The sequence below is a fragment of the Nostoc mirabile CHAB5784 genome (genome assembly GCF_020829645.1).
In the GTDB taxonomy this organism is placed as follows: Bacteria; Cyanobacteriota; Cyanobacteriia; order Cyanobacteriales; family Nostocaceae; genus Nostoc; species Nostoc mirabile.
Genome location: NZ_JAIVFS010000071.1, coordinates 1 through 41,787 on the forward strand (window position 1 = coordinate 1; position 41,787 = coordinate 41,787).

The window sequence follows — 41,787 nt, forward strand, 5'->3', positions numbered from 1 at the left end:
CTCGTTTCTCTCCCACCCTTTCCATGATTATCATTATTGTATTATTTGCTGGGGCAGATATACTACATAATTATTAAAGGTCGCGGATACTTTGAGGCTGACAAGATAATATTTTTAATCTCTAATTCCATTTGATTTGCGTTCTCTCATATCGCTTTTAGTCTAAACTCCAGTCTTTTACGGATGCCGATTCTGTTTGCTCTGATGACTCTGATTGAGCAGCAGACTCAATTTCTTGAATCTTACGCTTGATTTCGCTCAGTGAGAGATTTAGGACTTTCGCATCTTCTAAGAGTTGTTTTCTGGTATCCTCATTTTGAAGTCGGGCGATCGCTCGTGCCTTAGTATATTCAAGGTTTCCAGAACGCAACACTTCCAGTACATCAGCAGGAAGGTTGAGCAGTGGTAGGCGATTTTTGACAAACGATTCCCAACTCATGCGCCCCAAAGACGCAAATAACTCTTCAATTATCTTAGTTTGGGGTTGAGACATAACGTTATGTCTCAGTTCAGAATTTTCTTGTTTATAGCGATCACAAACGTTTCTCATGCGGTTGAGATGACTGCTAACCTCCTCTTGGGTTATCTGCATCTGGATTGCTAATAATTCAAGGATGCCTTCGGTTTCTTCTAAGGGGTTGAGGTCTTCGCGTTGCAGGTTTTCGACAAGTCGCACCTGATATGTGGTGATGTCATCTATATCACGGACGACTACAGGCACTTCGGTTAGCCCTGCCATTTGAGATGCTCTAAGGCGACGTTCACCAGCTACTAGTTCATAATCACCACTAGGCAAAGGACGGATAAGCAAAGGTTCAAGGATGCCCAATTTTTGAATTGAGCGTGATAGTTCCTCAAGCTTTTGTGTCACAAATTAAGGTTGTAAGGGCTGTAAGGTAGTTGTCAAGCTTCTTGGTCAGAAGACACGACAAAAGGCGATGCCTACGGCGGTAAACTACGCACCCTGGATCTCCTTTCCTATGAGTGAAAAATTGTTAATTGAGTGCAGCCGCTATCCCACTCCACAGCAAAAAACCTCGGCGTTAAGTACCGAGGTTCGGGGGAAATATTTTCTGTCAATGGCGGATACCGATGGCGCAGGAATGTGTGAGGTAGGCGATCACAGTAGGAAACACTGGATCGCCTTTCCTCTAAGAAAATTGTTAGTTGATAGTCTGAGCGATGCCTGCGGCGACCTACGCCTACCAGAAAGAATCCACCAGGGAGGTACTGCCCCTCCTGTATCTGTGTTATCAGCACAGCGCCTCACTTTTCGGCTTCAGGTGGAAAGCGGAAGATGGAGGAATCGAACCCCTACAGTTGACTGTACCCCGGTTTTCAAGACCGGTTGCCGACCATTTAGCGGCATCTTCCTTGAAGGGGTGTCTGAGGAGGCTTGAACTCCCTAATGACTGGTTCCACAAAAGGGCGCCGCGACCGCTTTGGCTTCAGACACCATCAGTGGAATCAAGGGGATTTGAACCTGCAACCTTCAGCTCCCAAAGCTGCCGCGCTACCAAGTTGCGCCACATCCCGTTGGTACTCCTGACGGGAGTTGAACCCGTACACAGACTGTTTTTGAAACAGCCGCCTCTTCCAGTTGGGCTACAGGAGTATATATAGGCTGGGAAGGAAGGAATCGAACCCTCAAACTTCGCATTCAAAGTGCGACGGCTTTGCCTGTTTGCCTACTTCCCAATAAATGGCTGCCCCAGTAGGACTTGAACCTACAACCCCCGCGTTAACAGCGCGTTGCTCTGCCATTGAGCTATGAAGCAATGTGCCAGTCCCCCAGATCCGGATTGAACGGATGACCTCCTATTTTTCAAACAGGCGCTACTACCAACTGAGCTACCGGGGGATAAGCGAGAACGGAGAGACTTGAACTCTCAATCTTCAGTTTCGTAATCTGAGATGTTATCCAGTTACACCACGTTCTCAAAGGCGGAGAGAGAGGGAGTTGAACCCACAGTGGACTTACATCCACGACTGTTTAGCAAACAGCTTGCCCTGCCGATAGCAATCTCTCCAGAATGGGCCGGGCTGGAATTGAACCAGCAACACTGAACGCGGCGGTTTTACAGACCGTTACCTACACCAATAGGCGAGCCGACCCATAAGGCAGTGCCGACGGGAGTTGAACCCGCTTTCCCCAGGATTGAAAGACCTGTGGCTTTACCAATTTGCCTACGGCACCAGAAACGCACAGACTAGGACTTGAACCCAGAACAACAGTTTTGGAGACTGTGGTGTTGCCGTTACACCATCTGTGCATTTGGTAGCAGTGGCGAGAGTCGTTCGCGCCAGCGTTCCCGTTCGCGGAGCGTCCCGTTGGCGCAGCCTCTCGTAGAGAAGGGAAGGGTACTCGCATATACCAAGTTATGAGCTTGGGGCTTTGCCGTAAATCGCTACACTGCAACGTTTGGAGTCCAGGGCGAGAGTCGAACTCGCACAGTCGGTTTTGCAGACCAACACCCTACCATTAGGCGACCTGGACATACTACGAGGACGACAGGAATCGAACCTGTGACCACTTGCCTCGGAAACAAGCGCTCTTTCCGACTGAGCTACATCCTCATTTGGAAGCCTTGACGGGAGTTGCACCCGCTTCTCCGTGCTTGAGAGGCACAGCGACTTGTCTATTTGTCCACAAGGCTACACGGGGATGATGGATGGACTCTCAGGGAACTGTAATTTTTTAACTCAGGGAATAACAGCTACATCTGTCAAGTTGACAGAGTTACTAAGTGTGGTGAGTGGTGGTGACATTACTTGTTGGTAGAAGATACCCAGTTTCTTCAACCGCAAAAATTCCACACTTAAACATTGTAGACAGAGTGCTAATTACACCTGTTACTAAAGCTGGCTTGGCAGTTTCCGAGGCCACCAAGTCAGCGAGTCTAGCAAATACTAGTAATAAAGGTTACAACAATGTCCAGAAACAATAGAAACTTACAACTTAATGATAGGTCAAAGCACCGGAGAGATTTTCTTTGGAGGCTTCGACAGCTATGTAGGTTTTGGCATCCCATCTTAGGGGCTGTCGTAGCGATCGCTTCTTTAATGAAGTTGCTGTTTCACTAAATAAGTCGCTCTATCTGGTGAATTCCGCCAGATAGCTGAATGGGGACGATCGCTTCCCTCACTCCCTTGTCCTGCTTGTGGTGTTGGTGTATTAGTGATGGGTGCGTAGTTTACGGCCGTAGGCATCGCCTTGCTATCCTCGCTTGAATAAAAGCGATCGCACCCCCAAACAGCCATCGCCCTTTTCCTCTAAGAAAATTGTTAGTTGAGAGCAGCCGCTATCCCACTCCACAGCAAAAAACCCCGGCGTTGAGTACCGAGGTTCGGGGGAAAAGCCTAAATGTCGATGGGAGATACCGATACCGAAGGCACAAAAATCTTAACTAACCGCAAAAGCAACCCAAACTAGAGTGGTAACAAACATAGTTGCAATTGCACCTTGTGTAACGTAGTTACGTTGTTCCCAAATTGCCGGATACTGGGCGCAGTATACCTGGGGTTCAGTGGGGTAGTTGTTGAGAACGCCGTTTTCATTAACTGTGGTGTACATAGTTTTTTTATTGCTTATTTATTAATTTATGTAAATTAATATAACAATATTGTTACAACTGGTCAACAGGACTTGACACTAAAAGGCTGATAGCGCTAATAAAATTTGCTTATCAGAAATGCATGAGGTAGGCGATCGCAACGAGAACACCGTAGGCATCGCGCACAAGCAGACGCTTATGCCATCGCACCGTTGATTACCTCTTCCTCTAAAGTTGCTACGAAAGGCTTTGCCTGTGATCAGAATTGGGTTGTTAGTTGCTGACGATGTTCGCTTTGGCAAAATCTATAAAAAAGGCGATGCCGAAGGCGGTAAACTACGCAGTGCAATACTGGATCGCCTTGACTCTAAGAAAATTATTAGTTGAGAGCTTCAGCTTCGCACGCCAGCAGTGTGTAAGCTAAATTATATATTGCTTTAGCTCTCTGTTTTTTGTTTACGCTTCAACAGTAAACTACCCACTAAAACACTAGATGTGAGCGTACTTAACATAAAAGAAGGTTCAGTAACTGGGGTTGCTGCTACAACGTTAACAGAAAAAGTGTATCCAGCCGTGCGAGACTCACCAAGTTCTAAAAATCCACCAAGAAGAGAATTCTGTAAGGCAAATTGACCGGAACCCAATGGAAGATTTGATGCAAACAAGTTAAGGTTTGCGGAAGGGATTGGAATTGACTCTGAAGCAATTAAGTTAAACGAGGAGTTTTGGAGGTCGTACCCCGTTGTAGAAAAAATGCCGGAACCTACAGGCAACAACGAAATGTTAAGCAAGATTGATTCAAGACGAGTACTAGCCGGGATATTGAAAGCGAAAGAATCAAGATCAGGTAGCACAAAATCATTTGAGAAAGAGAAAGTTATCTCGCCAGTGAAAGTATTTGTACCAATATCCAGGTCAAACACAGGTGAATCTTGAGAACTCTGAGATAAGTCACCGTTGCTTGCTTCGTTGTAACTAATTACAGCCGCTCTTGCTGGATTTGAAAGCAGCATTCCTGCTACCAGGATGGCATAAAACCAATGTCTATAAATTCCTCTTATATTAGCCAACTTTCTCCCCCTCTCCTTACCTTTATTCAGTAATTTTACATAAAAAATGTGATCGCCCCAGGCACATCTCACATTTCCTCGCTAACTGGCAAGCGCTTTGGCGGAGCTTTCCGTAGGCAAGCTAGAAGAAGCGATCGCACTTCTATCTAAATCTAAAGAGGCAACTGTACTAAAAACTGTGATTCACCAGAAACAGGCGATCGCAGATACTTTTGGTCAAGCTGCAACAATCTGGGGTAAATATAGCGTAGCTGACACTAGGGGCAAGATAGGCTGAAATTATTATTGCATAAGCTTTTTAGCCATTGCTTCTTGATAAATCAACCAAGCCTTATTTGCTTCTTATTAGACAAGGCTGTAACGAAATCATAAGGGTTTCAGTCCTGTCATTGGCATACTACAAACCTCAGTTTTAGGTAAATTTGTACTATCTTGCCCCTCATACACGCTCGCTAGATTTACCCCGAATACCATGTAAAAAGAAAAAACTGTTTGCAACGAACAGTTTAGCGGTCAATTCCAGTAAGAAACTAGAATTAAGTACTTATAAGGCGATTCGGTTGTAATGACTGCAATCGCCTACTTTTTATGGCTTAAGTTGCTGAACTATCAGCGTAGCCAGATAAAGCCAACCAGCTAAAAAGAGTTATGCAGGGAACTCTATTGATGGGCGGTTTTGATACCTCAACAAAAACGTCCACTAACTCTTCTGGGAGTGGGAATAACAAACTCAGCAAGGTTGACAAAGTAGGTTTATAACCTGGTGACATTATCTGCAAGGAGGTTATTTGCTGAAAAATCAAAAAATGAAAACGCCTGCTTTGTACCAGTTACAAGTTGGTATGACAGTTAAAGCTAGTCTGGCGGCCACCAAACTAGCACCAAACAATAAACTTTATGGAGTTACTTCAATGGTTAATAAAACTAACCCCACACAATCTAATAACATTCTCGCTCGATTGCTGGCAAAGGTAGATGTAAAGATCATTATTCCAACTGGAGTAGTAGTAGCAATACTTGGTTATTTACCGTATGGTTTTCAAGCTGCTTTTCATTCTCAGCAGCTTGAACCATCTGCCCAAGTCCAACTTCGCCCTTTCGGTCGAGCAGAGTATGAACAGTTAAGAATAGGGATGTCATTAACAGATGTGCGGTCAATCTTGAACCGAGGTGTCGAGGTCAGTCGCTCTGCAACAATGGCAAGCTTTGTCTGGGAAAATCCTGATGGTTCCAAAATCACCGCTACTTTTGAAAATGACAAACTCAAGAGTAAAAAACAGTCTGGATTGAACTAAAAAGCTGGAGACAGGCGATCGCACTAGGTCGCCTTTGACTCTAAGAAACTGATTGCTCCTCACTCGCTGATCTAACCTGTAGTTGTGGTGTATTTGTTCTGTAAGCGTAGTTGGGGTTCAGCCGGGATACGCGCAAAACCGGACACGTTGTAAATTTTTGTTGCAATTTTTTTAAATATAAATTTTGTAATTAGTTTGATGGCGATATGGCGATCGCACCCCCAACCCGCGTAGCTTGCCGCCGCAGGCATCGCCCTTTGACTCTAAGAAAATTGTCAGTTGAGAGCAGCCGCGTAGTTTACCGCACTTGCGCCTTGCTCAGTGACCACCGTAGGCATCGCTTCTATACAAGCTTTTGATGAGGAGCGATAGCGATCGCCAGTTGCTCCCGGACAGTATGCCATCAGTAGCGTTAACAACGCTGAATGCACTGAATATCTCGATTATCCTCGCTTGTAAATGCCAACTCTTGGAGTGGCAATGCCAACGATTTGGCGATCGCAATCTTCCTAATCATAATTATGATTTTTTTGGACAACTACTGAGATTTATTTGATAGTTAAGGGAAATATATAATTAGTAACAATAATCTTATTTATGACAACTGCATTAGACCTTTCAAAATTCCTATACTGCCGCCACTGTGAAATGAAAACCCATCATTATAAGGATTTAAAGTATGACTGGGGCTACAGCTGCCGCATTTGCCGAACTTGGCAACATCAAGCGCAAAGCGCGGTCTTGGAGTCTCCCCAAGAGGAGCAACTTTGCAAGAGAAGTCAATTGATATCTATCCAGCAGGGTTATGCTGCTAAGGCAATTATTGAGGCAATAGGAAGTGAATATGTTATCTGGCATGACGGCACACTAGAACAATTTATTGAAGCCGCTCAAGCTTTAGATATGGAATATGATTACCAAAAAACTATCGACGGGTATGATTTTAAAGCATGGTATCCAGACGATGAAGATAATGAAGCCAAGATACAACTATAGTGCGATGCCTTGATTAGCGATCGCTCCTCCTTTCCTCTAAGAAAATAGTGGAGCGATCACTCAAAACTTACTCGTAGTTGGTCCCGTCTGCGGATATCCCAAGGCAATGAGCGCTGGCTTTGTCCGAGGATAGGAAGCATTTTACTCAATTTCAGTTTCTTCAGAAGCTCGAACGCCGCTATCACCTTGCACGGTAAGAAGAACTGATTCCAGACGATAACCAGCCTCACGCATATAATATCCAGCCGCGCCCAGGTCTTCAAACACGCTGTCAAATTGGGGATGGGTTGAAGGAAAAATCTTTCCTAACTTATCAGCAATTTGCTTTAGTTCTTGTTGGATAGCGATTAGTTGTTGAGTATCATCCATACTTACCTACCACAAAGATAACTGCCCTGGTGAAACATTAGACTTACCACCTTGATGGTAATGAAGGTGACATCCACTGCAAAGAGCTATAAGGTTGCCTCTGTGGTTATTTGCTGGATTTCTGTCCCAATGATGAACCTGTAGCGTGTACACTCTGCGTTTTGAGCGTGTCAAATCTGATATTTTTTCACCAGGGGGAATACACTGTAACCCACACTTTTTACAGCACCATTTAGCCTCTTGTTTAACTGCGATAGCAAGGTCTGACCAATTATCTGGGTATAGAGAATAGGTGAACGTCATTGTCAGTTAAATATTGCAGAGCTTCTAGAATTTTAATGTTTATTTAGCGCTGAGAATTTATGCCAATTCATCTGTTCTACGATTGCTAATCACAAAATTATCACTCATTAGCCAACACAGATTCTAAATCATGGTTTGTTTCTTGCAACAACTCAGCCAGTGATTTTTCATTAACTTTTATGTCTTCTAGCTGGCACAGAAAGTTGGTTGAGTAGATAAAACACAATCTTGACCATTGATTGTTTATGGGAATTCTCCATACAGGTTGAGATGTTGGAGCATTTATAGTCAACACCTGTCATTTGGCGACAATCTAAACCCATTGGGCAATACATATTCTAGCGATCGCACCCCTACTCATCATCATCTGGCAAATACAAACCACTGCTATCAGTGGGTCTAGCATGGAGATACATTTCAGTGATGGCTACTGAACTATGCCCCAGCGTTTTCTGTAACAAGTGTATCGGCGCTCCCCGGTCGAGACTGTGGGAAGCGTGACTATGCCTAAGCCAGTGGGGGCTAACATTGCCCTCAATAAGAGCGCGTTTGGCAGCATTTTTCACAATATGAAATACCATACTGCGACACAGATGACCGCCTTTACCAGATACAAACACTGGGTCATCGTGTTTGGCGTAACCTTTTAACTCGTTAATGGAGCGCCAAATACCAGCACCCACTAGCACAGTTCTGGTTTTATCACCTTTACCAAATACTGTGATTTGACCCCCATCACCACGGCTTTTGAGGTCACGCCATTTTAAGCCACACAGTTCCGATACCCGTAAACCAGCAAAGTAAAGTAAACGAACCAGAGTGCGATCGCGTCCATTTGTCGTGGAATTTATCAGTAATTGTACTTCCTCTTGGGTGAGAATTCTTTCTGCCAATCGGTTATGAGCCTTGGGTGACTTGATTAACACTCCCAAGTTAGCCGATACCACCCGTAAGCAATCGCCAAAATCCCAAAATTGGGTTAAAAACATCATTGATTTTATAGTACAAACGTTCACGTTGAAAGGGCTAGTCCTATAAACTTTCACCACACCGATGAATTAATTGTGCAATCACTCCTGTCCAGCCAGTTTGGTGGCTTGCTCCTAAGCCAGCGCCATTGTCGCCATGAAAGTACTCATTAAAGGTGAGCAAATTTCGCCAATGAGGATTTGTCTGAAAAACCTCGACGGCACCGTAGACAGGTCGATGCCCGTTGGCATTTTGTTGAAAAATCCGTCTAAGTCGTTCTGACAACTCGATCGCCACTTCCCTCAACGTCATCCATTGTCCAGAATTAGTCGGGCATTCTACTTTGTAGTCATCTCCTAAGTATTGATGAAAGTGGTGTAGGGCTTCGATAAGCAGGTAATTCATCGGAAACCAAATCGGGCCACGCCAGTTAGAATTGCCACCAAATAAGTTGTTTGTGGATTCAGCCGGTTCGTAGTCCACCTGATATTCCTGATCGTTGACGTGCATATGGCATCGGCAATTCGCAGAAAATGCTCGAAGAATTTACTGGCAATATCTTCATATATGGGTTCATCCATCGCTAGTTCTAGGGCAATTGTCAGCATGTTCATGCAAAACATTGCCATCCAGCTTGTGCCGTCTGCTTGCTCTAAATCGCCATCTGTTGGTAACGGGGCACTGCGATCGAACACGCCAATGTTGTCCATGCCCAAAAAGCCGCCTTGAAAAATGTTTTTACCCTCGGCATCTTTGCGGTTAACCCACCAAGTAAAGTTGAGCAGCAGCTTTTGAAATACTCGTTCAAGAAATCGTTTGTCAGCGTGTCCGTAGAATTTCTGCTCGATTTGATAGACCTGCCACGCTGCCCATGCGTGTACGGGTGGATTGACATCGCTCAGTTCCCACTCGTAGGCGGGTAACTGCCCGTTAGGATGCATGTACCATTCCCGTGTCAGGCGTTGCAGTTGTCGCTTGGCAAAATCTGGGTCAATCATTGCCAAGGGAATCATGTGGAATGCTAAATCCCAAGCGGCAAACCAAGGATACTCCCAGGTATCAGGCATGGAAAGAACATCATCAATATATACATGCACCCAATCTGTGTTGCGAACACTCCGACGCGAATCGGGGGGAGTCAAAGTAGCAGGGTCGCCTTTGAGCCAATCTTCGATGATGTACAGATAAAACTGCTTGCTCCACAGCATCCCCGCAAACGCCTGCCGCTGGATGATCCGCTCGTCATCGGATAGTTGAAACGGCGTAATCCGCTGATAGAATTCGTCGGCTTCTTTGATGCGATCGCCCAAAACTTGCTCAAATTCACCAAAGGGATTGCCGATGTGGGGCGAATCCGCTAGCCGTAAGCGTATAGTTTGCGTTGCGCCGGGTGGAATTATCAATTTATAGTAAGCAGCAAATTTTGTGCCAGTGCGATCAGGATTAATGGCATCTTGGCACTCATGGACTACATACTCATTGAAGCTATCTTTGACGTAAGGTGATGCATTTTCCACGTCATACAACCGCTGAAAATTCGTTTCATTCTCGGTAAACAAAAGTTCTGCTGCACCTTGACAATAGAGCCAATAATTGTTCATACAAGGGTGGGACGCTTCAATGATGCTCAAATCTGCTTCTGATTTGTGCACCTTTAGCAGCGGTTTTTTACTATTGTTATCCCATGACCAGGTATTGCGAAACCAAAGCGAAGGTAGTAGATGCAGTGGCTTGGCTTCAGAACCGCGATTGGCAATTGTAATTTGAATTAATATATCTTCAGGAGAAGCTTTGGCGTACTCAACGAACACATCAAAGTAGCGGTCTTCGTCAAATATGCCTGTATCAATCAATTCAAATTCCTGCTCCTGCTTACTGCGGCAACGGTTTTCTTCCACCAGTTGAGTGTAGGGAAATGCCTGCTGTGGATATTTGTACAAGCATTTCATGTATGCATGAGTTGGCGTGTTGTCTAGAAAAAAGTAATATTCTTTGACATCTTCACCGTGATTGCCTTCGCTGCTCGTTAAGCCAAACATCCGCTCTTTGAGGATTGGGTCTTGTTCGTTCCACAGGGCGATCGCAAAACACAACTGCTGATGATTGTCAGAAATTCCAGCAATACCATCTTCGCCCCAACGATAGGCACGTGACCTAGCATGGTCATGGGGAAAGTAGTCCCAAGCCGATCCATCCGGGCTGTAGTCTTCGCGCACAGTACCCCACTGCCGTTCACTCAAGTACGATCCCCAGCGTCGCCAGTAGGCTTTGCGATCGCGGTCTTCTTGTAACCGTTGTTCTTCTGCTGTCATAGTTCCCCTTTGGTTATCTGATGAAGGTTTGCTCAATAACACTTAGTACAGCATTTTATGAATACAAGCGCGAATTCTCTGCGTACCCTTCGGGTTCATCAGTTCGACGGAACGGAAACCGACTCCGCCGACTGAATTCACCTTTGCGCTTACCTCTGCGCCCCTTTGCGTTGAAATTTCAACCCTCAATTCGTTTTAAACGCAGAGGAACGCAAAGTAAACGCGGAGTAACGCAGAGTTTTGCCTAATTTAATTCGCTACGAATTGACGAAACTGTGTTACTTAGCTGGGTTGCAGTTCGAGAGATGGATAGTCGGTGTATCCCTTGTCTAAATCTTTGTCACCCTGAGCGTAAAACGTTTTAGAATCGGGAGGATTTAATTCGACATCCTCTATAAAGCGCTTGGGTAAATCTGGATTTGCAATAAATAGCTTGCCGAAGGAAACTAAATCGGCTTCCCCTGTCTCTATTTTGTCGTTGCCTTTGGATTTGTCATAGCCGCCGTTAGTAATCACTGTGCCTTGGTAAAATGGGCGAAACGTTGACAGCACTGGATTTATTACCTTACCAGTCTCTAAATCAGGTTTATCTGGCTCCATCAAATGAATGTAGGCAAGATTAAACGGATTTAGGGCTTCAATTACATAGCGAAATGTAGCATGAGAATTCGAGTCGTGCATTCCATAAAACGTGTTGCTAGGAGACAGCTTGATGCCAACCCGCTCTCCTCCCCAAACACTGCTGACAGCTTCGACCACTTCCAACAGAAATCGGGCACGATTTGCGATCGCACCACCGTAGGCATCCGTCCGCTGGTTCGAGCCATCCTGAAGAAATTGATCAATTAAATAGCCGAAGGCACCATGTAATTCCACACCATCAAAGCCAGCCTGTTGGGCGTTTTCTGCCCCTTGCCGAAACTGCTTGACAATTTGCGGAATTTCGTCAATTTCCAAGGCACGCGGCGTTTCTAAATCCACTTTACCAGCCGGAGTATGCAGCGTTCCAACCGCCGCGATCGCGCTGGGTGCAATCGGCAATTCTCCATTCAATAGGGATGAGTGCGCCACCCGTCCACTGTGCCAGAGTTGCAGAAAAATTTTGCCGCCGTGATCGTGAACCGCTTGCGTCACTTGCTGCCATCCGGCGGTTTGTTCAGGCGAGTAAATGCCTGGACAATTGATGTAACCATAACTCAGAGGTGATACCATTGTGCATTCAGTCACAATTAAGCCGGCTGAAGCTCTTTGAGCATAATAAGTTGCCATTAAATTTGTTGGAATCGAGTTCACTGCCCGTAACCGAGTCATTGGAGCCATGACAATCCGATTCGCCAAGGTGTGAGAACCTAACTTCACGGGTGAAAACAAATCAAGTTCAAAACTCATGCAAGTAATCCTTCTTAGAAAATAGGGATTAGGGGCTGGGGAATAGGGAATGGGGACTGGGAAATGGGGATTGGGGATTGGGGATTGGGGACTGGGGACTGGGTATTAGAAATTCCTTCATCTCCCTTGTCCCCCCTGCTCCCCTGCCCCTCTGCCTCCTTCACGCATATCCTGGTTTACGTCCGCCTAAGCGTTGTTCTTTTGCTTCTGGAAGTTGATGAACTGAAATTGTTGCATAAGAGCCTAGTTTCCTGCCACCAATCATAAATCGGATAAAATCGCCCAAACCCTCAACCATGCGGGCACGACGCAATTCCCCACAATCGACGGGGTTGAAGCCGATTTCTGCTATCAAGCTCATCACCGTCTGTTTTGCCTGCTCGTTGTTGCTGCATACAAAGCACGATACCTGATATTGCTTGAGCGGGTCTGGACTCAATTCAAACACTTCTTGAGCAAAGGTGTTAAAGGCTTTTACTACGTAGGCATTAGGTACATCGGCGGCAAACTTTTCAGCGATGGATTCTGCAATTGGCTCAAATGCAAACTCTTCTGGGATGGGTGAGTTATTACAATCAATATTTTGTTTGCCAGCACCTCAGTTGAGGAAAAAACCTTAGAGGGTAGCTCCCGCACACCATAAAAGATTACGTCTGCAAACGCCGCCGCTTCATCATTTGTGCCGCCCTTTGCGCCGTGTCCCGCAAGTTCGGCGTGAGCTTCTCCTTTCTCTGCCTCACGAGAACCAAAAAAAACCTCGTGTCCCCGTTCTGTCCAAAGAATTCCTACCGACCTGCCCATGTTACCTGAGCCAATAATGCCAATTTTCATCTAGTTTTGTTTCCTACCGACGAGTCTTTAATACTCGTGAACGAGTCTTTAATACTCGCGGACGAGTCTTTGATACTCGCGAACGAGTCTTGGAACTTCATTAGACTTATTGCAAAAATAGACAGTGGATTTCAACTTGGTGAAGTACACAAACTACCTTTCAAAGCCAAACATAAAGCTGTTCTTCTCCTGCCCCCTGCCTCCTGCCTCCTGCCCCCTCTCATTACATTTCCTGATTGCTGGGACGAATTAAAATTTCGTTAACGCTAACACGAGCAGGTTGAGTGAGAGCGTAAGCGATCGCAGCTGCAATGTCTTCTTTCTCCAACGGGTCAACAGATTTATAGAACGCCTCCACCTGCTGCCTTACCTCTGGGTCAGAAATTTGACTGGTTAACTATGTTGCCACAGCTCCCGGTTCAATTACAGTGATGCGAATTTTCTCTTTAATCACTTCTTTACGGAGGGCTTCGCTAAAGGCAACTACCCCAAACTTGACTGCGTTGTAGACTGCATAGTTGGGAATTGGAATGCGACCAGCAATCGAGGCTATGTTGACAATATGTCCGCCGCCCTGTGCCTTGAGTGCAGGCAGAACAGCATGGGTTGTTTTCATCAAACCCAGTAAATCAATATCAATCATGCGTTGCCAATCACCGATATCTGCACCCTCAACCGGGCCGACCAGCATTACCCCAGCATTATTGATCAAAATGTCTACACCGCCAAAGTGAGACTGAGTTTTTTCTACCATCTCTTGAATTTGAGCGTCATCCGTCACATCAGCAATAATTACCAGTGCCTGTCCACCCTGATCTGTGATTTGCTTGGCTAAAGCCTCCAATTTTTCGACTCGTCGAGCCGCAAGTGCAATTTTCGCTCCCTCAGCCGCGAGAGCGATCGCGGTTGCTTCACCAATTCCCGAAGATGCACCTGTAATCAGCGCTACTTTGCCATTCAGTTTGCCTGCCATGCTGTTTCTCCTAATTAATTGTGTGTTTCGGTATGTTCCAACTGAGCGTAAATTGTGTCGTTATCCCAAAAGGCGATAATTTTTTCGATTAAGTCTTGAGTATTAAACTCAAAAATGAATAAATGAGGAACCGACAACGTGCCACCTTTGTTCTGAATGTTGCCAATGTCTTGAGCTTGTGTGCCGCTGTTTAATGTCTCGCAAACGACAGTACTATCCTTGCCCTCAATCAAATTTATGACTTGAGTTTTGAAGTCGGGAAAGGAATCTACATACAGTTGCCACAATCGGGCAGCGGCTTTGTGAATTGAACCTGTACCAGTGTCTGCCAGAGGAACATAGCGGAATGTCGCAGTAGGTGAGCAAAGCGCTAGCATTGCTGGAATGTCGTGGGCAGTGTAGGCATCAAAGAATGCTTGTACTGTTTGTGTCAAAGGCATGGTTATTTTGAGCGATCTTGAATCACGTTAATTGCTACACATAGCCACCGCCTGCTTGAAAAGTGTGTCCTGTAATCCAGCGGCATTTTTCACTAACAACAAATGCGATGACATCGGCAATATCTTCTGGTTTGCCAAGCCGATTGAAGGGCGATCGCTCTGCTGCTGTGGTAGCATCATCACCAGAGTTAGCAAACATTTCAGTTTCAGTAGGCCCTGGTGACACTGTGTTGACGGTAATGCCGCGATCGCCCAGTTCCATCGATAGCACTTTGCCCATGAGTTCAATGGCTACTTTACTGCCACAATACAAACTGAATCCCGGCATTGGGCGCACAACCAGACCACTGGAAATATTGACGATTCGCCCGTTGTTATTGAGACGATTGGCAGCTTCTTTCATACACAGAAAGGTTCCTTTGGCGTTCAGTCCAAACACTTTGTCAAATGCAGCTTCATCCATCTCGGCAACAGGGCCGCCTACTCCTGTTCCAGCATTGTTGATAAGAATATCGAGCGTTCCAAACTGTTGGTGGGCTTTCTCAAACAGTTTTGTCACTTCATCGCCGTTACTCAGGTTTGCTTGAATTGCAACTGCTTCACCACCGTTAGTTTTGATTTTATTGACGATTTCGTTTGCTGAAGAAGCATGACCACCATAGTGAACCACAACCTTGGCTCCTTCTTGCGCCAATCGTTCGCAAATCGTCGAACCAATGCCGCCTGAACCACCTGTAACAATCGCCACTTTATCCGTTAAGCTGCCCATAATATCTCCTGTTTAAAAAGTGCTGAGTGCTGAGTCAGAAGTTTTATCTCCTTTATCCCCCTCATCTCCCTCATCTCCCTTATCCCCCTCATCCCCCTTATCCCCCTCATCTCCCCCTGCCTCCCCTGCCCCCCTGCTTTCTTTAAATGCGGGGATTACGAGAACAGTTCTGTTGTATCGGTGTAAAATCTGACGGAAGTTACTAAACCTGCTTGATTGCGATCGGTAAAGGCGACTGCTCGCAGGGTTACAGCCTCTCCATCCTGACGTTTGTAATGGTTTAAGGCTTCTAGAACAAAAAACAAATCGCTGCCGTAAATGTTCAGTAAGTCGTGTTCCAAGCTATCAAATGTCGTCCAGTAATTCGAGAGAAACTGGACAATCGCTTCTTTACCTTGAACAAGAGGATGATTGTTGGAGAGCATAACGCAATCCTCTGCAAGAAAGCTGCTATACAGTTCAACGTTTTTAGTATCTATAGCCTGTAAATAGGTGAGATACCATTCGTAGTTCTGGGGTGAAAGTTGATTAATTCTGAGCTTGTCAGTTTTCACAGGCTTATTGTTCCTGATAGTTCCACAGCAAGCCACCGTCAACATAGAAGGTAGAGCCTGTAATGTAATCGGCATCAGATGAAGCTAAGAATGCCACTAAGTTTGAGACATCCTCTGGTTTACCTAACCGTCCCAGCGGAATATTTTTTAGCACGGTGTCGAGTTTTTCTTTGTTTTCGAGTAAATCTTTATTAATTGGAGTTGCGATCGCCCCTGGAGCAACGTTATTAATTGTGATTCCCAAAGGGCCTAACTCCACTGCCAAATTTCGCATCATCATCTTAACGCCGCCTTTGCTGACGCAATATGCAGTGAAATGGGGAAATGGCAGTTCTTCGTGAACCGAGCTAATATTAATGATTTTGCCAGGACGGTTTGTTTGCTTGAGATGCTTGACAAAAGCTTGAGCAGCAAAGAACACACCTTTCAAATTGACATCTGTCACCTTGTCGTAGTCTTGTTCACTCACGTCCCAAAAGTCTGCTCGTTTTTCCAGTCCAGCATTGTTCACGAGAATGTCTACTTGGCCGAAGCGATCAATACTTTCACTAATTAATCGTTGAACTTCACTAACTTGTCCTAAATCAGCTTGAATTGTTGCTCCTACATCAGATTGCGCCATGTGACATTTGCCGCCAGCGGCCTGCACTTGATTTAATGTCTCCTGTGCCCCTTCAGGATGAGAGCGGTAGTTAATCACTACACTAGCTCCATCTTGAGCTAGGCGGATAGCGATCGCTTGTCCGATCCCTTGACTACTGCCCGTTACCAACGCCACTTTTCCATCAAGTTTCATCGAGTTCTCCTTTGACAGTTGAAAATTGCTTGAATTTAAGTACGTATGCATAAATATTTAGGCATTTTTCAATACGACTGAAATTACCGTATTTCTTCCCTATTCCCTATTCCCCTTCTTAACTAGATAATTTCTTTTGCAAGACTACTTATGAATGAGATTCTCTGCGGCAAGGTGCGCTGACGTTCTTGAAAATGCTGCGGTAGTGAGGTACATGAAACAGCTTGCAGGTCAAAATATCCTGCTTGTGTGTCCCAATCACCTTTAAAAAATGAAAGGCTCCTACTGCAAGTAAGGAGCCTAATGAAGGGGCAATGCCATAAATCCATTGATCCTGCCAATTACCGCTAACGAATGCGGGGCCAAAGCTGCGGGCAGGATTGAGACTCGTACCAGAAATTGGTGATTCTAACCAAACCATTGTTGCCACCAATAGCCATGTCATTAGCGGTGTCCACCGTAGTAGTCGATGCTGACTGAGGAAAATAAAAATGGCGAAAACAAGCAAGAAGGTCATGCTAACTTCTGCCAAGAAGACAACCCCAAGGGAATAGCTGTTGCTTGGTAACGTCATGCCGTTTTTAACGTTGGTAGCGTATTCTTTCCAAACACCAATTAAAACTGTGGCTCCTAAAATCGCACCAAGAAACTGCCCAAAGACATATCCTACAAAGTCTATACGGTGCATTTTTCCACGTACCCAAAACGCGAGTGACAAAGCAGGATTGATGTGCGCCCCGCTGAGTTTACCTAACGGTGAGATGGCAATCAGCGAACCCGTACCCGCAAACATCAACCCGGTCAATAGTAGACGAGAACTGCGATCGGGAATCCATTGTTCCATTGGCAAGCCTGCACTAAAGTTGAAAACGACAGCACTCAAACCTACAAAAACCAGCAGGGCGGTTCCTAAAAGTTCTGCTGCATACTCTGCCCAATGCAATTGTCTCCAACGAATGAGAGCAACCATGATTCACGAGGATGTATTAGTGAAAACTGCCATTAATTTAAATTATTTTGCTCTATTCACAATTAGCATGTATATTCGTTTCATTAAAGTAGGGACAAAAAAGTAACATAGGAACTGAAACAGACGTATATACTATGAACCGCCCTGAACCCACTTGTCCTGCGGAACTGACACTAGAGTTCATCGAGGGACGCTGGAAAATTATAATCCTGTGGCATCTGGCGCGGGGAGTGAAGCGCTCTTCCCAGCTTTCTCAAGCAATTACAGGTATTTCCCGTCGTGTATTAACCCAGCAACTAAGACAAATGGAGCAAGACGGACTTGTTAACCGAGAGGTTTTTGCTCAAGTGCCACCCCGCGTAGACTACTCATTAACGCCTCTAGGTGAAAGTTTAATGCCGATTGTTGAGGCAATGTGCGAGTGGGCGCATACCCATCGAGACGAACTACCTCAGCCATAAAAGAGTGTTTCTTAAATTGGTAATAAGCTTTAAGGGTGATCGCTCTAGTAAAATCAAAAACCACCCACATCATGTAAGTGGAGAACAAAAGAGATTGTATATCTTTTATCGCTAAGTGTGGGGATTTTATTTTGTTGACTGGGGTGCGATCGCTGCTTGTAGTCTCTGCTGCAATCGAGTATATCGCTCCTGCGACTTTGTAGAACGAACGCACATACTGATTGCTTTCTTACTGCCAATAATAATCGCCAGCTTCTTGGCACGGGTTAACCCTGTATAAAGTAAATTCCGAGTCAACATCATGTAATGTTGCATGTACAAAGGCAAAATCACTACTGGGTATTCAGAACCCTGCGACTTATGTATGCTAACGCTCCAGGCTAAAGCAATTTCATTCATGTCAGCATAATCATAAGTAACATCGCGCTCTTGGTACTGGACGATTACTTCCTGTTCTTCGGTATCAATAATAGTAATAAATCCCACATCGCCGTTAAAGACTTCGCGTTGATAATCGTTGGTTAATTGAATTACCCTGTCACCAACTCTAAAAATAGTTCCACCCCTGGTTACTTCAATTTTTTCTGGACTAGGTGGATTAATTAACTGTTGCAGTACATTATTGAGATTGCGTGTACCGACTAATCCCCTTGTCATTGGTGCAAGCACTTGTACATCACTAGCTGGGTGAAAACCAAGTTTGGGAACCAAATCAGTAATCAACTCGCTAATTGCTTGCACTCCATGTTCTGGCTCAAATCCTCCACCATGCCAAAGACAATCAGATTGAGGTGTGTTAGAAATTGATTCGATATTGGGATATTGTCCCCGGTTAATTAGATGCGATGCAGTGATAATTTTGCTAGTAGCAGCTTGACGAAATACTTGAGTGAGGCGCACCACAGGCACTTGACGCGAATTAATCAAATCAGCCAGCACGTTACCCGCCCCTACCGATGGTAATTGGTCAATATCTCCCACTAATAATAGTTGAGCATTGTCTGCAACTGCTTCAATCAAGGAATACGCCAGAAACAAGTCGAGCATACTAGCTTCGTCTACAATAATTGCACTATGGGGTAACGGATTAGTGTGATCGCATTTAAAACTGCGAGTTCTGGGGTCAAATTCCAAAAGGCGATGTATCGTTTTTGCCTCCAACCCTGTCATCTCACCTAATCTTTGGGCAGCGCGTCCAGTTGGTGCAGCCAAGGCAATTGATTTACCCATTGCCTTCCACAAACTGACTATGGTGCTAGTGCAGAATGTTTTTCCCACACCAGGGCCACCTGTAATTACGGTGAATCTAGAGTAAGCAGCCGTCTCTACTGCTTGTTGCTGTTCAGGTGATAGTGAAACTTTGCGGCTACTGCTAAAACGCTCCAACCAAGCGCGGACGCGAGGAATATCAGGACTGATGGGGTAGGTGAGGCGAAGGCGTACCAATTGGGCTAAGTTTTGTTCAGTATAGAAGGGCGATCGCCTTATGATTAACTGATGCGAAGGCAATCCGCAGTAACTATTGACTATGAACAGTTGGCTATGGACTAATGACTAATAACTAATTACCATTGACCAATGACTAACCAAACCATTCATGTTGTAGCTCGTTTTGTGGCAATACCTAATAAAGTAGAAGAACTCAAAGCTTTATTATTGGGACTGATTGAATCAACGAAACTTGAAGCAGGTGTCATTAAATATGAACTTTTACAAAATCAATCAGAGCCAACAGATTTTACTTTTGTAGAAGAGTGGGAATCTGCGGCAGCACTGGATACTCATTTAGCGTCACCCCATGTGCAAGCAGCAATAGCCAAGCTAGAAGGATTAATAGCTGCGCCACTAGAAGATATCCGCCGTTATTCTATTTTGGCTGCGATACCTACTATCCAAGGAGTGGAATCTTGAAATGGTTGCAGACAGGACAGTTGGTTCTTTAATTCTTCTAGCCAGGGGTTGAGGGTGAACGGCATCGCACCCCAACAAAATAATATTAGCGCCTACCTAAATATAGGTAAGCGCTATTGTTTTATTTCAATTCAGAGAGAAAATACAGTGAAATGAATTAAGAGATTTTTGCTATTAATTGATTCCAATTTAATTGATTACACAGCACTGCGACGATTTAGCAAGTTCCACAAGAAAACAGCGACAATTGCGCCAAGAACCGCTACTGCAATACCAGGAATGCTGAGTGTGGGGGCGGCTAATGTCAAGGTTCCTGTACTGAAGAATACACCCAAACTACCACCAACAAAAGCACCGATAATTCCTAATAAGATTGTTCCGAGAATTCCGCCGCCTTGATGACCGGGGTAGATAGCCTTTGCAATAGCACCAGCAATTAGACCTAAAACAATCCAAGCAAGAATATTCATTGTTTTAATTTGATAAACGTTTTTTAATGACAAATACACAATAGCAATCCCAGCATTGACATTCAATCTACCAGCAGAATCAACTATTAATAGCCTTGAGGATGAACGCTGTTACTTCTTGTGATATACCCCCTAATTGAGATGGATAATTAATAAAAAAGCTCCTAGTTGGTCTAAAACCAGGAGCTTCGTTTATTCATTGCTTGATAATTGCAGTATATGCATTTTTAATGATTTATCTCATCTACTTTAAGAATTAAGCTATGTTTGAAAGCCGAATATTAATTTGATAAGGTGAAGGGGTAAATGGCTTGTAGCTGCGACCAATGTAAAAGAAGTCATCAATTGCTGGCTTGCTCTCATTCACCACCGTTACAACTACCTTGGCACTAGCAACAATTATTTTCTATCCATCAAAAACTTTGTCACAAACATCAAGCGACGGACGCAACACAGTTCCCCAGGCAGGTTGCCTATCTGGGTATCAGCTATGGCACATATCGAGGTTCGCACCCAGTTACACGCTATGAAGAAAGCTGCTGGTTTGAATACGTGCCATTCATCAGCTAAATCAACTTATTCACGCTTTCAGGGCGGATTTAGCAACTAAGCAAGATTTGGAAATTTTGCTCAAACGACAAAGAGAATTAAATCAACAACTTCAAGAACTCAACGAGCGAGTTGACACCCCACCTGCTACAAAATAAGCATTCGACAGCAGTTAGTTTATGGGATGGCGGAAGCACCCGCTTTATAGCGATCGCTCTTAATTCTTAGAGGAAACCCTAAGCGACACCAAACAGCCCGTCGTAGACATCGCTCCCACTTGGGCCAGAACTGAAAACCCCATCACTCTCCATCCCTAACCTCTAACTGATAAATCCGCATCGATGGGTATTCGTCCATCATCCGCCAGTAATACCCAGTAGGCGGCAACGACACCCTACCACCGCAACGATACAAAAAGATTGGCTCACAGGAGTGCATAGCTTTTTTCATCACTTGCTCTAAACTGGGGTCTGGGTTCTCGCTGTTGTACCAAATAATATGCGCTTTTCCCAAGTAACCCGCATTTAGCAGACTAGCAAACAGCCATTCCATCAGCGATTGAATTTGCTCTTGGCTAACGCCGCAGCTTTGTTGTCCGTAGCTATCAATTGTTGGCTGGGCTGGTTTGGGTTTGAGGAAGTTTAAGAATGTAATGACGGTGAGAAACGCAACTATTACCAGAGTTCCCATTTGTTGAGGCGATCACCTGGTCGTGTGGCGGTTACGCCATCGCACTGTTGCCAGGAGTGCTTGTTTACTGTTGAAAATGGGGGAGCGATCGCTCCAGAGGTACAATTTTTCCTCTAAGAATTAGTCAGATCCAAAGGCGATGGAACAGCGGTTTTTGCGCTGACTACGCACGGTTACTAACTCTGTGTTAATTGTTCTGTTTAACTACTCTAGTTCTGCCTTTAATTCCTTGAATTCTTTGTACTGCTTATCTTTGTGCTGCCAGTATTTATTGACTGTTTCTTTAGCTGCAACTGCACTTTCATATTCTGTTCCACCTTGGAGAGTTAACCTTTCTCTTACTTTTTTCCGAAGGTCAGAGATGATTTTACCGTTAACTTTGCGGGTTTTAGCCCAATCTAAAATAGTTTGTGGATAAGAACTAGTGCCAATATATTTACCTTGAATAATTTCTGGTAGACTGTAACCTTTTAGTTCGCTTATCCAATAGTAAATAAATTTGAGGTCTGGGTCTTTTTCGGGAATATTCTTATTTGGGTTATATATGCGAAAAGTATCACTTAAGGGATTAGTAACACCTGATTGCATCTGCCATTGCCAATTATTAATTGCTAAATCTCCATCTACTAAATAGTTCATGTAGTGTCTAGCGCCGTGATGCCAGGAAATACCACAATTGATAGTTAAAAAGGTGGCGCACATTGCTCGCATCCGAAAATTCATCCAGCCCATCGTTTGAAGTTGCCGCATACTGGCATCAACCAATGGAAAGCCTGTCATTCCTTGTTGCCACGCCTGAAATAATTCTTGTTTTGCTCCTGATAACACTGATGGGGTATATAGTTGATCAAATTCTGGGTAACGGTTAGTGTAAGCAATTTCTGGATGGAAATAGAGCCGTGCAGTAAAACTATCATGCCATCGTAAACGGTCTCGAAATGCTTTGAGGGAGAATTCTGCCTTGGGTTGAGTTTTTAATTTTTCTGCTGTGGTTTTAGTACTTTGATAGACAGTACGGGTTGAAATAGTCCCGAAAGTCAGGTGTGGTGACAAGTGAGATGTTGCTCCAAGCTGTGATAACATTGGACGAGAAAGCTTCCAGTGATAACCGTAATATCTCTTCTGAAAAAATGAGTCTAGCTTGGCTTGTGCTTCGGTTTCACCTCCTGAAAAATAAATTTTCTCTTCTGTCGAAAAACTGTGATACTTATGTTTAAGTTCTTCAAATGTTAGCTGTGGTAGATTGAGTGTGATTTGAGGCGTATTAATAGTTGCTGGTGTTTTATATTGGGATTGTCTTTGATAGGTATAATATTCGTTAAACCACTGGTCACGTTGTTCTACTGATTGCAGAAAGTTGTTTAGTCCAAGGTGGTAATCAAAGTTTAACTGTTTGTAAAAATCAATTACGGTCTTATCCCTGTTGATCCCATACTCTACCTGCACATCACGGTTAAAGAAAAGTTTGGGTTTATACCTAAGCTCAGTTAACTGCCTCGTCAACTCTTGCAAAATTTCTATAGAGTTGCCTTCAAATAAGTACAGCCGACTACCTAACTTCTGGAGATTTGAGTTGAGGTTTTCCAACGACTCAAATAAGAACCGAACTCTGGCAGTTCCCACATCAGCCCAGGTATAAAACCAAGGGTCAATGATAAAGAATGGCAAAACTCCTGCACCGTCAGCAGTTGCTATTGTGACAATTTCGTTATCAGTTAATCGTAAATCTCGACGGAACCATAGAAGGTGCATAGTTTAACTTACCATAGCCTACAATACATTTGTACCAATAATTTCTTTTGCTGTCGAAGTTGAGTGTCCATAGCCAGATGTAATTTATCCTCACTTATTGAGGAACTGGGTGCTGTCAAGGAGCAACAACAGCCAGCAACAGTGGAATTAGATGTAACAAGAGCGCGATCACTTTCAACACCCTAGAGCGCATCGTAATTTACCCCAATCCCGCAGCCAATAGCTCAATTCATCGCACTGAGAAATATCGAGAGAGCTGCTGATGTAACCTATTAGATTGCTATTGGTTACTTTGCTAATAAACCTTGTGCAAAGCCGCAAAAATCGCATGAGAAAAGCGCAAACTGTAGATTGACTGTTTGATTACAGTAAATGCTCTCCTGAAACTCAACTGGCTTTACCCCTTAATTTCAAGTCGCCACAGGAGTAGCCGTGCATTGTAAATTTTCGTATGCTGCTTGATTGTTAGTCGTTTTCCCCCTATCCTCACAAAAGGTAGTAATGGTAAAGTAAATTTCCTTTTCAAAACAAGACTTCAGGGCAATTTATGAACTCATGTGAACTAGTGGATGCTGTAGCAGCGAAGGCCAACGTCACAAAAAAGCAAGCTGATGAAGTCATCAGTGCTTTTTTGTCAGTCGTTACCGAAGCTGTAGCCAATGGGGATAAGGTAACGCTGATTGGGTTTGGGTCATTCGAGCGACGCGATCGCTCAGAGCGCGAAGGGCGTAATCCCAAAACCAATGAGCCAATGACTATTCCAGCGACCAAAGTGCCTGCGTCTTCTGCTGGGAAACAGTTTAAAGAAAAAGTAGCGCCATAGATGAATTGCTTTACCACTAGCAATCTAATCGCTGCTTCCGCTGTAGCACTTGTTGATCTCAAGACAGCATAGGGCAACGATAGGGGGAATGTGAGTGTGGAATTGCGGATGTTACACAAGCGCGATCGCTTGCTGTTGCGTCCACAGCATAAAAGAGCAGCTTCAAGTTAACTAACAATTTGGGTTATTAATCTCAAGTTACTAATTTTATTAGCTACTTTTAATTAGTTCTCTGGGCATCATAAGTATTATATAGTGATTATTACTACCGATGCTTCATAAAATTCCCTTTGTTGCAATTAGCGTTCTGCTTGTAGCTCAAATGTCGTTACCCGTATTTGCCAACAATCTTACCGCTACAGTTGTAAGCGTCGGTGACGGTGACACCATACGGGTGAGAACTGGTAACAAAACTGTGACTGTTCGCCTTGCTTGCATTGATGCACCAGAGATGAAGCAAAGTCCTTGGGGATAGCAATCATCAGCAAGACTCAAACAATTGCTGCCAGTGGGACAAGGAATCACCCTACGTGCTGTTGAAACTGATAAATACAAGCGCTTGGTTGCAGAGGTGTTTGTCGAGAATCGCAGTGTCAATCTCAATATGGTGCAAGAGGGACAGGCTGTAGTGTATCGTCAGTATATCAAAGGCTGTCCAGAGTCTAAAGATAGTTTGTTGCAGGGTGAAAACACCGCCAAACAACAGCGTTTAGCATTTTGGAGTCAGGCTAATCCTGTGATGCCTTGGGACTTCCGCCACAAAGCTGCTCAACGGGCAACTTCAGTGCCAACTCAAGGACAGCAACAGAATAACTGCGATCCTGCTTACCCAGATTTTTGCATTCCAAAGAATTCACCCGATTTGAATTGCCGAGATATTACCCAAAGAAGGTTTAGAGTATTGCCACCTGACCCTCATGGTTTCGACAGAGATGGAGATGGCATTGGGTGTGAACGGTAGAAAGCTTTAGTAAAGTATTTGGTGATTTAATCTATTTTCTCCCCTGCCCCGTGCTTTTTCACGAGAAAATTTATGAGGTGCGATGCTTCGCTGTTGGTATCTTCCTCAACCGAATTGCTTCCTGCCTCAAGTCATACCAGGGCAATTAGTAATACAATCAGGGGCGTGAGTTCCAGGTTTTTGAGTATGACCGATGCCAACCCCCAAACCGAATATGATTTGCCCTGGAAGCAGATACTACAACTGTATTTTGAAGACTTCATGCTGTTTTTCTTTCCTCAAGCATATCGGGAAATAGATTGGACACGACAGCCTGAGTTCTTGGACAAAGAATTAGAGCAGGTGGTGCGTGATGCCGAACTAGGGAAAAGACTAGCAGATAAGCTGGTAAAAATATACCGCATTGGTGGGGAGGAAAGTTGGATACTGATACATTTAGAAATCCAATCCCAGTCAGAGTCAGATTTTAGCGAAAGGATGTTTACCTACAACTACCGCATCTACGATAGATATAAGCGCTCTGTTGCATCCTTGGCGATTCTAGGTGATGAGCAGGTAAACTGGCGACCGTCACGGTTTGGCTATGAATTGTTTGGCACTAAAGTTGAGTTTCAGTTTCCAATTGTCAAATTGTTAGACTATCAACAACGTCAGTCTGAACTAAAAGCCAGCCGTAACCCATTGGCGACTGTGGTGATGGCACATTTAGCAGCAGTACAAACTCGTAGCGACAGGTTACAACGCAAGCAGCAGAAACTAAATTTAGTGCGTAAATTATACCAGCAGGGTTTTGAGCGTGAGGATGTTCTAAACTTGTTGGCTTTTGTAGACTGGGTATTGACACTCCCTCAAGATTTAGAACGAGAGTTTCTTTTTGAAGTAGAGGAATTGGAGGCAGAGCAACGTATGCAGTATGTCACTTCTTTTGAACGCAGTGGTATCCGGTTAGGACTACTAGAAGGGATTGAATTAGGTTTAAAACTGAGATTTGGGACTGTTGGATTAAGCCTGTTATCAGAGATTTTAACAATTGAGGATGTGGAGCAATTAAGAGCAATTCTTTCAGGGCTGGAAACGGTGAGTAATATAGATGAATTGCGTCAAATTTACCAGTCGCCCACAACCGATACCCAGCAATGAGATTGAGCATCGCCCAATTTACCGCTCTTTGACTCCATAAGCCCAAGACGAATTTAACTAAAACAAACTATGCCCAAGACTTGGAACATAAAGATAGATAACTATTTTCAAGCCAACCCCAATTGCATTATCGCCACCGCCCATGTAGATAGCTTCCCTATAGACCTCCCTTTAGAACCCAACATCCGGGAACCAAACCGCAAAAGTGCGACCTACAGACAAATCTTCGACTCACTGACGACCGAACCTGCAAAATTCTTCTCTCGTCACAGTGGAATCGTTCTGTCAGCCAATAAAGCTAAACCTGTCAAGAACAAAACTGAACTGGAGCTAGAAGTCTTAGAAGCTAACGAGGGGGGTAGCGATGGCATTATCAACGGAGCGCATACAGTTTTAGCATTTGAGCAAGCGAAAAATTACAAATATGACCTAACCCAGGCTAGGGTAAAAGTTACGATTCACATTGGATTGACTGAAGAATCAGCCAAAGATATAGCCCTGGCTTCAAATACTACAACGCCAGTAGATTCTCGCTCCAAAGTCAACGCCAGGGGTGATTACAAATTCATCAAACAGTATTTAGCCCAGTTAGAACACAAAGAAGATAGAAAATTTAGAATAGCCTATTACCAAAACCAAAGCGGCGCTCCTAGAAATGCCCAGTGCAATGTCACCCATTTGCTGAAGTTGCTTTACTGCCTCGATAGAAATAAATACAATCCCGACGGCAATAAACGAACCAAGCACCCAGCAGGGATGAGTATTCCATCTAACATTACAGACACGGAAAGGGAACGGCTAACCGCTTTACTGCCTCTGCTATCTTTTGCCTTGTGGATAGAGCAAAGACTCTATGAAATAATCCAAGACTATATCAGCAACCCCAGAAGAAAGGGTGTCAACGATTTAGCATCAATTGATATACGTAAAACTACGTTGTTACCTGACAGCAAGTATTCATTTGGGTTTGGTGCGCCAACTGACCTAGCACTACCAATAATTGCATCGTATCGGGTATTCTTGGATCAAGACTATAAGTGGATTCTGCCATTTGACGAATTCGCCGAAGATTTTCTACAACACTTGTGGACTAACTATTTCCGTAAATATTTAGTATCGGAGAAAACAGCAGGGAATACAGTCGGCACAAAAATCAGCCGCAATCAAGACATTTGGGAAAGTTTGTATATCTCAGCGCAAAGTTATCTCAATTCTTCTTTGGTGAAAATGGTTAACTCCAGTAAGGAAGAAGAACCGAAGGTGACACAAGGTGCAAACAATCTTGGCAAAGGGAAAAGGGGTCAACTCAACGCAACCACTGGAAATTAACTGTATCTCTGACAACTCCATCTCTTCCACAAGTTCCCCAAACTCACTTTTGCTCTGAAAGCTTGACAGGTGGTAAGTGAACACCCAGGTTACGGGCGTAAACTTTGGTGAACTGGACATTCCGCTGTGGGCGATCGCTCTTAGCGTAGGGCAGGGCATCGTTACACTACCAACCATAATACGCAGGGATGTAAACAGGCCAAGTGGCAACTAGAAAACTGTAATGTACAGATGTACTTTCTACAGTAGACTTCTCAAATATGCCGCACCAGTATAATAAATAGTTCCTTATCGTCTAGTGCTTGAAATGACTGTACCTGTTGGAATCCGGCTTTTTTCCATGCTTTGAGCGCACGTTCATTAAATGCTGCCACTGTAATGCGAAAGAGGGTGGGATAAAACTTTGAACGTGCAAAATTGAGGACATCTGCAATATACATCTGTCCCCTTCCCTGACCCGTAAGGTCGGGGCGCACTCCCAAACCAATGTCGAGTGAGTCTTTTGTATAATCACCTCCTGGGACTTGAGCCTCCTTACCAAAGCAGCAAAAACCAACCAGTTTCCCATTGTCAAGAATGCTATAGTAAGCGTTTTCAGGGTCTACAAACGACCCAATTAGTGTTTCATCAGATGTAGTGTTATACATTTGGTAAGGTGGCTGATAATGCCAGCAAGTAAGTTTTTCTGCCTCAGCCGCATTCATCGGTTCAAAGCAAAAGTGCATTGACATACTCCCAACCGCTCACCCTGTACCTTCTGCTAAAAGTATACTTCTTCTCGTTATTGACCAACAGCCTCTCGCCATCAGGAAAAGTCACAATCTGCTGTCAAACGTCGTTGAATTGCCCAGGTGCGATCGCTCTCCTCTAACAATGACAGCAGCCGCATCGCCTGTATGTGAGTCTTGCATATAAAGTTATGTTAAAGTGTGTGCGAGTCTGAAGTGCGTTTTCCTAAATGCGAATGCTGTTAATAGCCAATACTGTTTTTGAAATAGGAATTGGTTGCGTATTTCTCTTGTTTCCAACTTTGCTTACCCTGGATAGCCAACTGTCTATTTCTTTACTGCGGGTAATTGGATGCGGTGCTTTGTTTTTGGGGACTTTGAGTTTTTTAATGCTGGATTTGACTGATAAAAAATGTCACCTCAGTAAGAGGTAGAATCGTTAGTATCTTAGCAGTCTGCTCCTCTTCATTCCATCTCCCCGAAACACCTATTGAGCCAAAATGACTATTACCTGCAAACTTCTTTTACAAAATCATGCTCAAGATTGGCAAGAAGCAACTGTGCATCCCTTCCTAGAACAGTGTCAATTAGGTATAATTCTACCCCAGCAATTCAATACATGGTTGATGCAAGATTATCTGTTTGTTGTGGAATTTACGCGGATGGTAGGGCGAGTATTAGCCAGCGCACCTCCAGAACATTTTGATGTGATACTTGGAGGACTGGCAGCTCTTAAAGACGAACTCAATTGGTTTCAAGAAAAAGCTACCCAACGACAACTGAATCTTAATATAAAAAAACAACCAACCTGTAGAGAATACTGTGAATATATGCAAAGTCTTGCAGACAAGCCTTATCCTGTACAAGCAACTGCATTTTGGGCTATTGAATTAGCCTATAATCAAGGTTGGCAACTACCAGGTAAGATGCCTGCACCTTACAATGAATTTGCACAAAGATGGGGAAATATTGATTTTACAAAATATGTAAAACTTTTGTCACAGCAAGCTGATGAGGTTTTAGAAACGGCAGAGGAAGATATTCAAAAACAAGCTGAAGAATCTTTTTTAGTGGTGGCAAAATTTGAACATAATTTCTGGCAGATGGCTTTTCACACAGGACAGCATGAATCAAAATAGTTGTTTACACTGTCTATGCAAGTTTTAGATTAATGTTATGGAAGATAATCTGGGCAATTCTCGCTATCCCACCCATTTGGGTGTATCCCGCAGACTAGCACGTTGTCCCCATAGTCAACTCCATGATAGTTAGTGCAACCGATGCAAGCTATTGGTCGGCTAACTTGGTCATCAAAATCAAAATCATCATCCTCCGATTCATCTGCTCGAACTAAGGATGCATTACAGTTGGAGCAGGTTTGAATATCTCGCCCCAAGTCTTTAACTAGACAAGTGAGCGATTGCCACGAAGTCATGACCTCATCACTGTTGCTAATATGACTAGTGAGTGACGAAAAATATGGGTAACTGCATTGGCATACGACCACCTCACCATCAGTATGCGTCGCGTAGTGAGCTTCTAGATATTCTTGAGCAATTTTCCAGTTCTGTTGCTTAGAAATACTTTGTGGCTCGCCTTCATAGTTTACCTCCCACAGTTTATCATCGTGGAAAATTCTAAGAGAAAATGATGTATAGTCATGAGCTAGATTTTCTAGTTCACAATGACTTTTGGCATTTTTGTAATCAAAACTGCGATGCTCAACAATTAACTTATGCTCACGGGGATAGGTCTGGATTACCAGATACTCTCCTTCATAAAAGGGATTATATTTGCTAGCGATTCTTTCGTTGAGAAATAAGAAATCCCGTTCAGTATCCATACTTAAAACCTCTAATTGCTTTCTTGAATTAGTGCTATCGTTTTTGAAGATTGCTCCCGATCATTTAATACCCTTTTTGCCTGGCAAAGCACAACAAATACAATACCAATTCAAACTGTTGAATTTACTACGAATGCAGACGGACAACTACCAGTTACTAATAAGATTACTAACAACTCAATGCCGACTTGAGTTGTTTGTTTAACTAATGAACTAAGGCGATTTTTAATATCAAAAATTTTCATTCATCCTCCTAACCCAGGAAAAACCTTACTCCAAACACTTTGAGTTTTCGGGTCTGATTCTTCTTGTATACCGCTTCTAAGACCTTGCTGTTGGGCTTGGGTTTCCTGCATATTGAAATTGTGAATAGTTTGTGCAAGCTCAGGATTTTCCTCGATTAACTGAGCTTCAAGCTCCAACTCTTGCTGCAACAGTTGAGCATTTCTCCGTGCGAACATTCGTTGCTGATGTCGTCGCCGGATTTCGGATTCAGTAAGTTGTAAGTGTTCTTCAAAATTCAAATCATCGTATTCGCCGTTATACATGACAATTCTTCTCTAATTAACTTAAAACTTGATTTTCAGAAAAATTAACAACACTGCTTAACTAATTAAACACGTTTGATTCCTCCGTAGAGTAATTGATACCCTAATCGTAATCTGATAATAAATTCGTCAGTGTTACGATTGCCCCAAACAGGATTACTAGGATTCTTAATCCAGTTAGTCGGACTATGACAAATCTCATCATGACAACGGTAGCACGTAGGAAATGTTGATACCCCAATAACGTCATTCCCATAGTAAGCGTGATGGATCTCTTTACTTTTGTTAGTCAGACAGACTACACAATAATTGTGAGTTTTTCGGTGAGCGATCGCTACTTGCTTTCTGTACTCTTTGGGATTACCATATCGAGTATTCCAGTTTAATTGTCCGGGTAGCCGAGATTTTCCAGCAGTAGGGTAACGCCTTTTTCGTTTAACTCTTGCCCCGTTAATTCGTGCCACTTCTGTTTGATTTCCTGAAAATGCGGTCTTCTTCCTAATTGTGTTGCCCATTTTCTAATTTCTTCATACCAGTCAATCTGCTGCTGTGAGGATTGCTGATTATTTTTAGAACTACCAACAGTGTCATCATTCGGTTTGGAATCTTGTTTTTGTTCCAGACCCTTGATATCAAATTCTGGGATTAGGGCAACAAAGGGATTAGACCGAGTAGGAATTAGTAGGGCATATCTGAGTCCAGCTTTATCCAACATTTCACAAGCCTGTCGCAAGATTTCGAGAATCTCTTTTTTGACATTTACAAAGTCCTGGGGATGGTCAAGAATATAACTCGATGTCTGCCCCATCGCAATAAAGCAAACATTTTTCAAGGACGGGCGACTAAATCCGGTTTCCCCAGACAGTGGGGACTGCCCCATAAACACCCCATGTCCTTTAAGTCCGGCGGTGAATTTAATAATATAGTTCCAAAAACCCTGCAAGTATAAAGGCAGTGTCAGCATCAACCATTCCTGGAAGTCCCTTGCCGCCACCAAATACAGAGTCCACCTCGTCTTGGGCAAATAATAATTCCGGGACACCCTGGCATTCACCACCAACAACGGATACTCTTGCCTTTTGCTTGTCAATTTGGTCTGTAGCAAAGGTAATCCAATTTCTTAAAGCTTTCATGCCATCAAACTTGCGGCTAAATTTGCACAACCACCTAGTGACATCATCCTTTGGGTCGCTGCCAATCACAATTGCCGGGCTTTGAGATTTTGCAGCAATTTTATTGATAATCAACCCTGCAAGAGTGGATTTGCCCGATTGTGTGCCACCAGACAGGTAAAAATGGTGGTTACTGCGAAGGGTCATATCTTGATGTGATGCTGCATCACACAGTTCATCTAACCAAGCACCATCAATTCTGATGTAGTCAGGATAATTTGCTGCGATCGCTTGCAGAATTTTCATCGCACCCGGATTAATCACCGACTGCACTGACTCTTCATCAATGTCAGCAATATCGGGATTGGGAATACCAGCCGGTGGAGGTGATTGTTGTGCTGGTGGTTCTCTTAGTGTGACCAAACCTTGTAACTAATATTCAGCAATCCACCGGGGGCGCTCTTGCATTGGTAGCCGATTCACATAATCAGCGACTCGGCGTTTAGCTGCGATCGCAGTGGTGACATAATCATAAACAGCCTCACCTTGTAAATGCTGCTTAAGTGATTTCAGGTCAGCTTCTTGTAAAGAGCGGTATACTTTCTGTTTGCCTTCACTGATTTGGGCAGATACTCCAAATAAACCAGCACTCACCGTTCCAGCACCAAGCAGCATCCCGGTTGTTATTCGGTCAGTGTTTAAGAAAAAAGGAGCAGATAGACACATTACTGCACTCGCTCCTAAAGAACATAAGATAGTTCGCTCTGCATGAATCACCCCACTGGCAGTTAGTCGTTCTAGTTCAAATGGCATAAAATTATCTCACCCCCAAAGCAACACCAGCTGCAACTAAAGTCAAGAAGACAAACAGGAATATCACTCCAGGCATTAATCCAATGGTGAAAGTTTTGCGGTTAAATCCAAAACCTTTGACGACTAAGCCAGCAAAGTTAAATAACCCAACTGCCAAGCCGCAAATACAAATCATGCTGATGATCCACAGCACAAACTGACTGACTGGGCTAGCAACTGAGAGAAACCCCATCAACATTGACAGCCCGACTCCACAAACTGCATATCCAACAAAAGATAGCTTCATGCGATTAACTCAAATTAAGGAAGATTTGGTTTTTGACCTGGTTTAATAAGGCAAGCACGGGCAACGATAAACTGTTCTGAATTTTTTAGTTCGTGACAGAGCAAGTCATACAATCCATAACAGTAATCGTGGATATCTGTGACTTGGTTAGTTTTAGTATTAAAGCCAGGGATAACGTAATTAATCACTAAATAAAATTCGTGGGTCATATTCAAAACCTAAAGCTGTCCCCCACTTCATCAAACGCCTTCTCGTATCCCCCTAATTGGCGCTGCTGTTCAATAGAACCGAAGGCATGACGAATTACTGCTTCCCCATGTAACGCTCTGGTTCGCTGCAAATCTTCCTCAACCTTCATGGCTTCTTGGGAATATGCCAGTTGGTTTTTATACATCTCTGCCAAGGATTGCAATGAAGAGAGCTTGTGTCGGGAAAACTTCGTATGTAGCCACTTCTGCGCCTTTAAAGTACCAGCTACCTCTGCTTCATCCAGAACTTGCTGTGCTGTAGTGTAAGCAGGTAACGTGTAGCGTTCGCGGATTGATGAAGGGAGATTTCCTTCAATAGCGGTTGCATTACCAACTCTTAAATCCGTTGAAACTACACCATTATTTTTGCTACCGAATAAGCCAGGAAGCCATTTACCTAACATTACTGTATGTCTCCATTTTTTGTTGAACTTGTTGACCGATGTAACGATAAATACCGTAGATGCCGATGAACGAAAACATCAAAATAGCAAAAGCTGCAATCACCCCTTGAGCCATTAAACCTCGCTGCATTAGCTCCTCAACTCTATTGGCGTTGTTTGATCGCACTCTCGACTCATCAATAAGTTGCTGGACGATTAGGAATTCCTCGTTGGTGAGGTTTTTTAATGTCAGCCCCGACAGATTCAACTCGCCGTCCTTCTTCAGGTGAATATTCAATGGTCTGTGACGAGTTTCTTGTTGTTGCTCCATAGAATGCCACGCCTAATACAAGAGTTAATAGCAGCAGATTGAGTACTGCTGCTAATCCAGTGAATCTACTCGGCTGCATTTGTTGGGCTAATGCCGAAAATACCTGCAACGAGTTCGTTACCGATTGCACGAAAGGATTCTACGTCAGCTTCTTCCTCCATCGCTTTAGAGACAAACTTACTCACCACGTCCTTGGGAGCATTACGAATCGTTGATAACAACTGGTCTGCTTTATCAGTTGTATAAGCGTCAATCCCAACGTTGAGAACATCCTCCAAAGATTGAATTTCTTGATTTGAAACCTGGGATGCATGAGCGATCGCTCCTTGCAATGGAGGAGCAGATTTACGGCGGGGTGAGTTTTTACCGAGTTTCCCGGACGTATTCTTGGATTTGCCATTGGTAGCCAGTTTCCCGGACGCTTGCCTAAGCTCAAGAATCTGAATAGCGATCGCTTGGGCTTGTTGATCAGTCAATTGGTCAATGTCAGCGTCAACTTGGGCGCAGAGTTGAAGGACTTCATCATCAGTGACTTCTATATTGTAGGGTTGAAGGAATTGTTGAATTTTTTCCACAATATGCTTCCATTTATGCAATTAATGGTGTTCTTTTAGCATCCATTTATTGGATATAGCATTAAATTAGGAAATAGGACGCTAAAAAGTATAATAATGTCATCTAATTGGCATCATAAACATGGCAGACAAACGCGACCGAAGATTTTCCGTTAACCTTCCCTTAGTTAAGGAGATACGCCTGATTCTATGGGGACACACCAGAGGAGTAAGCAAAACTCGTATGGCAGAAGCAATTTTGATTGATCGGGTTTCTAGCGAAGGGAATTGGCGAGAAGTTTGTCAGGACTTGAAGCAAGAAGCGGCTATCAATCACTCTACGGTTAGTGAACTAGTTGCAGACATACTCAAAAACAACGGCTTGAAAGACGTGTTCGATATCGAAACGGTAGATTGGGAAACATTTTTAGTAGACGAATCAGCAATACCTACGGAGGAGTAAATATAAGGGGGAAAGGGGAAAGGGGAAGGGGGAAGGGAAAATGCTTTTTACTTTATCGATTGATTTATAGCTTGAATTTGAGTAAAAAGCATACGACTCAACTCCACAGTTTGGTTATACAGTTGGTCGTAAGTTGGTCTTTCTAACAATACCTTCGCCAATTTACGAGGCTGAGTTGATATATTAACGTCCTGTTCTCAAAGGTTTGGCAAAAACAATAAGTCCTAAAAATTCCTTCAAGGTTTCCCACAAGCATTTTTTAATGTATTGCCCGCAGTATCAAGGGTTTGAGCTTACAAGATAGCTTGGAAGCTAAACGCTTATGTATGAGTCATTTTGCCATTTTTGCCGAAATTTTTACAGGCTCTTATTTTGGCAAAGGTATTGTCTAAATATCCAACTTCCAATGCAACTCTTAAAAGGCTACGAACCTCTCCTGCTGAACCCTTAGCAATATTAAGAAAATTCACGTATTCTTTACGAGAATATCGCTCAAACCCCTCAGCAATATTTGTTGGTATTGAAACTGATGCTCTTCTCAACTGATCTCTTAATCCAAAATCCCTACTTAATTCACCATCCTTAGTCAAAATGTATACTTGTTTAACTAACTCAATTCCTTTCTGCCATACTCTTAAATCTTCAAAACTTTCAATTCTCTTCTTTTCCATTCCTTTCCCCCTTACCCTTTCCCCTTTCCCTTTATTATTATGGAAAAATATCCTTTAGACTGGCTAAAAACTTCTTGTGAGCAAGTCTATTGCCATCCCATAGCAGAGCGTACTTGGCGCAAATGGTTAAGGCTGTGCCAAGTTCCACAGTACGCTAGGGAAGTGGTAAAGGAACAAGCTATGTGGCTATTGACTTTAGCTTACATGAAGAAGTTAGAGCCGAATAAAAAATTCACCCTGTTTCAAATTAAGTTTAAACTCTCAGGAAATCCATTTGCCGAATTGCATCTAGCTGAAGCAATTTATAACGCTTGTTACACCAACGCAGTTGGAAAGGACTTACCAGAAATCATTCTTAGAGTTACAGGTAAACAGGTAACAGTACGAACACTTTACCGTTGGGCACGAAAACAGCAAGTTACTTTCAAAGCTTCTAAACGTTTAAGTCGCCCAGAAGTTGAGCAATGGATACGATGGGCTGCGGCTTGAATTCAAAAAATACCTTGGGGGCGAATGTTGCCCCTTTTTTATTTTCTTTTTTCAAATGCCGCAAATCAGGTGTGCCGTGACATTTTAAAATGCCCAAAACCCCTATTCTCTCGTTGTGACATCGGGCCGCTTTTTCTGAAACCCTTATATTTCTAGTGTCACAGCCACTATTTTCTGAAACTCTCTCCCTGCAATAATTAGAGCCATTTTTCTCCCTTTTTTGACCGCTTTCCGTGCCGCTTTTCTTTTTAAACTTGATTTTTTAGCGGTTAAAAATGCCTCAAATCCAGTTGGGGTAAATATTAGAGATGTCACAACTCAAAGCGGCACACTTGGTCAGATTTTGAGAAAAACGAGCTTTTGGGGCTTTTTTTATTAAAGGCCGATTTTTCAGAGCGCCTCTAACTGCTGTGTCAAGTTCTCAATCTTGCGTCGGCAAAAGTCAATCTCACCTTCTATTTCCAAACGCAACTCTTGAGCAGGTGGTAATTGAACCCCAAATTCCGAAATATATTCGACCTGTTCATCTTCAGCGCTAACTAATATCGCATATCGCCATGAACCGTCTCGTTCAGGAACTACCAAGTTTTCAAATAGACAATACTGAACCCCTACAATCATCCCTTGCTTGGTTCTTTGTCCTAACGAGTATTTTGGTGATGTCCAGTGATTCGGGATAGTAATGATTTTTGAGGCTTCCATGCGATTGCTCCTATCTTTGTTTTGACTGTGTTTGTACTACTCGCTGTTGCCTTTTCTCTACTAAAACCTGACCAATACATCCCCCAGTACCCAGCCCAAACATTCCTGTACCAATCATGTACATTGTATTTTTGCCTTCATATTTGCACTCCAATGTATCCGCACTCCCAAGTAAAATCAGCCTCACATCGCTGGCACTGACATTTCATTGGACGAACTTCAACGAATTGTCTGATTAACTGAATTGAATTAAAAAGTCTATAATTCATACTTTGTTACTAGTTCAGGACGTTCAGAACTACCCAACAAGCGTGTATTTTCAATTTATTGCTCTATGTCCAGATTCTCCTTGTTGATTAAATTGCTCCACGTCATCAATTGCATCTACTATTTCTCCCAAAACATTGAATGCATCATTTAACACCACATCATTTGATGTAGAAAAGTACTCGGACGATTGAAGCCTGCGATAATCCTTACTACTCCCCACAAGCTGCAACGTATATTGACAACCCTGCAATATAGTCCGAATCTCTGCTGTGGTTAATCTGATTTCCATTGCTGTTTCTCTCCCTAAAATTTATCTCGTTGAATACTGAAACTTGCTCCGACTAAAGAACTGCCTAAGAAGGCAGAAAAACTTACCAGCATTACACCCAAGCAAATACTTTTCTGCTGCTGCCAACCAGAGATGATGATGTTGGGGTTAGCATTTGTCTCGATAATCTCCAGCCCCCAGCACCCCATTGCCCCAACTCCTGTAAAGCCAGTCAAGAGCAGAGAGGCGATTGCAGTTGTTTCTATGGTGCGGTCAATAAAAATTTTGGGGTTGAATCTTCTCCTAGTACGGCGGCGAAGAACCAATTTACTCTTGTGGTCTAATTGGTAAACAACTTGTTTGTGGTTAGTCATTAGACATTCTCCAATTCAATAAAAAACCCTGCACCAGTATTCTTAATCTTTACTTTTCTTTGATTGACCAACATTTGAATCACACTAAGACTGAAGTTGATATGACACAATCGTGCGCTACCCCCACAATGACGGAGATACTGTAGGCACAATGAGGAATGGTCAGTAGGGGCGGGATGAGTAGATTTTCTCGGCATAATCTTGGCTATGACTCTACGATTTTGAGATGATGTGAATTGAAAAAAATTCCCTGGCCAGGTTGCATATCTGGGAAATGAACACAAACCATTCCATGTCCTGAATATTGGATGACTGTACCTGTTTGCCCTAACCTTGGGTCTTTTTCTGTCAGTGCTTTAATGACTTTGACAACTGAATTAATTGGTGGGAGATTGGACATTTTTAATCCTTTAAGGAACAGCCTATTATTGATTAGTAATTAGAGTTTTCGCCGATACCATATTGCCATTTTAGAAAACTGACGGGAGTACAAATTTCTTGCCAATCACAAGATCCTATTGGCGCATTCCAGTCATATCGGTATTCCTCTCCAAAATACCCCAGTCCCCAATGCCAATCGTCATATTCCGGCTGTGACTCCCATCCAAACCAGAGAGCAACATTTACTTTAATCAGATAGAAGAACTTAATCATCCATCCGCCATCATAATCAGAAATAAAATCGTAAAACTCTCCTAGAAAGCGTTCATTTGTTAATGCAATTAAATCCATTCTTGACCAAAGATTCATCTTTTTCTCTACCCCTAGTTTGAAGTATGATTTCTCTTCTCAATTAAGTTCAGGCAATTGTGCAAGCGCTCCCTCCATCCAGTCGCTGATTGCTGTTGTTTCATCTACCCCTCGCGCTACAGCGTCAACTACATGCTTTTGATAAGAATTAGTAACATGATTTGGATGTTCAAACTTATTACCAGCCCAAGCCAAACACATAGTTTTCACTAGTTCATCAATTTGAAGAGAATCAAGCTCACTTGGACTCGTAACATTTCGGGAATGCAGCCACTCTTTGACTAAATCGAGTGGATAATTTAAAAGTGTACGAACTTCTTTGACTCGCAAATCTTTTGGGTTAATTGATGGCGGAGTTACAGCTTGTTTTGTTGGCTGAATCCTAGACTGTTGATTCTCTTTGCGAGGTCTAATATTATTCTGCGGTTGTTCAGTCTTTTTAGGAGTAGCAGTGGCTTCAGCATCATTGTGTTCATCAGCCGTGACTGATAAAATTGCACAAACGGCATAACGACGCGCGTAGGTTAATGCTGCACCAAACTTTTGAGAGTCAGCAATCTCAGGTAAAGGATAGGTGCTGGTGATGCGCTCTCCAGACTCATGAAACAAATGAGTTTGCAGTGTTGTTTTACCTTCACAGATTTCAGTAGTTTGAATTATTACTAATCCATGTTTACCCAATGCAGGAGTGACAGCATCTAATGTTGCATATTTGCGTTTATAGTGAGGATTAGTACCGTCTTTTTGAATCGGATTAAACTCTGACTTTGCCTTGATTAAAGCTTTGATTAATTCTTGCATTGTCCGGCTCCTCTCACCTTACCAATCATTTTCGTTGACATCATCGGACACTTTTTTGCTAGATTTAGCCTTAGTAATTTGAAACTCTGAGGCTTTTAGCACAGGCATTGCCGCTTGTTTTACTGAAGCTTTGGCTTGCAGATAGAGGAATTGTGTCACTCCATCAGCGTCTTCCCCATCTTCCACTTGCGCCCATAAAGAACAACCTAGTTCCAGTGATTCGTAGTCGCCAAGATTGAATTTTCTGGAGTAGCTAACAGATACAGTTGTGAATTTCATAAGATATCGGGTTTGCTAAATATTGGTTTTCAATTTTGTTCGTTAGTATCAACCATTTAAATACTGAGTTTTTGACATAAATCTCCAGCTTTTACACCAACAACTCCTGGTTGAATTTCAGTAGATAATTCCTCAATGATTGAATGAAAGCTAGGGTCTTCATCATTAATTTCAACCTCAATCAAACCTGCTTTATTCGATACAATAGTTGCCCAACTTGGTAAAGCTTGAGGAATACTTGTTGCGTAGAGTTTCATACTTCTGATTCCTGATTAAACTTGATTTCAACGATTTCTTCCACACAACCCATTGCCTCACCCAAGTAATGCAGGACATCGCCCAAATGAGTTGCTGCTTCTGAATCAATCTTTTTATCAGCAATCAACAAAAGCCAGTTTTCGTTTTGGGCAATCGCCTGAATATTTACGTAGCATGAGTTGAATTGCTTCAGTATTTCTATCGGTTCCATTGGTTTATCCGATGAGTTGTGTTGTTCTATTTGGATAAAATTTAAGTTTGCTCCTTCCTAATAGGTGGGTCTATCCTGCCCACCCGTTTCCTTACACTGCAACCAAATACTTCGCTTGTGGAACGTATTTCTTTAACCGTTCCCACTCCTCACTCGTCAGTGCATCGAATTCTTTATCGAGTAATTCCTCTTCTGTGAGCGGTTGCTCTGTAGCCGTTCTTGATATCTTTGCCACCGTCATAAATTCATCCAACCCGACTGCTGCATCTACAGCCTGGGCGTATCGAATCTTATCTTATCTATAGCATTCGACCAGTGGGTAATATGCTGAAATATCACCCCAATCATCGAATCAGCTTTGTAAACACGATAGTTTCTGGGGCAAGCTCCGTTAACGTAAACCAGGTTGTATCCACGGATTTCCATGACCTCTGCGTTGGGGTCGGTTGGAGGTAACAGAATTTTCTCTCTTGGATCATCCGACTGGGCTTTTTGAAGAGGAAATGTGGTAATCATATTCTGTGCCATGATTTGAATTGTCATAAATTTCGTTGTAGAGGCGATTGCTTTTGTCTTGGGGAAGCAATCGCCTTTTCTCACTTCCAGAACTAGGGATTTATTACACTTCTGCATTCGCATCTGTAGCAGGTAGGAGAGTTTTCTACTGACAGTCACTTACTTAAAGTGAGAGGTTACTTGCTGTACTTTGTGTCATGATTGTGTTTATTCGAGATTAAACTCGTTGGCGATTGCAATTCTTTTGGTGTGCAATCGCCCTTTCTACCTTCAGCAACTAAGCCGCTACTGTCGCTCGGACTCCCAACCAGGGCGGCCGCATCATGTCAACAAGAAGAGTTTATTCTCAATAAACTTAAAAATAGTCGCATTAATAGCTGCTTATTGACATAGGTTTAGCGTAGGCGTAGCCCGTCGTAGACATCACTTTGAAGCTTGGAAAATAAATCAAACGCGAAATGCTGATTAAATCGATTGGTTCTTAACCTTGGTTGTGATCAAGAGTAATTTAGATGCGTTTGCCCTGGACTCCCAACGAGGCAATCACCTGTTCTGCACTCGGAGCCACACGATTGAGTCCGTACTGTCTTGGTCTTGCGTACCACCCTTCTTGATTGCACCCGACGAAGCAGACATTATGCCCGTCTTGGTAGAGTTTGGTGCTGAATCCTAACCAGTCAATTTCACCGTGGTACAGACCAAAAACAGTGCAGGCTTTTTCCAGTTCATCGCTCAGGCGTTCGTTCCGTTCCCGTGGTGTTTCTGGTAAAGTCGCTTTTACTTCTGCAACTCTTGTAGCGAACCAGTCCCTATCGAAGGGTAGCCGTCCGCCACCGACTAACTGCACCCATACTGTGATTCCGCCTTCGATCCAGATGGTACAAACGGATTCGGGTTCCACTTCGATAATCTCGGCAATGATGCGGCGATCTCTGCTGGTGAGAGGATCTTGGGTGGGGGCTACAGCTTCGGCTTGGGTTTCGAGGTGGCTGTCGAGTTCAGCTTGGGCGAGGGTTTGTTCATCAACAGAATAACTAGGAATTGCTTGCTGTGTATATGTTGCATAGTTCATAATAGAAATCTCCTTGTGCGATTCGATGGCGCACGTAATGAGTCAAATATCCTGACTGGATAAGGTTATTTACCAAAGCATTACTAATGCACCGAAGCCGAAGGATAGTTGCAAGCAAGTGTCCAACGCTTGTCCTCATCT

63 protein-coding genes, 13 tRNA genes and 2 pseudogenes are annotated in these 41,787 nt (G+C 43.4%); 15 read left to right on the forward strand and 63 right to left on the reverse strand.

Translation table 11 applies throughout. The features are described 5' to 3' along the window. Positions 1–157 precede the first annotated feature (157 nt). The 15 genes from LC653_RS30765 to LC653_RS30835 form a co-directional block, all read right to left on the reverse strand. On the reverse strand, positions 158–871 hold the full coding sequence (locus LC653_RS30765; protein ID WP_308189168.1) for a ParB/RepB/Spo0J family partition protein: 714 nt from the start codon (positions 869–871) through the stop codon (positions 158–160). 107 nt (positions 872–978) lie between these two features. Then, positions 979–1,260, reverse strand: coding sequence for a hypothetical protein (locus LC653_RS30770; protein ID WP_229498430.1), 282 nt, complete (start codon positions 1,258–1,260; stop codon positions 979–981). 31 nt (positions 1,261–1,291) lie between these two features. Further along, a tRNA-Ser gene (locus LC653_RS30775) sits at positions 1,292–1,374 on the reverse strand. Positions 1,375–1,537: 163 nt separating this feature from the next. Then, positions 1,538–1,615 (reverse strand) — tRNA-Leu (locus LC653_RS30780). Between the two features lie 9 nt (positions 1,616–1,624). Then, positions 1,625–1,698 (reverse strand) — tRNA-Gln (locus LC653_RS30785). A gap of 5 nt (positions 1,699–1,703) precedes the next feature. After that, a tRNA-Asn gene (locus LC653_RS30790) sits at positions 1,704–1,778 on the reverse strand. Between the two features lie 9 nt (positions 1,779–1,787). Then, a tRNA-Phe gene (locus LC653_RS30795) sits at positions 1,788–1,861 on the reverse strand. Positions 1,862–1,866: 5 nt separating this feature from the next. Further along, positions 1,867–1,940, reverse strand: a tRNA-Arg gene (locus tag LC653_RS30800). 5 nt (positions 1,941–1,945) lie between these two features. Continuing rightward, positions 1,946–2,030 (reverse strand) — tRNA-Ser (locus tag LC653_RS30805). 4 nt (positions 2,031–2,034) lie between these two features. Continuing rightward, positions 2,035–2,116: transfer RNA gene (locus LC653_RS30810), tRNA-Tyr, on the reverse strand. Between the two features lie 6 nt (positions 2,117–2,122). Further along, positions 2,123–2,197 (reverse strand) — tRNA-Glu (locus LC653_RS30815). Between the two features lie 5 nt (positions 2,198–2,202). Then, positions 2,203–2,273 (reverse strand) — tRNA-Trp (locus tag LC653_RS30820). A 150-nt stretch (positions 2,274–2,423) separates the two neighbouring features. Then, positions 2,424–2,497, reverse strand: a tRNA-Cys gene (locus LC653_RS30825). Between the two features lie 6 nt (positions 2,498–2,503). Continuing rightward, a tRNA-Arg gene (locus LC653_RS30830) sits at positions 2,504–2,577 on the reverse strand. A 3-nt stretch (positions 2,578–2,580) separates the two neighbouring features. Further along, positions 2,581–2,657, reverse strand: a tRNA-Glu gene (locus tag LC653_RS30835). Between LC653_RS30835 and LC653_RS30840 the strand changes: the two genes are divergently transcribed. After that, positions 2,636–2,782, forward strand: coding sequence for a hypothetical protein (locus LC653_RS30840; protein ID WP_229498431.1), 147 nt, complete (start codon positions 2,636–2,638; stop codon positions 2,780–2,782). The genes LC653_RS30835 and LC653_RS30840 overlap by 22 nt on opposite strands. 278 nt (positions 2,783–3,060) lie before the next feature. Here the strand turns inward: LC653_RS30840 and LC653_RS30845 are convergent, their stop codons facing one another. Then, positions 3,061–3,261 (reverse strand): hypothetical protein, encoded by a 201-nt coding sequence (locus LC653_RS30845; protein ID WP_229498432.1) that lies wholly within the window; start codon positions 3,259–3,261, stop codon positions 3,061–3,063. A gap of 142 nt (positions 3,262–3,403) precedes the next feature. Then, positions 3,404–3,574 carry a photosystem II assembly protein Psb34 gene (psb34, locus tag LC653_RS30850; RefSeq protein WP_229498433.1) on the reverse strand — a complete coding sequence of 57 codons (171 nt, stop codon included), beginning with the start codon at positions 3,572–3,574 and terminating at the stop codon, positions 3,404–3,406. A gap of 229 nt (positions 3,575–3,803) precedes the next feature. On the opposite strand from psb34, the gene LC653_RS30855 reads away from it, so the two are divergent. Next, positions 3,804–3,941, forward strand: coding sequence for a hypothetical protein (locus tag LC653_RS30855; RefSeq protein WP_229498434.1), 138 nt, complete (start codon positions 3,804–3,806; stop codon positions 3,939–3,941). A 50-nt stretch (positions 3,942–3,991) separates the two neighbouring features. Here the strand turns inward: LC653_RS30855 and LC653_RS30860 are convergent, their stop codons facing one another. Then, complete coding sequence (locus LC653_RS30860) at positions 3,992–4,624, reverse strand: hypothetical protein (protein ID WP_229498435.1); 633 nt, start codon at positions 4,622–4,624, stop codon at positions 3,992–3,994. A 97-nt stretch (positions 4,625–4,721) separates the two neighbouring features. Here LC653_RS30860 and LC653_RS30865 point away from each other — a divergent pair, with 97 nt between their 5' ends. Both LC653_RS30865 and LC653_RS30870 read left to right on the forward strand, forming a co-directional pair. After that, complete coding sequence (locus LC653_RS30865) at positions 4,722–4,901, forward strand: hypothetical protein (RefSeq protein ID WP_229498436.1); 180 nt, start codon at positions 4,722–4,724, stop codon at positions 4,899–4,901. 529 nt (positions 4,902–5,430) lie between these two features. Beyond that, entirely contained in the window at positions 5,431–5,919 is a 489-nt protein-coding gene (locus LC653_RS30870; RefSeq protein WP_229498437.1) for a hypothetical protein, read from the forward strand. A 275-nt stretch (positions 5,920–6,194) separates the two neighbouring features. Here LC653_RS30870 and LC653_RS30875 read toward each other — a convergent pair whose 3' ends face one another. After that, entirely contained in the window at positions 6,195–6,350 is a 156-nt protein-coding gene (locus LC653_RS30875) for a hypothetical protein (RefSeq protein ID WP_229498438.1), read from the reverse strand. Between the two features lie 217 nt (positions 6,351–6,567). Here LC653_RS30875 and LC653_RS30880 point away from each other — a divergent pair, with 217 nt between their 5' ends. Beyond that, a complete protein-coding gene (locus LC653_RS30880; protein WP_229498439.1) occupies positions 6,568–6,915 on the forward strand; it encodes a hypothetical protein in 348 nt (115 codons plus the stop codon). Positions 6,916–7,056: 141 nt separating this feature from the next. On the opposite strand, the gene LC653_RS30885 is transcribed toward LC653_RS30880, so the two are convergent. The 14 genes and pseudogenes from LC653_RS30885 to LC653_RS30950 form a co-directional block, all read right to left on the reverse strand. Continuing rightward, positions 7,057–7,284: a hypothetical protein gene (locus LC653_RS30885; protein ID WP_229498440.1), complete on the reverse strand. Its 228-nt coding sequence runs from the start codon at positions 7,282–7,284 to the stop codon at positions 7,057–7,059. 403 nt (positions 7,285–7,687) lie between these two features. Then, a complete protein-coding gene (locus LC653_RS30895; protein WP_229498442.1) occupies positions 7,688–7,879 on the reverse strand; it encodes a hypothetical protein in 192 nt (63 codons plus the stop codon). Between the two features lie 61 nt (positions 7,880–7,940). Further along, positions 7,941–8,579 (reverse strand): tyrosine-type recombinase/integrase, encoded by a 639-nt coding sequence (locus LC653_RS30900; RefSeq protein ID WP_229498443.1) that lies wholly within the window; start codon positions 8,577–8,579, stop codon positions 7,941–7,943. 40 nt (positions 8,580–8,619) lie between these two features. Next, a pseudogene (locus LC653_RS30905) lies at positions 8,620–10,868 on the reverse strand (MGH1-like glycoside hydrolase domain-containing protein). A gap of 282 nt (positions 10,869–11,150) precedes the next feature. Next, positions 11,151–12,257 (reverse strand): alkene reductase, encoded by a 1,107-nt coding sequence (locus LC653_RS30910; protein ID WP_229498444.1) that lies wholly within the window; start codon positions 12,255–12,257, stop codon positions 11,151–11,153. A gap of 160 nt (positions 12,258–12,417) precedes the next feature. Beyond that, a complete protein-coding gene (locus LC653_RS30915) occupies positions 12,418–12,696 on the reverse strand; it encodes an NAD(P)-binding domain-containing protein (protein ID WP_229498445.1) in 279 nt (92 codons plus the stop codon). A gap of 38 nt (positions 12,697–12,734) precedes the next feature. Then, positions 12,735–13,088: an NADPH-dependent F420 reductase gene (locus LC653_RS30920; RefSeq protein WP_229498446.1), complete on the reverse strand. Its 354-nt coding sequence runs from the start codon at positions 13,086–13,088 to the stop codon at positions 12,735–12,737. 223 nt (positions 13,089–13,311) lie between these two features. Then, entirely contained in the window at positions 13,312–13,446 is a 135-nt protein-coding gene (locus LC653_RS46450; protein ID WP_267923240.1) for a hypothetical protein, read from the reverse strand. 39 nt (positions 13,447–13,485) lie between these two features. Further along, positions 13,486–14,061 (reverse strand): SDR family NAD(P)-dependent oxidoreductase, encoded by a 576-nt coding sequence (locus LC653_RS30925; protein WP_229498447.1) that lies wholly within the window; start codon positions 14,059–14,061, stop codon positions 13,486–13,488. Between the two features lie 14 nt (positions 14,062–14,075). Continuing rightward, entirely contained in the window at positions 14,076–14,501 is a 426-nt protein-coding gene (locus LC653_RS30930; RefSeq protein ID WP_229498448.1) for a nuclear transport factor 2 family protein, read from the reverse strand. 34 nt (positions 14,502–14,535) lie between these two features. After that, on the reverse strand, positions 14,536–15,270 hold the full coding sequence (locus LC653_RS30935) for an SDR family oxidoreductase (RefSeq protein ID WP_229498449.1): 735 nt from the start codon (positions 15,268–15,270) through the stop codon (positions 14,536–14,538). Positions 15,271–15,425: 155 nt separating this feature from the next. After that, entirely contained in the window at positions 15,426–15,824 is a 399-nt protein-coding gene (locus tag LC653_RS30940; protein WP_229498450.1) for a nuclear transport factor 2 family protein, read from the reverse strand. 4 nt (positions 15,825–15,828) lie between these two features. Continuing rightward, positions 15,829–16,620, reverse strand: a complete 792-nt coding sequence (locus LC653_RS30945; RefSeq protein ID WP_229498451.1) for a glucose 1-dehydrogenase — start codon at positions 16,618–16,620, stop codon at positions 15,829–15,831. A gap of 148 nt (positions 16,621–16,768) precedes the next feature. Beyond that, a complete protein-coding gene (locus tag LC653_RS30950; protein WP_229498452.1) occupies positions 16,769–17,590 on the reverse strand; it encodes an MIP/aquaporin family protein in 822 nt (273 codons plus the stop codon). Between the two features lie 134 nt (positions 17,591–17,724). Between LC653_RS30950 and LC653_RS30955 the strand changes: the two genes are divergently transcribed. Continuing rightward, positions 17,725–18,051, forward strand: a complete 327-nt coding sequence (locus tag LC653_RS30955) for a winged helix-turn-helix transcriptional regulator (RefSeq protein ID WP_229498453.1) — start codon at positions 17,725–17,727, stop codon at positions 18,049–18,051. Positions 18,052–18,177: 126 nt separating this feature from the next. On the opposite strand, the pseudogene recD2 reads toward LC653_RS30955, so the two are convergent. Further along, positions 18,178–19,566: pseudogene (recD2, locus tag LC653_RS30960) on the reverse strand (SF1B family DNA helicase RecD2); the annotation flags it as partial. A gap of 63 nt (positions 19,567–19,629) precedes the next feature. Between recD2 and LC653_RS30965 the strand changes: the two are divergent. Beyond that, on the forward strand, positions 19,630–19,962 hold the full coding sequence (locus tag LC653_RS30965; RefSeq protein ID WP_229498454.1) for a putative quinol monooxygenase: 333 nt from the start codon (positions 19,630–19,632) through the stop codon (positions 19,960–19,962). A 197-nt stretch (positions 19,963–20,159) separates the two neighbouring features. On the opposite strand, the gene LC653_RS30970 is transcribed toward LC653_RS30965, so the two are convergent. The 3 genes from LC653_RS30970 to LC653_RS30980 form a co-directional block, all read right to left on the reverse strand. Beyond that, the gene (locus LC653_RS30970) at positions 20,160–20,432 is read right to left on the reverse strand and encodes a GlsB/YeaQ/YmgE family stress response membrane protein (protein ID WP_069068080.1); all 273 of its coding nucleotides are present in this window, start codon (positions 20,430–20,432) and stop codon (positions 20,160–20,162) included. A gap of 849 nt (positions 20,433–21,281) precedes the next feature. Beyond that, positions 21,282–21,671, reverse strand: a complete 390-nt coding sequence (locus tag LC653_RS30975; protein ID WP_229498455.1) for a hypothetical protein — start codon at positions 21,669–21,671, stop codon at positions 21,282–21,284. A 204-nt stretch (positions 21,672–21,875) separates the two neighbouring features. Beyond that, the gene (locus LC653_RS30980; protein WP_229498456.1) at positions 21,876–23,423 is read right to left on the reverse strand and encodes an FAD-binding domain-containing protein; all 1,548 of its coding nucleotides are present in this window, start codon (positions 23,421–23,423) and stop codon (positions 21,876–21,878) included. A 547-nt stretch (positions 23,424–23,970) separates the two neighbouring features. Between LC653_RS30980 and LC653_RS30985 the strand changes: the two genes are divergently transcribed. The 5 genes from LC653_RS30985 to LC653_RS31005 all read left to right on the forward strand — a co-directional run bounded on the left by LC653_RS30985 (position 23,971) and on the right by LC653_RS31005 (position 27,676). Further along, the gene (locus LC653_RS30985; protein ID WP_229498457.1) at positions 23,971–24,246 is read left to right on the forward strand and encodes an HU family DNA-binding protein; all 276 of its coding nucleotides are present in this window, start codon (positions 23,971–23,973) and stop codon (positions 24,244–24,246) included. 271 nt (positions 24,247–24,517) lie between these two features. Next, positions 24,518–24,721 (forward strand): thermonuclease family protein, encoded by a 204-nt coding sequence (locus LC653_RS30990; RefSeq protein WP_229498458.1) that lies wholly within the window; start codon positions 24,518–24,520, stop codon positions 24,719–24,721. A gap of 33 nt (positions 24,722–24,754) precedes the next feature. Next, positions 24,755–25,207, forward strand: coding sequence for a thermonuclease family protein (locus tag LC653_RS30995; RefSeq protein ID WP_229498488.1), 453 nt, complete (start codon positions 24,755–24,757; stop codon positions 25,205–25,207). 186 nt (positions 25,208–25,393) lie between these two features. Continuing rightward, positions 25,394–26,347 carry an RpnC/YadD family protein gene (locus tag LC653_RS31000; protein WP_229498459.1) on the forward strand — a complete coding sequence of 318 codons (954 nt, stop codon included), beginning with the start codon at positions 25,394–25,396 and terminating at the stop codon, positions 26,345–26,347. A 69-nt stretch (positions 26,348–26,416) separates the two neighbouring features. After that, a complete protein-coding gene (locus LC653_RS31005; RefSeq protein WP_229498460.1) occupies positions 26,417–27,676 on the forward strand; it encodes an AIPR family protein in 1,260 nt (419 codons plus the stop codon). 254 nt (positions 27,677–27,930) lie between these two features. On the opposite strand, the gene LC653_RS31010 is transcribed toward LC653_RS31005, so the two are convergent. After that, positions 27,931–28,401, reverse strand: a complete 471-nt coding sequence (locus LC653_RS31010; protein WP_229498461.1) for a GNAT family N-acetyltransferase — start codon at positions 28,399–28,401, stop codon at positions 27,931–27,933. 503 nt (positions 28,402–28,904) lie between these two features. Here LC653_RS31010 and LC653_RS31015 point away from each other — a divergent pair. After that, on the forward strand, positions 28,905–29,543 hold the full coding sequence (locus LC653_RS31015; protein WP_229498462.1) for a TenA family protein: 639 nt from the start codon (positions 28,905–28,907) through the stop codon (positions 29,541–29,543). A gap of 35 nt (positions 29,544–29,578) precedes the next feature. Here LC653_RS31015 and LC653_RS31020 read toward each other — a convergent pair whose 3' ends face one another. The 11 genes from LC653_RS31020 to LC653_RS31070 all read right to left on the reverse strand — a co-directional run bounded on the left by LC653_RS31020 (position 29,579) and on the right by LC653_RS31070 (position 34,543). Continuing rightward, positions 29,579–30,247, reverse strand: a complete 669-nt coding sequence (locus LC653_RS31020; RefSeq protein ID WP_229498489.1) for a hypothetical protein — start codon at positions 30,245–30,247, stop codon at positions 29,579–29,581. A gap of 245 nt (positions 30,248–30,492) precedes the next feature. Next, entirely contained in the window at positions 30,493–30,795 is a 303-nt protein-coding gene (locus LC653_RS31025) for a hypothetical protein (protein ID WP_229498463.1), read from the reverse strand. A gap of 65 nt (positions 30,796–30,860) precedes the next feature. After that, on the reverse strand, positions 30,861–31,259 hold the full coding sequence (locus LC653_RS31030) for a hypothetical protein (RefSeq protein WP_229498464.1): 399 nt from the start codon (positions 31,257–31,259) through the stop codon (positions 30,861–30,863). Beyond that, entirely contained in the window at positions 31,178–31,759 is a 582-nt protein-coding gene (locus LC653_RS31035; RefSeq protein WP_229498465.1) for a hypothetical protein, read from the reverse strand. The genes LC653_RS31030 and LC653_RS31035 overlap by 82 nt, the downstream gene beginning before the upstream one ends. Further along, the gene (locus LC653_RS31040) at positions 31,710–32,330 is read right to left on the reverse strand and encodes an ATP-binding protein (protein WP_229498466.1); all 621 of its coding nucleotides are present in this window, start codon (positions 32,328–32,330) and stop codon (positions 31,710–31,712) included. The genes LC653_RS31035 and LC653_RS31040 overlap by 50 nt, the downstream gene beginning before the upstream one ends. 9 nt (positions 32,331–32,339) lie before the next feature. Beyond that, entirely contained in the window at positions 32,340–32,720 is a 381-nt protein-coding gene (locus LC653_RS31045) for a hypothetical protein (RefSeq protein WP_229498467.1), read from the reverse strand. Positions 32,721–32,724: 4 nt separating this feature from the next. After that, a complete protein-coding gene (locus LC653_RS31050) occupies positions 32,725–33,006 on the reverse strand; it encodes a hypothetical protein (protein ID WP_229498468.1) in 282 nt (93 codons plus the stop codon). A 14-nt stretch (positions 33,007–33,020) separates the two neighbouring features. Further along, complete coding sequence (locus LC653_RS31055; protein WP_229498469.1) at positions 33,021–33,215, reverse strand: hypothetical protein; 195 nt, start codon at positions 33,213–33,215, stop codon at positions 33,021–33,023. A gap of 2 nt (positions 33,216–33,217) precedes the next feature. Next, the gene (locus tag LC653_RS31060) at positions 33,218–33,658 is read right to left on the reverse strand and encodes a hypothetical protein (RefSeq protein ID WP_229498470.1); all 441 of its coding nucleotides are present in this window, start codon (positions 33,656–33,658) and stop codon (positions 33,218–33,220) included. Then, positions 33,648–33,968: a hypothetical protein gene (locus LC653_RS31065; RefSeq protein ID WP_229498471.1), complete on the reverse strand. Its 321-nt coding sequence runs from the start codon at positions 33,966–33,968 to the stop codon at positions 33,648–33,650. The genes LC653_RS31060 and LC653_RS31065 overlap by 11 nt, the downstream gene beginning before the upstream one ends. 65 nt (positions 33,969–34,033) lie before the next feature. Further along, positions 34,034–34,543, reverse strand: a complete 510-nt coding sequence (locus tag LC653_RS31070; RefSeq protein WP_229498472.1) for a hypothetical protein — start codon at positions 34,541–34,543, stop codon at positions 34,034–34,036. 121 nt (positions 34,544–34,664) lie between these two features. On the opposite strand from LC653_RS31070, the gene LC653_RS31075 reads away from it, so the two are divergent. Next, positions 34,665–34,985, forward strand: coding sequence for a hypothetical protein (locus tag LC653_RS31075; protein ID WP_229498473.1), 321 nt, complete (start codon positions 34,665–34,667; stop codon positions 34,983–34,985). Between the two features lie 320 nt (positions 34,986–35,305). On the opposite strand, the gene LC653_RS31080 is transcribed toward LC653_RS31075, so the two are convergent. Continuing rightward, positions 35,306–35,656, reverse strand: coding sequence for a four helix bundle protein (locus LC653_RS31080; protein ID WP_229498474.1), 351 nt, complete (start codon positions 35,654–35,656; stop codon positions 35,306–35,308). Positions 35,657–35,695: 39 nt separating this feature from the next. On the opposite strand from LC653_RS31080, the gene LC653_RS31085 reads away from it, so the two are divergent. Beyond that, positions 35,696–36,145, forward strand: a complete 450-nt coding sequence (locus tag LC653_RS31085; RefSeq protein WP_069067950.1) for a hypothetical protein — start codon at positions 35,696–35,698, stop codon at positions 36,143–36,145. Positions 36,146–36,289: 144 nt separating this feature from the next. Here LC653_RS31085 and LC653_RS31090 read toward each other — a convergent pair whose 3' ends face one another. From LC653_RS31090 to LC653_RS31150, 13 genes are all read right to left on the reverse strand, one after another. Then, the gene (locus tag LC653_RS31090; RefSeq protein ID WP_229498475.1) at positions 36,290–36,460 is read right to left on the reverse strand and encodes a hypothetical protein; all 171 of its coding nucleotides are present in this window, start codon (positions 36,458–36,460) and stop codon (positions 36,290–36,292) included. Between the two features lie 75 nt (positions 36,461–36,535). Continuing rightward, the gene (locus LC653_RS31095; protein ID WP_229498476.1) at positions 36,536–36,847 is read right to left on the reverse strand and encodes a hypothetical protein; all 312 of its coding nucleotides are present in this window, start codon (positions 36,845–36,847) and stop codon (positions 36,536–36,538) included. Positions 36,848–37,166: 319 nt separating this feature from the next. Then, positions 37,167–37,406 (reverse strand): hypothetical protein, encoded by a 240-nt coding sequence (locus LC653_RS31100; protein WP_229498477.1) that lies wholly within the window; start codon positions 37,404–37,406, stop codon positions 37,167–37,169. A 14-nt stretch (positions 37,407–37,420) separates the two neighbouring features. Beyond that, positions 37,421–37,759, reverse strand: coding sequence for a hypothetical protein (locus LC653_RS31105; protein ID WP_229498478.1), 339 nt, complete (start codon positions 37,757–37,759; stop codon positions 37,421–37,423). Between the two features lie 205 nt (positions 37,760–37,964). After that, a complete protein-coding gene (locus LC653_RS31110) occupies positions 37,965–38,159 on the reverse strand; it encodes a hypothetical protein (RefSeq protein WP_229498479.1) in 195 nt (64 codons plus the stop codon). 32 nt (positions 38,160–38,191) lie between these two features. Next, a complete protein-coding gene (locus LC653_RS31115) occupies positions 38,192–38,509 on the reverse strand; it encodes a hypothetical protein (protein ID WP_229498480.1) in 318 nt (105 codons plus the stop codon). Positions 38,510–38,548: 39 nt separating this feature from the next. Beyond that, entirely contained in the window at positions 38,549–39,310 is a 762-nt protein-coding gene (locus tag LC653_RS31120) for an ERF family protein (protein ID WP_229498481.1), read from the reverse strand. An 18-nt stretch (positions 39,311–39,328) separates the two neighbouring features. After that, positions 39,329–39,589, reverse strand: coding sequence for a hypothetical protein (locus tag LC653_RS31125; RefSeq protein ID WP_229498482.1), 261 nt, complete (start codon positions 39,587–39,589; stop codon positions 39,329–39,331). Between the two features lie 56 nt (positions 39,590–39,645). Further along, entirely contained in the window at positions 39,646–39,846 is a 201-nt protein-coding gene (locus LC653_RS31130; RefSeq protein ID WP_229498483.1) for a hypothetical protein, read from the reverse strand. Beyond that, complete coding sequence (locus LC653_RS31135) at positions 39,843–40,058, reverse strand: hypothetical protein (RefSeq protein WP_229498484.1); 216 nt, start codon at positions 40,056–40,058, stop codon at positions 39,843–39,845. The genes LC653_RS31130 and LC653_RS31135 overlap by 4 nt, the downstream gene beginning before the upstream one ends. 91 nt (positions 40,059–40,149) lie before the next feature. Further along, positions 40,150–40,299 carry a hypothetical protein gene (locus LC653_RS31140; RefSeq protein WP_229498485.1) on the reverse strand — a complete coding sequence of 50 codons (150 nt, stop codon included), beginning with the start codon at positions 40,297–40,299 and terminating at the stop codon, positions 40,150–40,152. Between the two features lie 26 nt (positions 40,300–40,325). Then, on the reverse strand, positions 40,326–40,601 hold the full coding sequence (locus tag LC653_RS31145) for a hypothetical protein (RefSeq protein WP_229498486.1): 276 nt from the start codon (positions 40,599–40,601) through the stop codon (positions 40,326–40,328). A gap of 481 nt (positions 40,602–41,082) precedes the next feature. Beyond that, positions 41,083–41,646, reverse strand: coding sequence for a hypothetical protein (locus tag LC653_RS31150; protein WP_229498487.1), 564 nt, complete (start codon positions 41,644–41,646; stop codon positions 41,083–41,085). Positions 41,647–41,787 lie beyond the last annotated feature (141 nt).

Excerpts from the sequence above, each read along its gene's own strand:
- LC653_RS30935 (WP_229498449.1), bottom strand. The coding sequence starts at position 15,270 with ATGGGCAGCTTAACGGATAAAGTGGCGATTGTTACAGGTGGTTCAGGC.
- LC653_RS30910 (WP_229498444.1), bottom strand. The coding sequence starts at position 12,257 with ATGAGTTTTGAACTTGATTTGTTTTCACCCGTGAAGTTAGGTTCTCAC.
- LC653_RS30900 (WP_229498443.1), bottom strand. The coding sequence starts at position 8,579 with ATGATGTTTTTAACCCAATTTTGGGATTTTGGCGATTGCTTACGGGTG.
- LC653_RS31065 (WP_229498471.1), bottom strand. The coding sequence starts at position 33,968 with ATGGAGCAACAACAAGAAACTCGTCACAGACCATTGAATATTCACCTG.
- LC653_RS31115 (WP_229498480.1), bottom strand. The coding sequence starts at position 38,509 with ATGAATCTTTGGTCAAGAATGGATTTAATTGCATTAACAAATGAACGC.
- LC653_RS31105 (WP_229498478.1), bottom strand. The coding sequence starts at position 37,759 with ATGACTAACCACAAACAAGTTGTTTACCAATTAGACCACAAGAGTAAA.
- LC653_RS31110 (WP_229498479.1), bottom strand. The coding sequence starts at position 38,159 with ATGTCCAATCTCCCACCAATTAATTCAGTTGTCAAAGTCATTAAAGCA.
- LC653_RS31055 (WP_229498469.1), bottom strand. The coding sequence starts at position 33,215 with ATGACCCACGAATTTTATTTAGTGATTAATTACGTTATCCCTGGCTTT.
- LC653_RS31150 (WP_229498487.1), bottom strand. The coding sequence starts at position 41,646 with ATGAACTATGCAACATATACACAGCAAGCAATTCCTAGTTATTCTGTT.
- LC653_RS31120 (WP_229498481.1), bottom strand. The coding sequence starts at position 39,310 with ATGCAAGAATTAATCAAAGCTTTAATCAAGGCAAAGTCAGAGTTTAAT.
- LC653_RS31145 (WP_229498486.1), bottom strand. The coding sequence starts at position 40,601 with ATGACAATTCAAATCATGGCACAGAATATGATTACCACATTTCCTCTT.
- LC653_RS30970 (WP_069068080.1), bottom strand. The coding sequence starts at position 20,432 with ATGAATATTCTTGCTTGGATTGTTTTAGGTCTAATTGCTGGTGCTATT.
- LC653_RS30845 (WP_229498432.1), bottom strand. The coding sequence starts at position 3,261 with ATGGCTGTTTGGGGGTGCGATCGCTTTTATTCAAGCGAGGATAGCAAG.
- LC653_RS31125 (WP_229498482.1), bottom strand. The coding sequence starts at position 39,589 with ATGAAATTCACAACTGTATCTGTTAGCTACTCCAGAAAATTCAATCTT.
- LC653_RS31045 (WP_229498467.1), bottom strand. The coding sequence starts at position 32,720 with ATGCCATTTGAACTAGAACGACTAACTGCCAGTGGGGTGATTCATGCA.
- LC653_RS30985 (WP_229498457.1), top strand. The coding sequence starts at position 23,971 with ATGAACTCATGTGAACTAGTGGATGCTGTAGCAGCGAAGGCCAACGTC.
- LC653_RS30980 (WP_229498456.1), bottom strand. The coding sequence starts at position 23,423 with ATGCACCTTCTATGGTTCCGTCGAGATTTACGATTAACTGATAACGAA.
- LC653_RS31080 (WP_229498474.1), bottom strand. The coding sequence starts at position 35,656 with ATGGAAAAGAAGAGAATTGAAAGTTTTGAAGATTTAAGAGTATGGCAG.
- LC653_RS30990 (WP_229498458.1), top strand. The coding sequence starts at position 24,518 with ATGCTTCATAAAATTCCCTTTGTTGCAATTAGCGTTCTGCTTGTAGCT.
- LC653_RS30955 (WP_229498453.1), top strand. The coding sequence starts at position 17,725 with ATGAACCGCCCTGAACCCACTTGTCCTGCGGAACTGACACTAGAGTTC.
- LC653_RS31050 (WP_229498468.1), bottom strand. The coding sequence starts at position 33,006 with ATGAAGCTATCTTTTGTTGGATATGCAGTTTGTGGAGTCGGGCTGTCA.
- LC653_RS31035 (WP_229498465.1), bottom strand. The coding sequence starts at position 31,759 with ATGCTGACACTGCCTTTATACTTGCAGGGTTTTTGGAACTATATTATT.
- LC653_RS30870 (WP_229498437.1), top strand. The coding sequence starts at position 5,431 with ATGAAAACGCCTGCTTTGTACCAGTTACAAGTTGGTATGACAGTTAAA.
- LC653_RS30920 (WP_229498446.1), bottom strand. The coding sequence starts at position 13,088 with ATGAAAATTGGCATTATTGGCTCAGGTAACATGGGCAGGTCGGTAGGA.
- LC653_RS31010 (WP_229498461.1), bottom strand. The coding sequence starts at position 28,401 with ATGCACTTTTGCTTTGAACCGATGAATGCGGCTGAGGCAGAAAAACTT.
- LC653_RS30945 (WP_229498451.1), bottom strand. The coding sequence starts at position 16,620 with ATGAAACTTGATGGAAAAGTGGCGTTGGTAACGGGCAGTAGTCAAGGG.
- LC653_RS30880 (WP_229498439.1), top strand. The coding sequence starts at position 6,568 with ATGAAAACCCATCATTATAAGGATTTAAAGTATGACTGGGGCTACAGC.
- LC653_RS31020 (WP_229498489.1), bottom strand. The coding sequence starts at position 30,247 with ATGGATACTGAACGGGATTTCTTATTTCTCAACGAAAGAATCGCTAGC.
- LC653_RS30930 (WP_229498448.1), bottom strand. The coding sequence starts at position 14,501 with ATGCCTTTGACACAAACAGTACAAGCATTCTTTGATGCCTACACTGCC.
- LC653_RS31015 (WP_229498462.1), top strand. The coding sequence starts at position 28,905 with ATGACTATTACCTGCAAACTTCTTTTACAAAATCATGCTCAAGATTGG.
- LC653_RS31000 (WP_229498459.1), top strand. The coding sequence starts at position 25,394 with ATGACCGATGCCAACCCCCAAACCGAATATGATTTGCCCTGGAAGCAG.
- LC653_RS31005 (WP_229498460.1), top strand. The coding sequence starts at position 26,417 with ATGCCCAAGACTTGGAACATAAAGATAGATAACTATTTTCAAGCCAAC.
- LC653_RS30975 (WP_229498455.1), bottom strand. The coding sequence starts at position 21,671 with ATGGGAACTCTGGTAATAGTTGCGTTTCTCACCGTCATTACATTCTTA.
- LC653_RS31130 (WP_229498483.1), bottom strand. The coding sequence starts at position 39,846 with ATGAAACTCTACGCAACAAGTATTCCTCAAGCTTTACCAAGTTGGGCA.
- LC653_RS31060 (WP_229498470.1), bottom strand. The coding sequence starts at position 33,658 with ATGTTAGGTAAATGGCTTCCTGGCTTATTCGGTAGCAAAAATAATGGT.
- psb34 (WP_229498433.1), bottom strand. The coding sequence starts at position 3,574 with ATGTACACCACAGTTAATGAAAACGGCGTTCTCAACAACTACCCCACT.
- LC653_RS31095 (WP_229498476.1), bottom strand. The coding sequence starts at position 36,847 with ATGGAAGCCTCAAAAATCATTACTATCCCGAATCACTGGACATCACCA.
- LC653_RS30885 (WP_229498440.1), bottom strand. The coding sequence starts at position 7,284 with ATGGATGATACTCAACAACTAATCGCTATCCAACAAGAACTAAAGCAA.
- LC653_RS30925 (WP_229498447.1), bottom strand. The coding sequence starts at position 14,061 with ATGGCAGGCAAACTGAATGGCAAAGTAGCGCTGATTACAGGTGCATCT.
- LC653_RS30950 (WP_229498452.1), bottom strand. The coding sequence starts at position 17,590 with ATGGTTGCTCTCATTCGTTGGAGACAATTGCATTGGGCAGAGTATGCA.
- LC653_RS30965 (WP_229498454.1), top strand. The coding sequence starts at position 19,630 with ATGACTAACCAAACCATTCATGTTGTAGCTCGTTTTGTGGCAATACCT.
- LC653_RS31135 (WP_229498484.1), bottom strand. The coding sequence starts at position 40,058 with ATGGAACCGATAGAAATACTGAAGCAATTCAACTCATGCTACGTAAAT.
- LC653_RS31100 (WP_229498477.1), bottom strand. The coding sequence starts at position 37,406 with ATGGAAATCAGATTAACCACAGCAGAGATTCGGACTATATTGCAGGGT.
- LC653_RS31085 (WP_069067950.1), top strand. The coding sequence starts at position 35,696 with ATGGAAAAATATCCTTTAGACTGGCTAAAAACTTCTTGTGAGCAAGTC.
- LC653_RS31075 (WP_229498473.1), top strand. The coding sequence starts at position 34,665 with ATGGCAGACAAACGCGACCGAAGATTTTCCGTTAACCTTCCCTTAGTT.
- LC653_RS31140 (WP_229498485.1), bottom strand. The coding sequence starts at position 40,299 with ATGACGGTGGCAAAGATATCAAGAACGGCTACAGAGCAACCGCTCACA.
- LC653_RS31025 (WP_229498463.1), bottom strand. The coding sequence starts at position 30,795 with ATGTATAACGGCGAATACGATGATTTGAATTTTGAAGAACACTTACAA.